Genomic DNA, 57,671 nt, shown 5'->3' on the forward strand with positions numbered 1-57,671 from the left:
GGTGGATCAGGAAATTTGAACAACACTTATAAGTGATATTTTGCTCCCCAAATGATGTTATAAACATCAATATATGGAGTATTTTATGGCACGTAGACCAAGAAGAAATCATTCAAATGATTTTAAAGCTAAGGTAGCACTTGCTGCGATTAAAGCAGAAAAAACACTTGCTGAATTGAGTGCTGAATTTGATGTTCATCAAAACCAAATTATCGACTGGAAAAATCAACTGATTTCAGCTTCCTCGCAAGCTTTCGATCAATCAAAAGCTCCAACAGAACCACCCATCGATCTAAAAAAACTACATGCAAAAATCGGTGAGCAGGCATTAGAAATTGATTTTTTAGAAGGTGTGTTGAAGAAACTGGGCCGCTTCAACCACAAAAGTTAATCGATGACTCACTTCAGATTTCAGTATCTAAGCAAGCTCAGCTGCTGAAAGTCTCCCGTGGTTGTTATTACTATCGCCCAAAACCTGTGAGTGCATCAGATCTGAAGCTGATGCGGTGTATGGATGAGTTACATATGCAATACCCTTTTGCAGGTAGCCGTATGATGCGTGATTTGTTGAATCGTCAAGGACATCATATAGGACGACGTCATACACGTACTTTAATGAAGAAAATGGGCATTAATGCGTTATATTGCAAACCAAATTTAAGCCAGGCTAATCAAGCTCACCGCAAATATCCATATCTGCTCAAAGGATTGGCTATTCAGCGCAGTAATCAAGTGTGGTCTACGGATATAACGTATATCCCTATGGCAAAAGGCTTTGTTTATTTATGTGCTGTGATTGATTGGCATAGCCGCAAGGTACTTGCGCATAGAGTATCGATTAGTATGGAGGTTACATTTTGCATAGAAACATTAAATGAAGCTATTGAAAAATATGGTCGACCTGAAATATTTAATACAGACCAAGGCAGTCAGTTTACCAGTGATGCATTTATTGATGTATTGAAATCAAATGACATCCAAATCAGCATGGATGGTAAAGGTCGATGGGTTGATAATGTGATGGTTGAACGATTATGGCGGAGCGTTAAATATGAAGAGGTGTATCTCAAAGCCTACAGCAATGTTTTGGATGCGAAGAAGCAATTAAACGCATATTTTGAATTTTATAATTTGAAACGACCTCATTCGAGTCTGGACAAAATGACTCCAGATGAGTTTTACTATGACCAGCTACCACAACAAAATAAGGTAGCTTAACTAGAGCAGAGTATCACTTATAAATAAGCTTTTAGTTGTTCAAACATGTGGGACCACCTCTCTTATCTACTTTATGTGCAGGTATATTCTTGCTGATTTTAGTCGTATTTTTAAGTGATTGGTTGAAAGTTATTCCTATGGCTGCACTTGTTGCTGTCATGATTATGGTATCAATCAGTACTTTTGAGTGGAGTTCACTTACGCAATTTAAAACTCATCCTAAAAGTAGCAATATCGTCATGATTGCAACCGTTGTAGTAGTTGTAGCTACTCATAACCTAGCACTAGGCGTATTGACGGGTGTATTACTTTCCGCGCTTTTCTTAGCGAATAAACTTGAAAATGATGTACACGTGATAACCTCATTAGAAGGCAACTATCGTTTATATGATTTAAGAGGACAAATCTTTTTTAGTTCTTCAGATAAATTCATGCAAAGCTTTAACTTTAAAGAAGAAGTAAAAGAAGTCATTATTGATCTGACTCATTCACATATTTGGGATATCACTTCGGTTGCAATGCTTGATTCAGCAGTGGAAAAGTTTCAAAAGAATGGTATACAAGTTACTGTACGTGGTTTAAACGAAGCCAGTTCAGTCATGATTGACAAGTATGGTACACATGCAAAAATTTAAAAAAGGTCCTGCGGGACCTTTTCAATCATAGAGAATTATATTTTTAAGGAGATTTATATAATAAACGGTTTGGGCTACCAGATGGATTTTTCACCACATCACTAGTCGCTTGATTTAGTAGATTGGATGTTATCGTTTGAGGTGTAGCTGTAGGTGTACTTTGAAGAAGTTCAGCAACTACTCCAGCAACATGTGGAGTTGCCATGGAAGTGCCATTTAATACTTTAGTGGCCGTATTACTCCCAATCCAAGAAGAGTTAATTTGACTTCCGGGCGCAAAAATATCAACACAGCTTCCGTAGTTAGAATAGCTTGCTCGAGTATCAGTATTGTCAGTTGCAGCAACTGTAATTGCATTACTTGTTCTCGCCGGAGAAGAAGTACATGCATCTGTATTTGAGTTACCAGCAGCTACGACCATTACATAGCCATTATTATATAAGTTTTCTACTGCACTATCTAAAGAAGAGCTTGCCGCCCCACCTAAGGACATGTTTACAACAGCTGGTTTACTTCCATTTTTCAAAATCCAATCTAAACCAGCAATAACATTACTCGAAGCACCGGAACCATCACATCCTAAAATCCGAACAGGGACAAGTTTTACATTCTTGGCAACACCATAAGTGGTACCGCCTACCGTTCCAGCAACATGTGTGCCGTGCCCATTACAATCAGTCGTACCATTACCATCAGATATTGCTGTATATCCATTTAATACACGACCTGAAAATTCTTGATGAGTAGACAATATACCAGTATCAACAATATAAGCTGTTGTCCCGGTACCAGTTTGCGAATAAGAATATGTTGAATTTAATGGTAAAGCTTTCTGATCAATACGATCTAGTCCCCAATCAGGATTAGTTTGGGTCGTTGCATCAATATTCACTACAGTATCATTTTCTACAGAAAGAACTTGAGGGTTCTTTTTCATCGCTTCAATGAACGCTGTGCCTGCAGTATCAGGTAAATAAATTGCAAAACCTTTAAGAGCACTGTCGTAACTTTGTAAAATTCTGCCACCATGCTGTTTTGCAATATTCTGTGCAAAATCTTTCGCAGGCCCAATATCCTTATTTAAAATGACAATATATTGATTTTTAATAATTCCTTTTGCTTGAGAAGAATCTATTGCAGAATTTAAAAGATTAGGTGCAGCATAAGCTAAATGAGTCGCAGCCATTGAAAGAAAAACAGCAGAAACCTTGCGAATCTTCATGTGTATCTCCATATATTATATTTCAGGTATTTTTATGATAAATAATAAATTTTTTATTTCAGGATTAAATTCAAGATGAAAATCTTAAAGATTTTTATCTGTTTTTAAACCTAAATCATATTTTCATAATTTTTTATTCCACACAATATGCTTCAACTTTTTCAATAAAAATTGTGATAGAAATCTAATTTAAATTTATATATTTTATTTTTTTATAGTGAGATGTATTTTATTATTTTGGAGAAATAAAATAAAAAAATATAATCATAATGAGCAATACTATAGTTGCTAGTGATAAGTAAGTTCCAACAGTATTAAAACTTTTCAAAAACTTCAAAATATCCATAACAATATGATAATTAATAAATTAGTAAAATTATTTCAAAATTTATCAATTTATGCAACTCCAAGTAATTTACAATTTTTTTAACTATAAGTCATACGTATAATAAATGTATAGATATTTTATTTACTCCAATTACTATTTAAACTATCTAACTCTAATAATTTTATTTAAATAAATTAATTTTATGAAAAAATCTTTTAATAAAAAATACCCTCATATCTAAAATATGAGGGTATTAAAATAAACAACTTTACAGACGCAGTATATGCATAAGTAAATATACACCTTTAAAGATATATTTACAATGCTTCTTTAAAATTTTCATTTAATTCGACCTGATCCTTCCTACTAACTGCTGCTTTAGTATGCTAAATATTTTTTAGCTAAGGATGATGCAAAATAAAAAAGTCCGTATCTTGGGAAGCTACGGACTATAAAACTCATCTAAGCAACAGCTAAACAGTTTGTCGATTAGAGAGAAAACACTATCCTTTTAATCTAATTGAGTTATTAATTTAGGTCAACTTGAAATCAAACATAGTGATAAAAAGCCACTTAAATGTGATCTATTCTACGTTTTTACTTAAGCATAACCAAAAAGGAATATATTTATTTCAAATTTAATAAAACATATTATTTGATGCAGCATCTCTTAGCAAAAACAAACTATTGATTTAAATAGTGAAATATAATTAACCTATTCTTATAAAGTTCAGCACCTACATCCCATATCTATTTAAATATATATTTAAAATAGTGGTCTAAAATTGAATAATGATTAACTCCAGAAATAGTCTCGAAAGAAACTAACTCATGACCCGCACTGCATCTGTGTTCAAAATAATTTTGGCTTTGCCACTGCAATTCACTTAGCTCCAACTCTCCACACAAAATCCTACAAGGTATATCAGTCTGCTGTTTCTGATAAATAGGGCTATATTTCAAAATATCCTCTTCTGATAAGTTTAATGCATGATTTAAATGAGTCTCCTTTATAGGAGATAAATCATAAATACCACTTAATAAAGCCAATTCTGATAATAAAGGATGGTTTAAACATACAGCTGCAAGATGTGCACCTGCTGAATGCCCCACTAATTGAACTTCATTCGTTTTCCAATTTTGTTGAGCAATAAAATCTAGAGCTTTCTGAATTTGCATAATCATTTCTGAAATATGACTTTGAGGAGCCATGTCATATTCTAAAAGTACACACTGGGCTCCTTTTGCCAATATATACGGCACTATAAAAGCAAAATCCGATTTATCACACCACTGCCAATAGCCTCCATGAATAAAAATCACGGTTTTATTGGTGTGTTCACAAGGAAAAAAATCCATCGTTGATCGGTTCTGTGAACCGTACTTTATATCTTTTATATGGTGATAGGTCTGATAACTCAGCAAGCTTCTATACTGAAAGCTTGCTAGTATTTCCCCCTCATTTGCTACCGTTGTAGCATTATCGTATTTTCTCATATAGCGATCACTTCAACGTTTCTTCACCAGAATTGAGATTTAGCTTTACAGTTGAACGTTTTAAGTAGAAACAAAATATCAGAACAAGAACTAAAGGCACGCCAAACTGTAAAGTGGATTTAAACTCATTGGTAAACCAGGTAGTTACTGTAATACTTAAAATCGCAATAAACCCAAACAACGAGATAAATCGACTAGCGGGAATTTTAAATTTTAGCTCGATGTTTTGCTGTGTCATGTGTTTTCTAAAAAACATATGTGTCACAAAGATACTGCCCCAAGTGAACAATGCACCAAACATCGATAGCGCAATCATAATTGGAAACGCAGAAGCCGGATTAATCGTATAAACAATACTAGCAATACCAATCCCTACCGCAGATAACAACAGCGCATTTACCGGCACACCATTACTACTGATTCGGCCAAAAACTTTTGGAGCATCACCTGCACGTGACAAACTAAACAACATACGGGTTGAAATATAAAGCATGCTATTCATCGCTGATAAGGCAGCTACAATTACAATAAAATTTAAAATACTATCTGCATATGGGATACCAACAATCTTCATGACCATAACAAAAGGACTAGTTGCATCTGCTCCAATCAGAACAGTCCACGGCACCAAAGTAACGATTAGAAATAAGGACAATAAGTAAAATAAAATGAGTCGGAGTGCGGTGCTTTTAAATGCCTTTTTTACTGCTTTTTCAGGGTCTTTAGCTTCACCAGCTGCGACAGCAATCATTTCTATACTTAAATAACTAAATATAGAAATAATGACTCCGATCCATACTCCACTAAAGCCATTTGGAAAAAAGCCCCCATGACCTCTCAAATTAGTAACTACTTGATTCATTCCCTGATTACTTTGCGTCAATATACCAATAGATAAAAGAATAAATACGATAATGGCAAAAACTTTAATTGTGGAAAACCAGTACTCGACTAACCCGAAGGCTTTTACACTATAGGCATTTACAACAAGTAAGGTCAGTGAAAAAAATCCAATCCAGACCCAAGAGCCTACATTCGGAAACCAGAGCTTCATATAATCAGCAACGGCGGTAATTTCGGTACCTACAGCCAACACAATACAAGCCCAGTAACAATAGCGGACTAAGAAGCCAGCTAGTGGAGACATATAATGTTCTGCATATGCACCAAATGAGCCCGAAGTAGGATGCTGCACTGTCATTTCAGCCAAAAAAGCCATAAGTGCAAATGCAATTAAACCACCAATGGCATAGCTAACTATCACGGCGGGACCTGCAAAACTAATTGCAAATTTGCTTCCCATAAATAAACCGGTTCCAATTGCTCCACCAATCGCAATCATCCCCATCTGTTTTGCAGATAACTTTTTATGCAGTCCAGCTTCTCTATTTTGTATTTCATCAAAACTACTCATAGGCCCTCCTAGCCATTTGTTTTATTTTGATTCCTTAAATCAGGTCACTTCACCGCGAACTAAATAACGCTTGTTTTTCCACTCACTATTCAGCATGGTTTCTTTTAAATGCTGTACTGCATTCCAGATATCTTCAAAGCCCAGATACAAAGGTGTAATACCGAATCTCAAGACAGCAGGTTCACGATAATCACCAATCACGCCACGTGCGATAAGCGCCTGAATGATTTCATAACCAAACTCATGGCGATAACTGACATGACTACCACGATATTTATGATCTAAAGGAGTAATTAACTCAAATCCAAATTCAGAACATTCTTGCTGTACCAGCTGAATGAATAAATCAGTTAATTTCAGCGATTTTTCACGGATTTTTTGCATATCAGCATGCAGGAAAATATCTACTCCGCACTCAATCAGACTCATAGAAATAATTGGCTGAGTCCCACATAGATAGCGACGAATACTATTCGCTGGTTCATAATGCTGGGCCATATCAAACGGCTTTTTATGACTCCACCAACCGGATAATGGTTGCCAAAACTGATCACGGTGTTTTTCATTGACCCATAACAATGCTGGAGAACCAGGTCCACCATTTAAATATTTATACGTACAACCAATCGCGAAATCACTATCAGCTTGATTAAGATGCATAGGCACAGCACCAACTGAGTGACATAAATCCCAAATAACCAGAGCATCTTGAGAGTGAATCTGTTTATTAATAGATGCCATATCGTAGAAATACCCAGTACGATAATTCACATGAGAAAGAACTACTACAGCAACATCTTTTTCTAGAACTCGAGCTAAGTCTTCTACTCCATCAATCAATTCAACTTGATAGCCCTTTTGAATTAAATCAATAAAACCTTCAATAATATAAATATCTGTTGGGAAAGCATCCTTTTCCGCAACAATTATTTTATGTTCAGGAAATTTTTCAGCCTGAATTTTTACCGCTGCTGATAAAACTTTAAATAAGTTCAGTGTAGTTGAATCTGAAATAACAACTTCACCCTGTTCTGCACCAATCAATGTGGCTACCTTATCGCCCAGTCTAGTAGGTAGCCCCCACCAATCAGCCTTATTCCAACTATTGATCAGATCTTCTCCCCATTCTTGGGAAATAATATGCTGAGCGACAGACAAAGATTTCTTTGGTCTAGCGCCTAAAGAGTTACCATCTAAATAAATGACACCTTCTGGCAATGCAAATTCATCTTTAAATTTTTTGAGTTCGTCTTCCTGATCCCAATACAAACACTGTTCACGAGTAATCATTTGGTATTGCACCTATTTCAACATTTCCTTTGTATTTGAATTTTATCATGGTGATTCTTTCGATTTATTCGATAATATTTGATCAAAAACAGATAATTTCGTATAAAATTCTAATTAAAATTAAAAAACATGGATGGAATTCGAAAATGAATGTAGATGCAATTGATTTAAAAATTTTGAAGTATTTACAAGATAATGCCCGCTTAAGCAATCAAGAGCTTGCTGATCTCGTTAATCTTTCAGCCTCTGCTTGTCACAGACGTGTCAAGATTTTAGAAACCAACGGAATTATTGAAAAATATCAAGCGAAAGTTAATTATGAAAAATTAGGAATAAAAATTGAGGCGATAGTTGAAATAAAACTTGCTCAACTCACCGAAAATGACCACAACTTTTTCTTAAGCCAGATCAAGAATTTTGATGAAGTCATTAATGCCTATATCATTACTGGCGAATGTAACTATGTACTGCATGTGGCCACAAAAGATCTAAATTCTTTTTCTCATTTTGTTATTAATACACTCAATAAAATTAAAGGAGTGATAAGCATTAATTCTAAGATTATCTTACAGAAAATTATACAAAAGCCACTCTAGACTATGTGGTTAAATTAAAAAATTATATTTAAAGAGCTTTTGCTATGATCGAAACCGAACGTTTAATCTTAAGACAATGGAAAGAAACTGATGCTACCCCCTTTATCGAAATGGGTTTAGATAAAGATGTTATGCGTTTTTTTCCAAAGCTTTTATCTGCTACTGAAAGTATAAATTTAATTCAAAGAGCATCGGCCCTTATTGATGAAAAAGGTTGGGGATTTTGGGCTTTAGAATTAAAAGAAAACCATGAATTTATCGGTTTTATTGGTCTACATGACCAACCAGAACAATTTGATTTTTCTCCATGCATTGAAATTGGCTGGAGGATTGCTACAAAACACTGGAAAAAAGGTTATGCCACAGAAGGAGCAAAAGCAGCATTGGACTATGCCTTCAATGTGCTTAATAAAGATAAAGTGGTTTCTTTTACAGCAACAGTGAATAAACCTTCTCAAGCTGTAATGGAAAGACTAGGAATGCGTAAAGTTAAACACTTCAATCATCCCAAGCTTCTAGATGGACACGCCCTTCAAGAACATGTTCTTTATGAAATAAATAATCCTAATTTTGAGTTATAAAGGAATAAAATATGGATATATTTCAATTGCTCCAATGAATATAAAATAAAGGTTATTCATCGAAGTCATAACCTACTGAAGTGGAATGCTCCCAATATTCATTAATTTTATCTGCAATAGCTTCCTTACCCATTGTAGTTAAAACATAGAAAAGTTTTGCCTCTTTGTTTTTTCTCAAAATTAATAAATTGTAATAGTCATATTCGGGGCCATTTAGCCCCAATGATGGCTGTTCTTCACAATGCTTCTCAGCCTTGTAATGCCATTCAAGTTTATAAGTATCAATACCATTAGCAGCATTGATCACTATGCCATCATTGGCTCCGCCAATAAATCCAATTTTCATTGCCTGCTCTAAATTGTTATTCGGATAATTTTTAATATAACTTTAAACAAGTACGGTTCAATTTATAAAATGTTTGCCAATACGTATCCTATGTAAATCAAAATAACGAATTCATTATTTCATGGCACGTAAATATTCATAAGCCTCTTTTTCATTACTCTCCAGATGAACTGTTGCTTCTGTCTCATCATTTAAAGTTTCATTTATTATTTTGGTACCTTCATAAGAAATTTGATGACCTATTTGGAAATCTGCTCCTACTGCATCAATTACAATGAATTGTCCAGCAGCATTTGAAGCTATAAAAAAACTATTATTACGATAGCCATATCTAATTGTATATAAGCCCACTTTTATTCCAACTTTTAATAATATTTAAATAATGATAATTCCATAGAGTTCATAGAAAAGCAAAAATACTTATCAAAAAATGATCTCCTAATAAATACAACTCTATATTTTTTTAATATATTTTTATTAATCCTCCACCCTATTCCTTTTATATAAATATTTTTCAAAAAATTTGTTTCAGCGATCTTATTGAGTAGTCTAAATCTAAGAACTCTCTTGTTATCTCTCTGTTTACCTAGTACAGACTATTTAAATTATAAAATGATGAAATAACCATAAATCAGTCCGTTTTATCGTCTTTAATGATTATAATCTTAAATTACTTTTCTTCCATGTCTGTTTCAATTGGAGCTCTCAAAACATGCATAAAATAGTGCTTTTCGATATGGACGGAACTTTATTAGATTTGGCTTTTGATGATTTTATCTGGAATGAATGCTTACCTGAACGACATTCTCAGACGCATCAAATCCCTTTAACACAAAGCCATGAAATATTAAGCCAGTTTTATCGTAGCCATAAACATACGCTTGCTTGGTACTCATCAAATTACTGGACACAAACAACTGGTGTGGATGTTTTAAAGCTCCAGCAAGAATTTCAGCATAAAATTAAAGCACGATCAGGATGTATGGAGTTACTTAATACTCTGAAAGAACAAGGCTATCAATGCTGGTTAGTGACCAACGCAGACTGTGCAAGCTTACAGTTAAAACTTGATAACATCCCTATTCAAGATTTTTTTGATGTGATTGTATCTAGTGAACAAATTGGTTATGCGAAGGAAGACCTTAAGTTTTGGCAAGAATTACAAGGCTTGCATTATTTTGAACCCCAAAACACTATTTTTTTAGACGATACTATTCAAGTTTTAAAAACTGCAGAAAAATTTGGTATAAGACACTTGTTTACTATCTTACAGCCCTCAACTCTTAAGAGTAAAAGACAGCTACAAGATTTAGAGTATAAAGCACTAGATCAGCTTACAGAGCTACTGTCTATTTTGAATCAAACTGATAGAAAGGATAATGATGTCAAAATTGCGTGAAAACGATGCTGTAGAAACCATGCGTGTCGACAAATGGTTATGGGCAGCACGTTTTTTTAAAACCCGTTCTATTGCTAAAGCTGCAATTGAAGGGGGAAAAGTGCATCACAATAATGAACGTGTAAAAGTTTCTAAAGAAATTCGTGTTGGAATGGAACTTGTTGTTCAACAAGGTTTTGATAAAAAGACAGTTGTTGTTAAAGCACTTTCCAATACCAGAGGACCGGCTCCTATTGCACAACAGCTTTATGAAGAAACCGAAGTAAGTATTGCAAGACGGGAGTTGATTGCTTCGCAACGAAAATTGCATAATCTAGCTCGACCTGACCATAGACCAAGCAAGAAAGATCGGCGACAAATCAATCGGTTTAAACAGGATAACGATCAACATTATGAAGACCACTGGTCATATAATGATGAATAAAAACGTCGAGTTGTGTCGCACTCACATATACAATATATAGAAGCTAGAGAAAAAATCTGTCACTATTAGCCCTGTGAAACAAGTTGAGATTCAATGCATCCACTTGGGTTAAACGTGATGAACATAGAGTATTGAGGTTTTTGAGATGGATGAGAATAAAAGCAAAGCATTACAAGCCGCTTTGAGCCAAATTGAGAAACAATTTGGTAAAAATACGGTTATGCGTCTCGGCGATAACACTGTTCAAGCAGTTGAAGCCGTATCTACAGGTTCTTTAACTTTAGACATCGCATTGGGGATTGGTGGTTTACCAAAAGGCCGTATTATTGAAATTTATGGTCCTGAATCTTCTGGTAAAACCACAATGACATTACAAGCAATTGCTCAATGTCAAAAGTCTGGTGGTACATGTGCCTTCATCGATGCAGAGCATGCCCTAGATCCTCAATATGCACGTAAGCTTGGTGTAGATATTGATAACCTACTCGTTTCACAACCTGATAATGGTGAGCAAGCGCTTGAAATCGCTGATATGCTTGTTCGCTCAGGTGCAATTGATTTAATCGTTGTGGACTCAGTAGCTGCTCTTACACCTAAAGCAGAGATTGAAGGCGAAATGGGTGACTCTCATATGGGTCTACAAGCACGTCTTATGAGCCAAGCACTTCGTAAAATTACTGGTAACGCTAAACGTTCAAACTGTATGGTTATCTTTATTAACCAAATCCGTATGAAGATTGGTGTTATGTTTGGTAGCCCAGAAACCACGACTGGTGGTAACGCTCTTAAGTTCTATGCTTCAGTTCGTCTAGATATTCGTCGTATTGGTCAGGTAAAAGAAGGCGATGAAATTGTTGGTTCAGAAACTAAAGTTAAAGTCGTTAAGAATAAAATGGCTCCTCCTTTTAGAGAAGCTATTTTCCAAATTCTATACGGTAAAGGTACTAACCAATTAGGTGAACTTGTAGATTTGGCAGTACAGCAAGATATCGTTCAGAAAGCTGGTGCATGGTATTCATATCAAGGCAATAAAATTGGCCAAGGTAAGAATAATGTGATCCGCTATTTTGAAGAAAATAAACATATTGCTGAAGAGATTGAACGCAATATCCGTGAGCAATTGTTGACTACAGGTACAAATGGCGCAGTGCAAATTGAAGATGATGAAGAAGAACCAGATCTTTTATTAGAATCTTAATTACACCTAAGTCATAAAAACGCCCTTCGGGGCGTTTTTTACAAGGAAATATATATGTTCAAAAGAAACAATGAACAATCTCAACAGCGTCCACCACTCACTGGCCAGCGTTTACGCTCATATGCTTTTGCTTTACTTACTCGACGAGACTACTCTAAAGCAGAACTCATTGAGAAATTAGCCCGTTATGCACAAAATATAGAAGAAGTGAACCAACTCGTTGAAGAGTTATCTGAAAAAAATTACCAAAGTGATCAGCGTGTTGCTGAGCAAATGCTTGCAAGTCAAATTCGTAAAGGTAAAGGACCGAAACGCATTCAACAAGCTTTAAAAACTAAACAGATCGAAAATGATTTAATTGCCGACGAAATTCACGAAATTGATTGGGTAGAACAAGCTTATCAACTTAAAGTTAAGAAGTTTGGAGAAGAGATAGAGAAAGACCCAAAACTTAAAGCAAAGCAGATTAGATTTCTACAATATAGAGGATTTGATTTAGATGTAATTTTAAAAGCGATCCAAAGAAAATTGGATTAAAGGAATGGTGGCAACCCCACTAGCAAAACTTCGGCACATCATAGATCTGCTACCGTTGCTACCTTCCGGTCCTGGCGGGGTTCACAGAGTACAATTGCGAAGCCACCAGCGGGGCTACCATTGCAAAACAAAGTATAGAGATTTTTAAAAGAGTTGCAACCCTTCTCTGGCTTTTTCAGCAAGTTTTTGTTTCGATTGATTAATTCATCAGCAAAAATAGCTTAAAACCCCAAAAATGTAGTTTTCTGAACTTATGCTCTTTTCTTATTTTGCATAAAATATGCTTGAAGATTGTAAACTATCCTTGCATTTAAACTGTTAACTGCTTTAATTGCATTGATCAATGAAAAACCTTAGATATTTAGAGAATTGTTTTTTATATTCCTGTGTCAAGGTGGCTTTTATATAAAATTATGGATTTATACACATGCAAATGAAGAAGCATTCTTTATTATTTATTGCCTTAATGAGTACCACTTCTCTATACGCAAACATTCCTATTGAGTCTCGTGGTTTAAGTCAAAATGATGGCAGTGCATCTAATACTTCTTCAAGCAATATTTCAGTTCCTACAAACTTAAACTGGGAACTTATGCAAAAAAATCAACAACTAGAAAATGATATCCGCACTTTAAGAGGTCAATTAGAAGAACAAGCGAATGATATTGATCAATTAAAAAAAGACCTTGCGAATAGATATACCGATTTAGATCAACGTTTAGAATTATTACATCAAAAAGTTGACCCTGATAGTGCTACACAAGAAGACGGTACAAATACCAATACTAATAGCGCCACACCTGCTAGTCCATCAGTATCTCAATCTCAGCCTGCAGATGGTAATAAAGTAGTTGCCGCCCCATCTCAAACGTCTGAACAACAATCTAATACACCAGTAACCAACACTCAACCAGCGACTACTGCTCAAAACCAATTTAATCCACTTGAATTAGAAAAAGCCGCTTATACAGTAGCTTTAGATGCTTATAAACAAGGTGGAGCAAAAAAAGCAATTGCTCCGATGCAAAACTTTATTAAAAACCATCCTAACAGTATTTATACAGGCAATGCTTATTTCTGGTTAGCTGAGTTTCATTTAGCTACAGACCCAGTGAACTACAATGAAGCAAAGAAAAACTACAATATTGTCGCTAGCCAATATCCAAACTCTAGCAAGGCACCTCGAGCACTCTATCAACTATATAGTATTGCCAAAGATGTCGATAAGAATACTGTATCAGCTAATCAATACAAAAATAAGTTACTTACTCAATATCCTAAATCTGAAGAAGCTAAATTCTTTAAAAAATAATTTAGGCATAAAAAAAAGACACTGTTAAAACAGTGTCTTTTTTTATGCCTTATTGATTAGCGTACAATTCCACGCTCGGATTGCTCAAGAGAGTCAATTAATAATTGAGCTTCTGGAACAGAAGGCAAAATTTCACTTTTAATTTGCTCAACAGCTTGAACAGAGGTTAGACCAGATTTAAATATCAATTTATAAGCTTCTCTTAAGCCCTGAATTGTATTTTTAGACCAACCTTTTCTTCGCATACCTTCAATATTTATACCAAAGGCATGCGCAGGATTACCAGAAGCCATAACATAGGCTGGTACATCTTTAAGAATCAGTGAGGCCCCACCAATCATGCTATAAGAGTCAATCTTACAGAATTGATGAATTCCAGAATTACCACCGACAATAACATGATCACCAATATGTACGTGTCCAGCAACACCAACATTATTAGCAAAGATATTGTGATCACCTACAATACAGTCATGTGCAATATGAGTATTTACCATCAATAGGTTATGACTACCTATCTTAGTCAATGAATTATCTTGCACAGTGCCTCTATGTAAGCTGCAATGTTCGCGAATTAAATTATTGTTACCAATTTCAAGCCAAGTTTCTTCACCTTTATATTTGAGGTCTTGACAAACTTCGCCAACACTTGCAAATTGAAAGATCTCATTATTTTGACCAATTCTGGTAAAACCACCTACTACCACATGAGAATGTAATTTAGTACCAGCACCAATAGTCACTTGAGGACCAATAACACAATAAGGTCCGATTTGAACATCTGAAGCAATCACTGCAGATGGATCAATAATGGCGGTAGAATGGATTAAATCGTGATTGCTCATGCCTGCTCTGTTTTTTGGTGTGAAATCATAATCTCAGCGGTTGCTGCTACAATGCCATCAACGCTAGCTGTACAATTGTATTTGTAAATACCGCGCTTCTGCATTACCAACTCGGATTTTAATACAAGTTGGTCGCCTGCAACTACTTGTTTTTTAAATCTAACTCTTTCTGCACCAGCAAACAGGAACAAAGAACCTGGTTTTGGCGTTTCATTGTTCATAATAAAACCTAGAACGCCTGAAACTTGAGCTAGTGCTTCAACAATTAGAACACCAGGCATAATTGGATATTCTGGGAAATGTCCTTGTAGAAACTCTTCATTGATAGAAACATTTTTATAACCAACAATACTATTGTCAGTAACTTCAATCACACGATCAACCAATAAGAATGGGTAACGATGCGGCAAATATTGACGAATCGTTTGAATCTGCATTGGTAATTCAGGGATGGCAAATTTAGGTGTAGTTGACTCGGTCATAATATTCTATTTACGCAAATTAAAAGTTGATTCAAGAGACTCTATTTGAGCTTGTATATGATCAAGTCGTTTAGTGATTTGGGTCAATGGCACATCTGCTAATTGTCTCAAGCGCACAATCGTCTTTTTCCACTGACTATTTTCGAACAATCCAATTCCTGAAGAATAAGTTCCAGCCTCAGAAATATTTTTTGTGACCATTGACATTCCAGTTAAAGTCACATTATCAGCAATTGAAAGGTGACCTGCTACCCCACATGCGCCTGCAAGAATACAGTTTTTGCCAATTTTTGTACTACCCGCAATGCCACAGGTAGCTGCAATAGCAGTATTTGAACCAATATGAACGTTATGTGCAATTTGCACAAGGTTATCAATAATTACACCATCTTCTAAAATTGTATTATCAAGAGCACCCCGATCAATACTACAATTTGATCCAATTCGAACGTCATTTCCAATTAGAACTGATCCTAACTGAGCAATACGGTGCCATTTACCTTGATAGGGAGCAAAACCAAAACCTTCGCTACCAATTACAGTATTTGAATGAACACGCACCCGATCACCCAATTTAGAACTACCGGTAATGGTGACATGAGAGTCAATAAAACAGTCTTTCCCAACTTCTACATCATCATCAAGTTTGGTATGTGATTGAATGATTGTGTTATCACCTACTACACAATTCTCACCAATGACTACATAGTGACCAATATAAGCAGCTTCTGAAATAACAGCAGAAGGATGGATTTGAGCAGTACTTTCTATACCTTTTGAAGTAAGCTTTTTATCAAATACATGAGTAAGGATTGCAAAAGCAAGATAAGGATTATCAACAATAATAAAATTATCTTTTTCAGGAAGATGTTCTTTTAAAGCAGCAGTAACAATGAAAGCCCCTGCACGACTTGCTTTAGCTTGTTCGAGATATTTATCACCATTTACGAAAGTAAGATGATTAACCTCTGCATTTTCTAAACTTGCTAGGTTCGAAAATTGAAGACTACCTTCACCAATTAGCTCACCTTTAACAAGGTGAGCTAATTCATCTAAACGAAATTGTTGCACTTTCATTAATTTATTTCATTGAATTAACCTTTTGTATCATTTTATCAGTTAAATCATACTTAGCGTCATAGGCAACAGTTGAATTTTTATTCAAAATAAAGTCAAGATTATTTTCTTTTCGTAATTGCTCAGCAGCTTGCTTAACTCTAGACTCAAAAGTTGTGTTCATACTTTGCAAGCTAGTTTGAACTCTAGACTGTAAGCCCTGCTGTGTTGAATTAAATTCATTTAACTTTGATTGATACTGAGATTGTAATTTTTTAATCTCATCTTCTTTCATTTTTTGACCTTGGGTCTGCGCTTGACGTTGAAGCCCTTCTAACTCTTTACCTAATTGCTCAAGTTTAGTCGTTGTTGGTTTCACAGACTGATTCAAGCTTGCGTTTTGTTGTTTCAAATAAGTACTGCTCTCAACAACTTTAGCAAGATCAATGACCCCATAACCGGCTGCATTAGCTGCTACCGAAGCCACCGTCAAGCCTAACCCTAACATTAATGTATTTAATTTTTTCATGTAAATTTCTTTCCTTATTTCGTTGTTCAATATGATCGTACTTAGAAAGTACGACCAATTTCAAACTGGATTTCTTTAGTTTCATCACCCGGTTTATCATTTAACGGGAATGCATAGCTAAGTGACAATGGTCCAATCATAGTAATCCAGGTTACACCCACACCCACGCTATAACGTAAGTTACCTAAATCGAAGCCATAGTTATCTTCACAATATTTCTTAACATCTGTAATGTTTTGGCCATTAATCATCATGCCTTTATCACCGTATACAGAGTTATTAATATTACATTTGGTATCGAAGACCTGACCACCTTCTGCAAATAGTACAGGACGTACTTGACGAGTCCAATCACCTTTAAATGGCATAGGTAATGCTAATTCAGTACCAAATTGAACTAATGCATTACCACCCACATTTTCAGGTGAAGGATCATTCTGTTTTGTTTCTTGTAAATTTACACTGGCATATTTAGGTCCCAAAGTACTATTGTCATAGCCTCGAACAGAACCGTAACCACCCGCATAGAAGTTTTTATAGAATGGTAAATCGTTACCATAACCCAGCTTACCATAACCACGAAGCACAAAGCCTGATTTACCAATTGGTAAGAATGCTTGTGTATCATAAGTTAATTTTTGATAGTCAACATCACTACCTGGCAAACCAATTTCAAGACCTACTCGGTGAGACATACCAGATGTTGGGAAAATCGGTCTATTTAAAGTGTTATATGACCAACCCAAGTTTAAGTTATAAGTAAAGAACTCGCCATCAAAAGCACTATCATATTCTTTAAAACCACCTTCACATGTATCAGGTATTGGTTGATTTGTTTTAGGGTCAGTCTCGGTCTTACCAGTTGGACACCAATTCGACTTACCAGTTGGTTTACCACCATTTGCCAATAAATAGTCACGCACATAGGTAGAAACATAAGGACCAGTCGTTACTTTAGTATTATCAATACCTAGAGATGCACTTAAGCTTTGGTTTTCATCAATTGGATAACCAAAGCTTAAACTACCACCAAAACTATCCGTTACGTAGTTGTTAACGTTATAGTTATCATTTAACTTAGTTTTACGATAATAAACGTTATAACCACGACTTACCCCATCAATAGTAAAGTATGGGTCAGTAACACTTAGATTATAATAGTCTTGAGTTTCTGAACGAGACAAATCAATTGCAACTCGGTTACCAGTACCCATAAAGTTAGTTTGACTAAGTCCAGCTTGGAACGTAATACCACCATTTTGTGAATAACCTACAGCTAATGTGGTAGTACCTGAATGTTGTTCTTCAACATTTACGTTCAAATCGACTTGGTCAGGAGAGTTTGGAATACGAGCAGGCTTAATATCAACTGTTTTAAAGAAACCTGTACGCTCTAAACGAACTTTAGACAAATCAATTTTTTCATTACTTGCTAAAGCACCTTCCATTTGACGCATTTCACGACGTAATACTTCATCGGAAGTTTTACTATTACCAGTAAAGTTAATACGACGCACTGTCACTTGCTGACCTGGGTTTACATAATAATTTAGGTCAACAACACCAGTTTCATTATTAATTTGCGGAACAATATTCACATCAGCAAAGTAATAACCTGCGTTACCATACTTTCGTAGAAGTAATTGCTTAACTGCATTTACCTTTTCTTGTGAATAGGTATCGCCATCTTTATAAATTTTTAGTGCTTGTAACTCTTCAGGCTTATAAAGCGCATCACCTAAGAATTTAGTTTGACCAAATTTAAATTGGTTTCCTTCCTCAACAGCAACTTCAATAAAGATATGTTTTTTATCTTCACTAATATTAAGCTGGGAATTATTAATATTAAAATTAATATAACCCTTATTAAGGTACATAGCACGCAATGCTTCAAGGCTTGCAGCCATTTTCTCACGCGCATAACGGTCATTACGTGTAACAATTGAAGCCCAACCACTTTCTTTAACAGCAAATGCCTGTTTGATTTCACTGTCTTTAAAAACAGTATTACCAATTACATTGATATCAAAAACTTTTGCTGGCGTTCCTTCGTTAAAATTAAGTTTTAATTCAACGCGGTTATTTGGTCGGGCAACGGTATCAACAGTAACACTAGCATCATAACGACCTTGTTGGGTGTATTGCTGCTCTAATTCTGTTTGAATGGTTTGCAAAGCAGATTTCTTAAAAACCTCACCTTCTGCAACACCCATTTTTTTAAGGCCTTGTTCTAATGCCTCTTTAGGAATAAGTTTATTACCCTTAAATTCAAGTTTTGAAATAATAGGGCGTTCAATAACATTAAAGACCAAAGTATCGTTATCTTTTGATGCTTTAATATCATCAAAAAGACCCGTGGCATACAATGTTCGAATTGCTTCGGCGATCATCGGTTCATTAACGCGATCGCCACTGTTGATTGGCAACATGGTATAAACATTTGCAGGAGTAAGACGGACTAAGCCGTTTACACGAATATCTCTAACAACGAAATCATCAGCTGCATATGCTTGTTGTACCGCTGCCATAGCGCTAACAAGTGCCAAAGGCATTAAAAAATGTGTGTGCCGCATGCCAGTTTTTTCCAGTAAGTTATAAATCCATATACGTTTACAAACGCATAAAGTCATTAAATAAAGCTAAAAGCATCATACTACCGAGCAGTACCATACCAATTTTTAGACCAAACATTTGTATTTGTTCAGAAACAGGTTTCCCTCGAATAGCTTCAATAATGTAATACACTAGATGACCACCATCTAACATTGGAATTGGTAATAAGTTTAAAATTCCAAGACTTACACTCATTAAAGCCATAAAAGAGATAAAAGTTTCCCATCCCATTTCTGCACTTTGTCCAGCAACTTTTGCAATGGTAATTGGGCCAGAAAGATTTTCTAATCCAATTAATCCTTTAACCATTTTCACTATTGAATTCAAAATCATGCTAGAGATTTGGCCAGTTTTATCTAGTGCCATTTCAAAAGCTTGTATTGGAGTATATTGAATTGTTTGCTTATATTCGTCAGGAATTGTAATTTTTCCAGCATCACTTTTTACACCAAGTACACCATTGACCTGTCCCATATTATCCCGCTTTCCTTGCGGCATAACTTGTAAATGTACTAATTGCGCATGACGTAAAACATCAATATTAAGCAATTTTTCTGGAGAACGCTGTACGACTTCAACAACATCAAACCAATCTTTCATAGGCTGGCCATCAATCGCAACAATACGATCACCTACTTTCATTCCTTGACGAATAGCCGCACCATCTTCTGTTAAATCTGTTACCACAGCAGGAATTACAGGACGATAAGGCAAGAAGCCTAATATATCCAATGCCGATTCATTCTGGTTTTTTAAAAAATCTTTAATGGGTAAGACAAAATTTTTCTCTGTACCTGCACGATCAACATCGATATTTACAGTACCTGTCTCGCCTACCCGATCAATTAAAGCAAAATTTAATTTTTCCCAAGTTGTAGTCTCTTTTCCATCAACAGCAATAATTTTGTCACCCACATGCAATTGGGCCTCTGCAGCTGGAGAGTTTGGAATAATTTTACCAATTTTGGTATTTAATTGTTGTTGTGCTGGTAAAAATAAAACCCAAAAGAGAAGTACAGCAAAAATTAAGTTAATTAGTGGCCCTGCAGCAACAATAGCTATACGTTTCCATGGTTTTTGTCTATTAAAAGCATACGGTAGATCTTGTTCTGCGACATTACCTTCACGCTCGTCCAGCATTTTAACGTAGCCACCCAAAGGTAAAGCAGAAAGCTGATACTTGATACCCGATTTTTTAGAGGTCCATTTCAATAAAGTTGGACCAAAACCAATTGAGTAAACTAAAACTTTAACCCCAAGTTTGCGTGCAACCCAGTAATGACCAAACTCATGAATTGCAATTAAAGGACCAAGTAAAAGAGCTGCTGCTGCAATCATAAAAAGCGCATTCATTTCAGCCTCCAATACTTGATATATATTTCTGAGCTATAGATCGAGCCACTTTATCTTTATCTAAAATGCACTCAATACTTTCAGCTGCGGCATTCTCTAACTCTTGCAAAGTATGCTCTACCACTTGTGGAATATGTGTAAATCCAATCCTTTCCTTTAAGAATGCTTCAACAGCAATTTCATTTGCCGCATTCAAAATGGTAGGTGCCAAACCTCCTGCACGCATTGCTTGTCTTGCTAAATTTAATGCAGGAAATTTTTGGGTATCGGGCGCCTGAAAATTAAGTTGAGAATACTCAAATAAATCTAAAGCAGGAACACTTGTTTGTAAACGCTCAGGCCATGCTAATGCATGTGCAATTGGCGTACACATATCAGGATTACCCATTTGTGCTAATGTTGAACCATCAACATACTGCACCATAGAGTGAATAATACTTTGTGGATGAACAACAACTGTAACAAAATGTTCAGATATTGAAAATAAATGACACGCTTCAATTAACTCCAACCCTTTATTCATGAGAGTAGCCGAGTCAACTGAAATTTTTTGCCCCATTGACCAATTTGGATGTTTACATGCTTGTTGGGGTGTTACATGTTCCAACTGTTCCAAGGAATGATTTAAGAATGGGCCACCAGATGCAGTTAGCAATATTTGAGATACGCCTAGTTGTGGTTGTCCAGTTCTTTCAACTTGTAAATAGTTATGAGGTAATGACTGAAAAATGGCATTATGCTCTGAATCCACTGGTAATAATAATGCCTGATGATCACGAGCAGCTTGCATCATGATTTCACCAGACATCACCAATGCTTCTTTATTTGCAAGCAATACTCGTTTACCAGCTTTAACAGCTGCCAAAGTAGGCAACAGTCCCGCTGCCCCGACAATTGCTGCCATAACAATATCAACATCTGTATGTGATGCGATCTCAACTAGACCATCTTGCCCACTTAAAATATCAATACCTTGTATATTTTGTTGAGCAAATAAGGTGGTTAGTTCAACTATTTTCTCTTCAGGAACAACGACCACTTTAGGGCGGAACTGTTTGCAGATTTCAACAAGTTCAGAAATTCGACTATGTGCCGAAACTGCAAAGACTGAATACTTATCTGGATGTTGGCTTAAAATTTTTAATGTACTTTGCCCAATAGAACCAGTTACACCCAATATGCAAACAGATTGTGTCATCTATAAATCTACACCAATAAGCTTTAATATATACATTCCCGTTGCAAAAATCGGGGCTGCTGCGAGTAAAGAATCAATACGATCCAACACACCACCATGACCTGGCAAAACACGGCCAGAATCTTTAATACCAGCACGGCGTTTAATCATCGACTCAAATAGATCACCTAATACTGAACCGAATACTGTGACTAAAGATAAGATCAGGAATAAAAGTTGTTGAACCCAAGTTAAGTTTAAATATTGATATTGCACTACAAGCATTACAATAATTGTAGTGAGAATACCACCATATAAACCTTCTACTGATTTATTAGGGCTTACCGTAGGTGCCAATTTTCTCTTACCGAATTTACGACCTACGAAGTAAGCTCCACTATCTGCACCCCATACAAGCAAGAACAAATACATCAACCACCATGGTGAGCTTTGCCATACTACAAAAATTGCAGTCACTGTTGCACAGATAAGAATTAAACCAATGACATAAAGGGTCGCGTTATACCACCCATCAAATTCAGGAAAAGACTTAACCCAATATACACTAACGAGCCAAGTTAAAATTGAAGCAGACCATAGCAGTAATGCAATGTCGTGAAAGAACAAGGCAACGCCCGAAACAAAAGCAACAAGTAGACCATAACCCCATGCTTTAGGTTTTACTACGGCGCCAGCTTCGTGAGGCATCAACTTATACCATTCATACCCCGCAACCGCTGCTGCTACAATCATAAGTACCAACATTGGATAATGTGATTGCGTAGCAAACATACAGCTTAAAACAACTGCAACAAGTACCAATGCGGTAACAATCCGCTCTAACATTATAATTTCTCGATTTTCTCTTGCTGAATTTGTTCAGATGTTTTACCGAAACGACGTTCACGCCCTGAAAAAACATTCAGTGCATGATCGAATTCCTCGACTGTAAATTCCGGCCACAAAGTATCCGTAAAATACAGTTCCGCATAAGCTGCTTGCCATAACAAGAAGTTAGATATACGGAAATCTCCACCTGTACGGATCAACAAGTCCACAGCTGGCAGATCGTTTAGACTGACATATTTTTCGAACAAATCAACATTTATTTGATCAGCGTCAATTTCACCACGTGAAACTGCTTGGGCAACTTGTTTAGCTGCATTTGCAATATCCCACATACCACCATAGCTAATCGCAATAGTTAATGTCATGGCGTCATGATGTACTGTTTGTTGCTCTGCATCTTCCATTAAGGCAACTAAATGTGAAGGTAATCTAGAACGATCCCCTATAAAACGCAAAGCAATATTGAATTTCTTCATGCGAGGTATTTGCTCATGAATGGTTTCTTCAAGAAGTTTCATAAGCAGATCGACTTCATATTGTGGTCGATTCCAATTTTCACTCGAAAATGCAAAAACAGTTAAAGCACGGACACTAGTTTTTATACAATGTTCAACAATAGGATCAAGAATATTTTTACCTTCTCGATGCCCATCACCTTTTTGCATTTGATTTTTCTTTGCAAAGCGGTTGTTGCCATCCATGATGATGGCAACATGCTTAGGAAGATGATACTCTTCTGATTCGGTCATAAAATTAGACCTTCATCAATTCTGCTTCTTTCGCTGCAAGACGCTTATCTACTTCTGCAACATATTTATCAGTGATTTTTTGGATATCATCACCTGCACGACGCTCATCATCTTCAGAGATTTCTTTCTCTTTCAACAATGCTTTGATATCACCTAAAACATCACGACGAATGTTACGAATAGCAACTTTTGCATTTTCAGCTTCGCTGCGTGCAACTTTCTGCATATCACGGCGTGTTTCTTCAGTTAAAGCTGGTAAAGGTACACGGATTGAATCAGCAGTAATTGGATTCAAACCTAAATCACTTTCACGAATTGCTTTATCAATAGCAGATACCATTGTACGTTCAAACGGTTGAACGATAAGCGTACGAGAATCTTCAACACCAACGTTCGCTACTTGGTTTAAAGGCACATCAGAACCATAGTAAGGAACCATTACCCCATTTAAAATTGATGGGTGTGCACGGCCGGTACGAACTTTAGCAAACCCTTGTTCCAAAGACTCAAGAGTTTTCATCATACGCTGTTCGCTGTCTTTTTTCAGATCGTTAATCATATGATCTTCCTTACTTATTTATTCAAGGATGTATATAACAAATTTAATTTAGCGCTAGTATAAAGAGCTTTGCGGCACACGTACATTATTTAGTAACGCGTGTACCCTCTTTTTCACCCATTACAACTGATAAAAGCGCACCAGATTTATTCATATCAAATACTTGCAATGGCACATTGTGGTCACGGCATAAGCAAATTGCTGTTAAATCCATAACACCTAACTTCTCATCTAACACCTGATCAAATGTTAAATGATCGTATTTCACTGCATCTTCATATTTGCTTGGATCTTTATTATAAACACCGTCTACTTTGGTTGCTTTCAAAATTAAATTTGCTTCAATTTCAATACCACGTAGACATGCTGCTGTATCAGTTGTAAAGAATGGATTTCCTGTTCCCGCAACGAAAACACAGACCTCGCCTTGGCTTAAATGACGGATTGCATCACGACTTGAGTATGACTCTACAACAGTACCAATTGGTAGTGCAGACATAAGACGAGTTCTGATGTTACGACGCACCAATGCATCACGCATTGCCAAACCATTCATGACAGTCGCAAGCATACCCATTTGGTCACCTGTTACACGGCCAACCAAACCATCTTTTTGCAACTGGCTTCCACGATATAAGTTACCGCCACCAACAACGATACCTACTTGCACGCCCAAGCCTACCAAATGCGCAATAGAAAGTGACATCTGATCTAAAACTTGAGCATCAATACCCATATCTTTATTACCTGATAAAGCTTCACCAGATAATTTTAATAAAATTCGTGAATAACGGGGGCTGATTGTTTCCGCCATGATTTTGCTCCAAGACCTCTTAAACTGAATGCTTTTTGAATCGCGATTCGATTAGACCGATTTAATTTTAATTAACTTTGCAAATAAGTCGTATTCATCCGCATCGGTAATTTCGACTTCCAACATATCGCCTGGTTGAATCGTGCTCTTATCGATATCTTCTACAAAGACATTACCGTCAATTTCCGGAGCATCGGCATAAGAACGTGCAACAGCAACAGGATATTCATCTTCCAAACTATCGACTAATACAGTCATCGTTTGACCAATACGTTTTTGTAATTTGGCAGCAGATATTTGCTGCTGCACTTGCATAAAGCGCTCGTAACGCTCTTGCTTAATTTCTTCTGGCACATGATCTGGTAAATCATTTGCCGTAGCGCCTTCTACTGGTGAATAGGTAAAGCACCCTACACGATCAAGTTGAGCTTCAACCAACCAATCGAGCAAAATCTGGAAGTCTTCTTCAGTTTCGCCTGGAAAACCAACCACAAAAGTAGAACGGATTACAAGATCAGGGCATTTTTCACGCCATAATTTAATTTTTTCTAAAGTATTTTCACTATGTGCCGGACGTTTCATTAATTTAAGAACACGTGGGCTTGCATGTTGGAAAGGAATATCCAGATAAGGCAGGATTTTACCCTGAGCCATCAAATCGATTACTGCATCAACATGTGGATATGGATATACATAATGTAGACGAACCCAGATTCCAAGCTGACCAAGTGCTTCACACATGTCAAAGAATTTGGTTTTTACAGGTTGGCCATTCCAGAAGTCCAGCTTATATTTAGTATCTACACCATAAGCTGAAGTATCTTGTGAAATAACCAAAATTTCTTTCACACCTGCGCGTTTTAATGCGGCAGCTTCTTCTAATACGCTACCAACCGGACGTGATACTAAATCACCGCGCATGCTTGGGATGATACAGAAGGTACAACGATGGTTACAGCCTTCAGATATTTTCAAATAAGCATAATGTTTAGGTGTTAAACGAATACCTTGCTCAGGAACAAGATCAATAAAGGGATTATGTTTAGGCGGTGCTGGCACATATTCATGTACAGCTTCCATAACGTCCTGGTAAGCTGCTGCACCAGTGACTTTTAAAACATTAGGGTGCATTTGACGAATTTTATCTTCGTCTTTACCCAAACAACCTGTAACAATAACTCGGCCATTTTCACTCATGGCTTCGCCAATTGCATCTAACGATTCTTGTACTGCAGATTCAATAAAACCACAGGTATTAACAACAACTAAATCAGCACCATCATAATCTGATGCAACTTGATAACCTTCAGTCTTTAACTGAGTTAAAATTCGTTCAGAATCTACCAATGCCTTAGGACAACCTAAAGAAACAAAACCGACTTTGGGGGTCTTCATGAATCTGCGCTCCACTTGAATGCACGTATTGTATGTCTTTTCTCGTCTCAAGCATAGGTGGAAACCCCACTCTTTGTGTAATGCACCAAAATACAACCAATATTTGCACCAAAACTCAATATTGCACCAAGTTGGATCATGATATTATTGGTATATACATCCATATTTTTGACCAAAAGATATTAAGAACGATTTTAGAGCGCTTTAACTACGCTTGAAACCTTAAAATAATCCATAAACAAAGTTGGCGTACATTTTGCATCATGCATGTTCTATAACGGTGAAAACCGATAACTAATGAAGATGCCATTGCGCCATTTTAAGACAGGAACGATTCGCTAATGGATCAACACACACCTATCGACTATCGCCTTTTGGTAGACAACTTAACTACTGCGATTTTACTAATCGATAGTAACTTTAATATTTTTTATTTAAATTCTGCTTGTGAAGCACTTTTTGACATTAGTTTGCTTCGCGCTTCTGGACAACCGGTTTTAAATTTACTTCATGCCCCTGATGATACTTTTAATACACATGAAGCGTTACTCAATACTCTAAAAACAGGACAGCCTTATACACGTCGTGAAGCTGTAATTAATGTCAACTTTAAAGACTTACATGTTGATTATACGGTTTCACAGTTAAATGCAGGCAAAAGCTACCACCCGCTCTTACTTATTGAGCTAAATCCAATTGATCGGATGTTGAAAATTTCTAAAGAAGAAAACCTAATTCAACAACATCAGGTGGCTAGACAACTGGTTAGAGGTGTGGCTCATGAGATTAAAAATCCTCTGGCTGGTATCAGGGGTGCAACTCAGTTACTTGCTCGTAGTTTAAATGACGAGAGTTATGCTGAATTTACAGATGTCATTATTAATGAGGTAGACCGCCTCACCAATTTAGCAGACACTATGCTAGGTTCAAGACAACTGCCGAGTTATGAAAACGTAAATGTGCATGAACCTTTGGAACGTGTACGCTCTTTAATCGCAAATCAAACCAAGAAAAAAATAAAAATTACGCGTGACTATGATTTATCTTTACCGGATGTAAAAGCCGATCGAGATCAACTTATCCAAGTCATGCTCAATATTAGCGTTAATGCAATTCAAGCCATCACAGAAAATAAATCTTTTTTTATAGATCAAGAGCCTGAATTAATTTTACGTACCCGAATTCAACGTCTAGTCACTATTAATGGTGTACTCAATCGCTCTGCGGTACGAGTCGATATTGAGGACAATGGACCGGGTATTCCCGAAAGCATTTTAGAGTCTGTGTTTTATCCTTTGGTTACAGGACGAGCAAAAGGCACAGGCCTTGGCCTGAGTATTGCACAGAACATCATGCATCAACATAACGGAATGATTGAATGCCAATCAGTTCCTGGAAAAACAATGTTTAGCTTATATTTACCTTGGGAGTCAGACCGTGTCGCGAAATAAAATATGGGTTATTGATGACGATCGCGCCATGCGATGGGTACTTGAAAAGACCTTTAAAGAAGAAGGATTTGACGTCACCAATTTTGAAGAAGCTCAAACAGCACTCGAACGTTTACATCATGATGCGCCGGATGTCATCTTAACTGACATCCGTATGCCAGGCATTGATGGGTTAACTTTCTTATCTAAAGTAAAAAATTCTCATCCCGATTTGCCTGTGATCATTATGACAGCGCATTCGGACTTAGAGTCTGCTGTATCTAGCTATCAAACTGGTGCATTTGAGTATTTACCAAAACCGTTTGATATTGATGAAGCTTTAGCTTTAGTCAATCGAGCAATTTTACATATCAATAAATTGCAGCAACAAGAGGCTACAAAAACTGCTTCTCCGCTACAATCGACAGAAATTATTGGTGAATCTCCAGCTATGCAAGAGGTTTTCCGAGCAATTGGCCGCCTATCTCAGTCGCATATTACCGTTTTAATTAATGGTGAGTCAGGAACAGGCAAAGAATTAGTTGCACATGCTTTACATAAGCATTCACCACGCAGAGCCAAACCATTTATTGCTCTAAACATGGCAGCAATTCCGAAAGACTTAATCGAAACAGAATTATTTGGCCATGAAAAAGGTGCTTTTACTGGCGCTAATACTCAACATCAAGGTCGCTTTGAACAAGCCAATGGTGGCACTCTCTTCCTTGATGAAATTGGTGACATGCCATTTGAAACACAGACGCGATTACTACGTGTACTCGCAGATGGTGAGTTTTACCGCGTTGGCGGGCATATCCCTGTTAAAGTTGATGTTCGGATCGTTGCGGCAACACATCAAGATTTAGAAAAATTGGTAAATGAAGGTCGCTTCCGTGAAGACTTATACCACCGTCTAAATGTAATTCGTATTCATATTCCTAAGCTTGCACATCGAAGTGAAGATATTCCGATGTTAGCTCAACATTTCTTGGCTCGTGCTGGTAAAGAGTTAGGCGTAAGTCCAAAGATTTTACGTACCGAGACAACTGACTATATGCAGCAATTACCATGGCCCGGTAATGTTCGTCAGCTTGAAAATACCTGCCGCTGGTTAACCGTCATGATTACTGGCCGTGAGGTTTACCCAGAAGATTTACCTTCAGAACTTAAACAAGTTCCACTCCAAAAAAATAGTGAAGCTAGCCAACCTGCTCCATCTTTTGAGCGTATTTCTTTACATCATTGGGATGAGCTACTAAGTCAATGGGCAATTCAAAAACTCAAGAATGGCGAAATGAAGATTTTGGATATTGCTACACCAATGTTTGAGCGCACTTTAATTAATGCTGCACTACAGCAAACTCGTGGACGCAAACGTCATGCAGCCGAGCTATTAGGTTGGGGTCGCAACACTCTAACCCGAAAGTTAAAAGAACTAGGCATGGATTCTGCTGATGACGATGATGAGGATGAACACAAAGTAACTTTGTCTGAAGCTTAATAATCATTCGTAAAAGAAAAAGCGACTAAATCCATTAGTCGCTTTTTCTTTATCTTGATTTACATTGAAAAGACATGGTTAAACTAAAATGTGAACATACAGTTACATCATTAAAAACCTTCAAAATATTTCATAAATATTTGTATTTTAAAATATTTATTCAAATTAAATTTTATATTACTGTTTATCAAGCAACCTAAAAATATAGCGATGACCATCCTTAAAGATAGTTTTGTTATACTAGTTAAGCAGTATTAATTGTCGTTATTAAATTTTATGCATGATCCAGTCCTTGAGTCATATCATCCTATATGTGACAAACCTCAAACACGTCGCGGTGTAGAACGTCGTTTAGCACTATTGCTAAGCGCAACCGAACTGTTTTTGGAAAAAGGATATGATGCTGTCTCTTTAGATGACATCGTCAATCATGCTGGTGGTTCAAAAGCTTCTATTTATAAATACTTTGGTAATAAAGAAGGTTTATTTACTGCAATTTGCGATTACCGCCGTGAGATGTTCTTTAAAGATATTTGTATTGCATTTCAACCAGATCAGGCTTCTTTAAAAGAATACTTAATTCAAACTCTCATCCGTTTTTATAACCACATTATTCAACCTGAGCATATTGCTTTTTTACGTTTGGTTATTGAACAAACCCAGTGTAATGCAACTTTGAGCCAATATTTATACGAAAAATGCGCTCAAGACGTACAAAATACCATTGCTCAAGCACTACTTATTTCTCATCAGGCAGGTGAAATTACTTGTACCTCTCCCGATCACTCATCTCTCATGTATTTTGGGATTTTACGTGATATTGAGTGGCGTATGATTATGGGCATGCCACTGCCAACCAATGAATATGAAGTATTTGATTATATTCATTATTGTGTAGAAATTTTCTTAAAAGGCCACCATAAAGTCTAATTCTTTTGCATTTTGAAATGCTTATAGTATAGTAGACTTCTTTTTTCCCACATCCACCCAGCCAACAACAGATAATTGTTGTATTTCAAAGACAATTATTATGGAGTAGCTACATGGCTTTAAGACATTTCCTGACTTTACGTGATCTATCTACATTAGAACTCAATCGCGTTTTACAGCGCGCAAGCGAACTAAAAAAAATGCAACAAAGCAATAAGGTGTATCAACCTTTTGTTGGTAAAGTATTGGGAATGATTTTTGAAAAATCGAGTACACGTACGCGTATTTCTTTTGAAGCCGGTATTAATCAATTTGGTGGTAGTGCTATCTTTTTATCACCTCGCGATACACAGCTAGGTCGCGGTGAACCTATCGAAGATTCAGCACGCGTTATTTCAAGTATGCTTGATATTGTGATGATTCGTACGTTTGGTCATGACATTGTTGAACGTTTTGCATCTTACTCAAAAGTTCCTGTGATTAATGGTCTAACTGATGACCACCACCCTTGTCAGCTACTCGCAGATTTACAAACTTACATTGAACATCGCGGTAGTATCGAAGGTAAAACCGTAGCCTGGATTGGTGATGGCAATAATATGTGTAACTCATATATTGAAGCTGCACATTTAATGGGTTTTAAATTAAAAATTGCTTCGCCAAAGGGTTTTGAGCCTAAACCTGAATTTTTAGCAGAGTTTGGACATTGTGTTGAGCTTTTTGATAATGCTGAAGATGCAGCTGTAAATGCTGACCTTATCGTTACAGATGTATGGGCAAGCATGGGGCAAGAAGAAGAACAGAAATTACGTAAGAATGCATTTGCAGCTTTTCAAGTCAATGAGAAACTCATGAGTCTTGCGCATCCTGATTGTTTGTTTATGCATTGTTTGCCAGCACATCGCGGTGAAGAAATTTCAGAAACCATGCTTGATCATAAAAACTCAGTTGTATGGGATGAAGCTGAAAACCGTCTACATGCGCAAAAAGCTTTAATGGAATTTTTATTGAATGAAAATTTAAAAAAAGCTTAATCTCGATAAAAAAACAGCATCTTTAAGGTGCTGTTTTTTTTATTTCTATAAAACTCTTATTTTTCTTGTTTATTTTCTTAAAATTTTTCACGATGTTGCTGAATATATAAACAGTCTATATTTCAACTACACTCTAGAATCGTGTATAACATTCTACACAATAAGCCAAGCCTACTCTTGTAGAGTGCGATTATGACAACCCTTGAAGAATCACTATCTCAAATCCCTGCATTTTCAATTATCCATGAACATTTGTTTAGTTCAGCACAACCTTCTATTGAACAGCTTAAACTTATTAAAGAGTATGGTTGTAGTACCGTTATCAATTTAGCTTTGACAAACTCACCAGATTGTATAGAAAACGAAGATCGGGTTTGTCTTGAGCATGGTTTAAATTACATTCATATTCCAATTGACTGGGAAACACCATCTTCTGACCAATGCTTATTGGTTTTAGATTTAATTGATCATTTGGTTCAAAATGAAATTGTTTGGTTACATTGTGCCAAAAATAAACGCGTAAGTTGTCTTATGTATGTCTACAGACAATTTTATATGAATATGGACATACCTACTTCGCAAGATTTACTGCACGAAATTTGGGAGCCAAATGAAACTTGGACAGGTCTTATCCATAGTATTACCTTACAGCTACAAGGCCGTAAGGCTACTTTAGAACTCCAGCAGTCTTTGCAACAAGCTGATAATTTAGTCTAATTAGAGATTAATACCGTCGCTGTTGCTAAAATTCCTTCTTGGCGACCAGTAAACCCGAGTTTTTCGGTAGTGGTCGCTTTGATGCTAATTTGATTTAAATCCACATTCAAAACATCCGCAATGCTTTGTCGCATCTCTAAATTATGTTTCGCTAATTTAGGACGTTCGCAGGCTACAGTAATATCAGCATTATTTAAACGATAACCACGGTCTAAGATTAGTTGATAAACGTGTTTTAGTAGTACACGACTATCTGCACCCTTAAACTCTGGATCGGTATCTGGAAAATGCTGACCAATATCTCCAAGCGCTAGTGCACCTAATAAAGCGTCACATAGTGCATGTAACACGACATCACCATCAGAATGTGCTTTCAGGCCATGCGTATGCGGAATCTGAATGCCAGCTAAAGTTACGAAGTTACCCTCTTCAAAGGCATGCACATCCATTCCTTGACCAATACGAATTTGAGCAACCATATAAACTCTTTCCTTCTATTATAAAAGCTTAAGAAATCTTGTATTCAACCGTTGTGTTTCGCTATAGTACACTTAGCAAAGTAGACTGAAAGTATAAGCGATCATGCCGTCGAATACTGATATGAATCAATTGAAAAGATTAAGTTTTGTCGTGACATTGAGTTGTTTATGCTCATCGCTTGTTTTTGCAGAATCCATTGACTGCTCCAACTCAAAATCAGAGCTCAAAATCTGTTCAAAAAACTTTAGCGAAGCACGAAAGCAACTTAATAACAAATATCTTTCTGCATACTTAGTTACAGATGCTCCATTACAGCTTCTACAAGATACTCAAACATTGTGGTTTAAACATACGCAACAATGTAAAACCAATTCATGTATTCAACAACAGTTTGACGTACGTGGTGATGATTTAAATTTTTATGCTTCACTTAAGCAAACCCTAACACAGCATTACCTTAAATTTGAAAATGGGCATATTGCAGCCCAACCTGTTCATTTACAAATTCATCAACTTGCTAAAGATAAAATCAAGATCGAAGGGTTAGCTTACCGTAATCCGAATAACCGAAAAGAAGTCCAAACTATTTCATTAATGGCTTATAGCTCTCCTGAGCAAAAAAGTGAAATTTTAGATAACGAGCATAATTGCAAATACAAATTTGATTTCCAAAAGGCCTTACTTGTTGTAAAGACTCAACAAAAAGGCTGTGAGCGATTTACTGGCGTTTATCGGCTATATGATTAATTGATATAAAATAAAAAGCCAGTGCATCTACACTGGCTTTTCTTTTTAAGCTGGATATTTTTGCAGGATATCCTGACTCACCAAAACAGCTGTTGCTGCTGACAAAGTCCAACCTAAATGGCCATGCCCGGTATTATAAAAAACCCGTGATTGCTTAGACTGTTTCACTACAGGCAACATATTAGGCATCATTGGCCTTAAACCCGCCCAAGGCACAACATGCTCAGTTGAAATGTCAAAATTGCGGTTCACCCAATTAACCAAAGGCTGAATACGATCTGCACGAATGTCTCGATTGTAACCATTAAACTCAGCTGTACCTGCTATACGTAAACGGTCTTGTCCTAAACGAGAGGTTACAATTTTGGCACTCTCATCAAGCAAACTTACCCACGGCGCATTTTTAATGCTTTTCTCATCTTTCAATTGGACAGTAATCGAATAGCCTTTTACAGGATAAACATTTACACGCTCACCAATCATGTCAGCCAATTGATAACTTCCAACACCACCACAAACCACCAGAACATCACCTTCTAATTGAAAGCTATCTGTTGGGGAAAGATGCGGATGCTCAGCACTTGGCTGACAATTCAGTACGACTTTATCTATATGACACTTAATATCAGTAACTTCTAAGCCAAACTTATACTGCACCCCATATTGTTTAGTCTTTTCAGCTAAAGTGGTTGAATATTTATGAATATCTCCAGTTGCATCGCTTGGTGTGTAATAACCACCAAAGTACTCACCCGTTAAAGAAGGTTCGATTGACTTCATTTCTTCAGGTGAAACTGAGTAGCGCTCCAAAGTTCCTTTATTCAAGACATCATTAACTCGCTTAGCAATATCATAGTCATCCTTAGTATGATACATATGAAGAATACCGCGTTTCTCCAAATCAAATTGAAGCTGCTCTTTTTCAGCGACTTCAAATAAGCGCTTACGAGCAAGCAATGCTAAACGAACAGTTTCTATCGTATTAGCCTCATAATTTTTAATATGAGATAAAAACTCAACTAACCAGCTATATTTGTGCAAACTAAAAGAAGGATTAAGTAATAGAGGAGCATCTTTTTGCCTCATCCATTTAAAACCTTTTATAACGGTCGCTTTCTGGTTCCAGACTTCTGCATTACAAGCAGATAATTGCCCTCCATTTGCAAATGATGTTTCCATAGCTGGATAAAGATGGCGATCAATCACTGTGACTTGGTAACCTAATTGAGATAATTCATAGGCTGAAGTAACCCCTGTGATTCCTGCACCAATCACAATAACATGTGGCATAACAGACTCCTCTGAAATGCAAAAACATTTCATCAGTACAGCCCATCTGTCATTTGTACCTGAGAGTTTCGACCTAAATACTACCTTTTAGTATTTCGATCTTCCCCTTCGGTGAGTTTATGACTTATAAGTTTTTATTCTTCATGCTTATAAATCTTAAGCTGCTCTCCAGATTTTTTAATTATTACAGTCCTTTTGCCTGAGAGTTTCCGGGCCTGTTGCTCCTTCGGCGGGTTCTTAAGAACCTCTCTCCCGCAATAATTTTGTATTTATATAAGCAATGTATCTGCCACTTTTAAAAAAACGCATTCTTTTCTTGTAAACTTTTGTACAGTAATTCAATTAAATAAGAAAGTATTTGATTTAATTATAAAAAAGGTGAATTATTTAAATTCACCTTTTGCCATTTATTAAAGCTTTCCTTCAAGCACTTGGTCTGAAACATGACCTTTCCACTGCTCTCTCAAGGTTGGTAAATAAAACTTCTCGCCAATTGTGACCAACTCAGCATCAATGAGTGCATGAATTTCGTGCATAAAAATGTAATCTAAGGCAACTAAAGAGAGTTGATGATTTTTTTGTGCTACTTTTTTTCGCTTCATTTGAGCTAGTTTAATTAACTCATTTGCAAAATTTTTATCTTTATATGTGGTGATTGCATTTAAACGAAGCTCAATAACCCCCCAACCTGCCAACAATTTTTTGAAAATTTCAAAGTCTTTCGTCGTTGATTCCCAAGTGACATTTTCCAGATTATTATCTTCAGGCAAAACAGGTAACAGCAAATCACCAGTACTTGGAAAAATCTTTTTAAGATTTAACAGAAATTTAACAGGCTGATCACTCGGGTAATCATTAAACTGCACATGTTGTTCGGTATCTGTTAAATAAATCGAGAGCATTCAAAAATCCTTAGCTAAACAACTGTTTATTATGTGTTTAATTTCCATATCGCAAAATAAATAAAAATTAAAAACAATAGAAAAACAGGATAAGGTGGGCATTTTAACAATTATGGCAGCTTATTCAACTCTAAGTTGGTTTGATAAAGCTTAATCAAGAAATAATTACAACCTAGAAACTTGCAAATAAATCTCATACAACTTCAAAAATTTAAAAATGCATATATTTTAAATATATTATTTTTTAGTCTACTGTTAAATTTAATGTTATAATACATTGATTTACTCAATTTCATCTGGGCTTCCAAAGAAATGAATAGATCAAAATTAATTTTATTATTTTTAAGTATTAGTACTTTTTCTTCTTCGGTATTTTCTGAAACGATTACTTCCCCAATTAAACAAGAATTTTATGACCAAGAATCGAACCGCCATAGAAGTATGCTTGAGGTAAGTAACACTTCAAGTCATAAGTTTAGTGAATCACAACACAATTCTTTTCACTCCGATTCTAATAAGCAAAGAGTAGATTTTTTTGAAATTGCCAAACAATATCAAGATGAGAAATCACAAAATACCTACTCGCATTTTCCTGACCCGACAGTGAACATGAGCAATCATGATCGAAGTCTCTACTATATTAGAAATCATGATGATATAAGCCTTAAAAGGGATATTCGTATTCAACAATATAGATCATTAAAACAGCAATACGATAAAGGAGTCATTCCCAATGATGAATACAAAGAGAAAGTTTATAAAATTTTAAAATAAGCTTTTATATTTCCTGAAGCCTTCTTTCTGATGGGAGGCTTCTATAATAGTTTTGATATAGATTGTTAAAAAAACTTTAAATAACAAAGATCCATAGTAAATAAGCAATAAAAATTAAACAGTTTTAACTGCTAAAAGACGCCAGACTATACAAATCTTCTCTACAAATAAAGGAGAGATCAATGAAGATCCGCGCTTCACGTACCTATTCAACTTATTCAAACCATTACTTTATTTCGAAAGAATATGAATGTAGCGTTATACCAGTAAAAGGAATGTGCTTTACTGATCTTGGTTTAACCGAAAATGGTGTGATTGAACCTGTAGAAATTAGTGAGGTCACTATAGACCCAGCCTGTAATTCTTATCATATTCTTTTAGCTAAAGACTCACATGAATATACAAAAGAAGAACTAAAAAGAAAGTTTGAAGAAATGAAAGTAAATGGCTGGGAATATATAGAAGATCTTCTGATGTAGCTTTTTCAATCTATAAGTTAAAGTTCTAGATTTAAGGAGTAAACATAATAGCCATCAGTAGTTTAACTGTACATTCTGTACATAATTATACGGCTGATGGCTATATAGATCGCTTATTTACTATTTGGCGAAACCATTTTTTCAGGTTTAACGACCTCATCAAATTGTTCTGCTGTAACTAAACCAAGCTCAACAGCTACTTGTTTTAAAGTTTTATTCTCTTTATAAGCAGTTTTCGCCACTTTTGCAGAGTTTTCATAACCAATAACCGGATTCAATGCGGTAACCAGCATGAGAGAGTTATGCAAGAAGTGATCAATTTTGTCACGACTAGGCTCAATTCCTACTGCACAGTGGTCATTAAAGCTATTACATGCATCACCAAGCAACTGAATAGATTGCAGTAAGTTATAAGCGATTACTGGCATAAATACATTAAGTTCGAAGTTACCCGAAGCACCAGCGACATTAATAGTCGTATCATTACCAAGCACTTGTGCAACCACCATAGTCATTGCTTCACTTTGGGTCGGGTTCACTTTACCCGGCATAATGCTTGAGCCTGGCTCATTTTCAGGAATGCGAATTTCACCAAAACCACAACGTGGTCCGCTTGCTAACCAACGAATATCGTTAGCAATTTTATTTAAACTTACTGCTAAAGTTTTTAATGCACCCGATGCAAAAACAGCTGCATCACGTCCTGCAAGTGCTTCAAATTTATTAGGAGCAGTAACAAATGGCAAACCCGTTAAAGCTGCAAGCTGAGCTGCGGCTTTAACAGCATAGTCAGGATGAGCATTTAAACCAGTTCCTACCGCTGTACCACCCAATGGCAACTCATACAAACCACTTAAAGCTTGTTGTAAGCGTACTAAACCATGCTCAAGCTGAGAAACATAACCGCTAAATTCTTGGCCAAGTGTTAGTGGCGTCGCATCTTGTAAGTGGGTACGGCCAATTTTGACAATCTCTTGAAATTCATCTGACTTCTTCTGCAAAGTCGCTTTAAGCTGCTCTACAGCTGGAATCAGTAATTCATTAATTTGCAAACTTGCCGCAACATGAATAGCCGTTGGAAAGGAGTCATTAGTAGATTGTGCACGGTTAACATGATCATTTGGATGTACTGGCTTTTGTGCTCCGAGCGCTTGGCCTAGCTTTTGATTGGCAATATTTGCAATTACTTCATTACAGTTCATGTTACTTTGCGTACCAGAACCTGTTTGCCAAACTACGAGTGGAAACTGTGAGTCCCATTTCCCTGCAATCACCTCTTCGGCAGCACCTACAATGTACTGACTCAAATCTTGTGGTAACTGGCCCAACTCTGCATTGGTTATTGCCGCAGCTTTTTTTACCAAGCCCATCGCTCGAATCATGGCACGGGGTAAACGCTCCTGCCCGATTTTGAAGTTCTGTAAGCTACGTTGAGTTTGTGCTCCCCATAGCGCTTCATTTGGAACTTCAATCTCACCCATAGTGTCATGTTCAATTCGTGTTTGCATAGAAACCTCGGTTATGTGGCTAAAGAACTCACGGGCTGAAGCAATTTTTGCTTTGGCTAGTTAATTTTAATATCGTACTCAAGCATTTCATTATTGTAAATAAGAATCATTATCTTATCTTCCATTTAATGTATTTTGATAGAATCTCCACTCATCTTCAATCATTTGCTTTAAAGTTCGTTTCGGATTCCATTCTAATAAAGTTTTTGCCTTTCCTATATTTGCACCCAATTCAGCCAACTCTTCATGCTTATAAATTGCCGATTGCGTCGGAATTTCGGCTTGGGTAACCTGTGAAATTTCATCTAATAATTGACGAATCGAGTGCACTTGCTCATGAGCAATATTAAAAGCTTCACAGCAATGGGTTTGATCGCGTAACCAATGTAAAGTTGAGCTTACTGCTTCACATACATCTAATACATGTAAAAAGCTACGTTCTACTGTATGGTCTTCGGTCGAAACCTGATCTTGTAATTCAATTAAATCACGCTGCATCGCTGCAACTTGTAATGCAAGCGGTACAATATTTTTAGGAAGCTGTGCAACATATTCACCTAATACACCATGCTCAAAAGCACCTACAATATTTGATAGGCGTAGGATTGCAATTTTCCATTCATGATCAATTTTATGAGTATCTCTAATGATTTCTTCAATCATCTGTTGAGATTTAATATATGGATTAGGATAAGAATAGTTGAAGTCTTCTGTTTCGCTTAACTGCAAACCAGATTTTCCATAGACTGCCAAGCTAGATAAATGGATAAAATGACGAACACCAGTACGTTGCATTGCACGTAACAGGCTCATAATGCAACTGACATTGTCATTGTAATATTCGAGCGGTTTTAAATTAGACTCTTCAATAGATTTAAAACCAGCTGTGTGAATAACTGCATCGATTGAGTACTGTTCAAATACTTTGTTCAATGCAGGTGTATTACGTACATCAAGTTTAACAAACGGAACGTACATACCAGAGATGTATTCTAACCGCTCAAGCGTTTGCAAGGTCGAGTTAGCCAAATTATCGACAATAACCACTTCTTGGCCTTGAGCCAGCAGACTCAATGCAATGTGTGAACCGATAAAGCCTAAACCACCTGTCACTAAAATCATTGTATACTTACCTTTCTCTTAATGTATCTACGCCCATTTAGACGTATGACCATAGTGAATTCTCAATGAGTACATTACTACTAATAACCTCTGCTCCTACTTCGATCCATGCTTGGCATGCGCTAGGCCTTGCTCAGGCACTCAAAAGTAAAAATGAAGACTTTCGTGTATTCTTTTACCAAGATGGCGTTCAAGTTGCGAATGATTTTCAATGGGTTCCTGACGACCAGCGTAATTTAACGCATGAATGGCAAAAGCTCGCGATCCGACTTCCTGTCTGTGTCAGCGCAGCTCTTGCACGTGGGATTACCGATGCAGAAAATGCGAGTCGTCATCAACTTAGTCATCACAACCTAGCGAACAACTTTGAGTTGGTTGGACTAGGTGAACTTGCTGATGCAGTACAGTCAGCCTCTCGTCTTCTTCAATTCTAAGTTACTTTATTAACTTAGATTGTTGCTTTTAAAAGGTATATTGTGTGAAAACTGTACTCGTTATTTTGACCCAAGCCAATTTAACCAGCCTACAAGTCAATGAAAGCCTCGCCGCTACTATGGTTTTAGCAACCTTTGGCTCACCAGTCAAAGTATTATTAAAAGATGCGGCTCTTAGTCTTTTACAAAATGAACGTAACTTTGACCAATTGCAGCATGCATTTAAAATTGCTTCAAATATGGTAGATAGCTTTGAGTTTTATGACTTAAGCCCAATTCTTATTGAAGACAAAAATAAACAGCATCCTTTTGTTCAAAAAAGTGAGCAGGAACTAGAATTTGTTCAGCTAGATACTGAACTCATCCAATCTTTCGATCATGTCTTATATTGGTAGATAAAGGTGTAATTTTAATGACGCAATCAACTCTTTATCTTGTGCAAGCTTCTTATCACCATACTCCTCGCATTATTGAAGAACTTGCAAAACTGTTCCATAAAGATGATCAAATTATTTTTATGGGTGACTCAACTGCTCAACTTTCGGTAAATATTTGTCAGCAGTTTGGCTCAGTTTCTTGTTTATCTAATGAAAAAGATTTAATTGATGCAGAAACCTTAGCTCACGTTAAGGTATTGAACTATGACCAGTTTGCGGATCTGGTTTTACAGTTTAATCGATGCATTTCTTTAAAATAATATAGTTAGGCTCATTTTTATGAATTTAGAATTAGATCAAGATGGTCATTTAGTCGACTATACGATTTGGAATCCAGAAGTAGCACAGGAACTCGCCAAATCTCTCGATCTTGAATTAACAGATTGGCATTTTGAAGTTTTAGCTGCGGTTCGCCAATTTTATCAGCAATTTGGGCATTCTCCTGCAACCCGCCCTCTGATTAAGTTTTTAATGAAAACCGTCAGTCCAGATATTAATAATGCTGTTTTACAGCAAAAATTTAATACCGGTTTAGTTGCTCGCCATCTCAGTCGCTTGGCAGGTATTCCTAAACCGGCAAATTGTTTATAGATTTTTATGCGAATTTTTTAGCGGCAGCGACACATAAAATTGTTACTGCCGTTACCATTAACATCGACCAACTTACGTGTTCATGTAATAAAAGTGCGGCAATCGCAAGTCCCATTAAAGGCTGTAAAAGCTGTAGCTGGCTAATTGCAGCAATACCACCTTGTGCAAGTCCTTTGTACCAAAAAAAGAACCCGATGAGCATACTAAATAAAGATACATAAACCAGTCCTGCTACCGCTGATGTAGATACATCTTGAAAGGAAACGGGCATATAAAAAAGAGTAGCAAGCAGCATAATCGGTAAAGCTAAAATAAGCGCCCAACAAATCACTTGCCATCCACCTATTTTTTTCGAAAGTACTCCGCCTTCGGCATAGCCAAATCCACACAAAATAATTGCAATAAGCATGTATAAATCGCCGATGCCAAAAGAAGCTTCACCCGATAAGAAAAACATATAGGTAAAAACAACCAGACTGCCTAAAATTGCAAATATCCAAAAAAATAAATTTGGTTTTTCTCCACCTCTCACTACTGCAAATATGGCTGTAGCTAATGGCAGAAGACTAACAAAGACAATCGAGTGGGCTGCGTTCATATACTGTAGAGCAAGCGCAGTAAATAAGGGAAACCCAACTACAACGCCTAAAGCCACAATAGCCAGTGGCCACCAATCTTGTTTAGCAGGCTTTTTTTCCTTAAGCAAAAAGATAAGAATTAAACCCAAAACTCCTGCAATGACAGCTCTTGCTGCTGTTAGAAAACCAGGCTCAAAACCTGTTACCGCAACACGGGTAGCCGGTAATGAACCGGCAAAAATTGCAACCCCAATAAAACCATTCACCCAACCGTTCATAAACTTTTGCATATTATTCTCCGCAACTATACGAAGAATTTAAGCTGTGATATGGTGTCAAAACCAGATACAAAGCAGTACAATTTTAAAAAACTGTTATGTATAAATGAGCAGTACAGTAGAGATAATTAACGTGAACCAGACAAAAACAAAAATCGAACTTGTTATTTCACAGATTGAACAACAAATTAAGAATCGCTCTTTAACTCCGGGAACTCGACTCCCCTCTGTGCGCAAGTTGGCCAAAGATTTAGGTTTTTCTATTTCTACGGTTGTCGAAGCTTACGAGCGATTAATTGCCCTAGGTAAAATTGAATCACGTAGTGGATCGGGCTTTTATGTAGTGGCACCACTTGCTCCTTTAGACTTAAGTGAATTAGGACCCAAACTAGATCGCTCAATAGATCCGTTATGGATTTCACGTCAGTCTTTAGAGGCAGAACCTGATGCGTTTAAGCCCGGTTGTGGTTGGTTACCTAATGACTGGATGCCACTTGAAAGTATTCGTAAGGCATTAAGATCTGTTACACGAAGTGAAGATGATAGTTTAATGGGTTATTCTTCACCGTTAGGGCTGCCCGTATTAAGAGATTTACTGGCTAGGCGAGCACAAAATAAAGGTATAGAGGCAAATCTCAATCAAGTTGTTCTAACCGATTCAGGCACTCAAGCTATTGATCTGGTTTGTCGTTTTTTACTTAAACCAGATGATGTAGTTCTAATTGATGACCCATGTTACTTTAATTTTCATGCTCTACTTAAAGTTCATCAAGTTAAAGTTATTGGTATTCCATACACTCCAAATGGCCCAGACTTAGAGGCATTTAAAGAAGCGATTGAGATCTATAATCCTCGGCTTTATATTACAAATTCAGGAATACATAACCCCACTGGCGCAACGCTTTCACTCTCGACAGCTCATCAATTACTGAAGTTGATTGATCAATCTAATTTAATTGTGATTGAAGACGATATATTCTCGGATTTTGAATATACTCCAGCTCCACGACTTGCAGCCCTAGACAACCTTTCACGCGTGATTTTTATTGGAAGTTTCTCTAAAACGCTTTCTGCCTCTATTCGCTGCGGCTACATTATTGCAAAACCAGAATGGATTGATCAGATTACCGATTTAAAAATTGCTACCAGTTTTTCTCACAATGGACTCTCAGCCAAGATTTTACACACAGCTTTAACCGATGGTTCATACCGTAAGCATTTAGATTTATTAAAAGTTCGTTTAGCTCAAGCCATGCAAGAAACAATTACGAAGCTCAAATCGATTGGGATAGAACCGTGGATTGAACCCAAGGCTGGAATTTTTGTGTGGTGTCATCTACCAGAAGGTGTAGATGCAGCGAAGATTGCTCAGTTTTGTCTGAATCGGCAAGTGATTCTCGCCCCGGGTAATGCCTTTAGCCAGGCCCAATCGGCAGGTCAATTTATCCGTTTTAATATTACACAATCAAATCATGATTATATTTATAAGACCCTTGCAGAAGCACTTCTACAAGAGTCGTTAGAGAAACAAGTTTAAGCCTGTTTTTGCTTTTGTTCCATATAAGCAAAATAGCCCGGCCCAGCCGAAACCTGAACTTGTTTTGCATGTAAAGGTTCGCGGCAGACCGAACAAACCATGACTGGTTCAAACTTATGTCCACATGTTTTGTGGCGATATTCCAAAGGCTTGCCTAAACCTTGGTCCATCCATTTATCTGCCCAGTTCGCCATAGATAAGATAATTGGATAAAGCTCAAAGCCTTTATCCGTGAGACGATATTCAAAGCGTTCCTGACGGTCAAAATAAGGCGCTTTCACTAAAATTTCGTATTCAACCAACCGTTTTAAACGATCAGAAAGGACATGACGAGTGACACCTAATGATTTTTGAAAGTCATCAAAACGACGAATTCCCATAAAAGCATTACGTAATATTAGCATCGTCCATCGATCACCAATCACTGATAGCATACGGGCAACTGAACAAGGCTGATCACCGATGTCATCCCATTTCATCTTTATGCTTTCCTCAATATAAAACTGGCCTATTTGCCTTATTATTTATACCCTAAACCACTTAATATGTTATATGCAATATAGAGCTTAGAAATAAGTTTTTAGTATATTTATAAAGCTTATTTTTTAAAATAACAGTCACTAAAAATAGATATAAAATATAATTAATCCATCCGTATGGATTAATTATATTCAGCTTATTTATAAGTTAATTTGAAATAAAGATTCCCTTTAGCACAGTTCCTGATGCTAGTTTTGTATTCGCAGGAATACGGACTAGACAATTGGCTTGCATAAGATTACTCAGCATATGGGACTGCTGCTTGGCCAAACTTTTTACCCTAAGTTGTCCTGCATCAAAATAAGCATACATTCGTAAAAAACGCTCACGTGCATCTTCTTTTAAATCATGCTCTAAAATTGCGGTAAACCATTCTGGTCCCTGTCTATTGCCCTGCAATGCATCAAGCAAAGATTTTCCGTAAATTTGCATTGCGACATATACCGCAGCCGGATTGCCCGGTAAGCCTAACAAATAGCAAGAATGTTGGGTTTGTGAATTATGGTATTCGGCAAAGAATAAAGGTTTACCCGGTTTTTGTTTAACTTTCCAAAAAATTTGTTCAAACCCAACTTCGAAAGCACAGGGCCGAACAAAGTCGTAATCTCCTACCGAAACTCCGCCAGTCGTTATAACAATATCATGGTTGTCTTTTAGTTGATTAAAGTAATGGCTGACCTGCTCTGCTTCATCTGCCACGTGAATCAGCTCGATATCTAAACCATAATCTTCAAACCAAGCTTTTAGTAATGGGCCATTTGCATCAAAGACTTTACCTTCAGCTAGGTCCTCTGCTGTTTCGGCAACTTCATCACCCGTGATCAAAACAGCGACTTTCGGTGCACGATAGACTTCAACGGTTTGCACCCCCGCCATACTTAAAGCAGCCAAACTTCCAATATTTAGAAACTGTCCTGTTTGAGCAAGCAACTGCCCTTGCTGGATTTCCTCTCCGGTAAAGCGGATATCGGCTTGAGGGCGTATATGTTCCGTTAAACAAATTTCTTGGGCCGAAATAACGGATACGATTTCTTGCCGTGCTACATGCGTTGTCCCTTCAGGAATTTTGCCGCCCGTAAATATACGAATTGCCTGACCTTCACCGAGTATGTCGTGACTCTCACTTCCGGCACGAATCTCACCTGTGACTTGGAACTTTTGATTATTTAAATCTTCTGTATGGCTACAAAGTGCATAACCGTCTACCGCACTTTGAGAAAAGCTAGGTAGATTAATTTCAGAGTAAATCTCTTTGGCAAGATAACTACTTAGGCTATTTTTTAGAGTCTTTTGTATAGAGCTTAAGTTTTTAGGCTTATTAATAACTAAATCTAGCGCTTCATCTATACTGATTAATCCATGCTCAGCACCACAACCTGACATTATTCATAGCCTCCCGGATGCGGTAAATCACGGCAAACATCAAAAATATGGACTAAGGCAGGTAAAATAGCAGCCATTGATTCACTTGCTCCACCACGGCTTCCCGGTAACGTCACTACTAACGAACGGTCAATAAACCCTGCTACTCCGCGTGACATAGCAGCGTATGGCGTGCGTTTTTGTCCAAATGAGCGAGCAGCTTCCATTAAGCCATCTAATTTACGTTCTAAAAGAGGCTCTAGCGTATCAACTGTAATGTCACGCTTACCAATTCCTGTCCCACCCACGGTCATAATACAAGCATACGATTTGGTGAGTTCTAGGACCAATTCTTTGAGATCATCTGCTTCATCAGGCAAAATTTGGTAATGGATCGGATCAAATCCAGCTTCAGTTAAAGTTTCAACTACAGATTTTCCGGCCGTATCCGGCTTTCTACCCGCTGCTACGGTATCTGACAATACAATAACCGCAGCCGAAACAGGCTGACGCAATACCCGTTTAAAATGGGATTTTCCGCCTTTTTTCTTAAGTAGTTTACATTGATCCATCCAGAGTTCTTCTGGTTCACAATGAGGCTTTAACATGTCGTAAATGGTTAAACCTGCAAGGCTTGCCGCCATTAAAGCTTCCATTTCTACGCCAGTTGGCCCAATGGTCTCAACGACAGCAATAATTTTTACAAAGTCATGTTCCAATTCATATTCTACATCTGCCCTATAAATCGGTAGCGGATGACATAGTGGAATCAGCTCATCAGTTCGTTTTGCTGCCAAAATTCCTGCAACACGTGCTGTTTTTAGGGCATCACCTTTTTCCGTGTTTCCTTGTCTTAATAGTTCAATACAGGCGGGTGGTGCATATAAAATCGCTTGTGCTTCGGCAACACGATAACTTTCCGGCTTCATTCCTACGTTTTTCATTATTTATCCTAGTGTTACATATTTCAGTATGAGTGCTCATGGCCGGCATGATGATGGTGATGTTTGTGGTCGTGCGGCGCATCCTTACGAATACAACAGCCCTCTACATAATGACTTGTGCCATCTGTAAAGAACTCTTCTTTAAAGACAGGCACTTCATGTTTTACCCGTTCGACTGCTTCCTCACATGCTTGAAAAGCTTCACGGCGATGGGCTGCATACGCAATCGCAATAATGGCTATTTCACCAACATCCAGATATCCAATTCGATGAACCACTCGCACATAAGATACCTGATACTTTTTCTCAATTTCTAGTTCAATTTCACGTATCATTTTTTCTGCAAGCGGTTTATAAGATGTATATTTCAGCGCCTTTACCGCTTTACCTTCGTGGTGATTACGAACCGTACCCATAAAAATATCAATACCGCCACATTCAGGAAAAGATTGAATCGGATCAAAAGTATCTAGACTTAAAGCCTGCTCTTGTATTCTTGCGAACTCTTTCATGATTCATCCTCCAGCAACGGGTGATAATAAAACCAAAGTGCATGGCTCACTTAAGACAGTTTGTCTTGTTATGACATTGTCACCAATTGCACATGCACATTTTTCCATGGCTTTTGTAGATTCCGGATGCAATAAAATAATTTCATCCAATACATCTTTAACCAAACTATGATTAGGACAAACTAACAAAAGATTTTCAGGAAGCAATTTTTCAATTGCACCAAATGCTTCGACTTTAATTTGGATAGATTGTTGCATTTATCCCCCAAGCATATGCATGCTGATTTTACGGGTTTGTTGATGTTGTAAGGCATGGAAACCTTTTGCTTTATGCCAGATATAAGGATGAACCAAATTCTTTAAATTTTGGATATATATACCGTATTCTGGGCTATGTTGTTTGCTTACCAGTACTTGAAGCTGAGGCTTAATATTTAAACCTTGCGGCGCAAATAAACAGTTATATAGTTCGCCTTTTGCGGTAAGTCGTATACGGTCACATTGATGACAAAATGAATGCGTAATTGTGGAAATAATTCCTAAATGGTAGCTATCGTTAATTAGATATTGACGCGCTGGCTCATGTTGCTGCTCGATCACTTGTACCGAATAATAAGGTTGCAATACCTTCAAAATTTCAGCCTCGCTTACCACATCTTTATTTGACCAAAGTGCATCACCATCAAGCGGCATAAACTCGATAAAACGTAAAGGAATATGATGAGCAATTGACCACTTCACCATAGGTAAGATTTGATTATCATTTTTATCTTTCATTAATACGCAGTTAATTTTAAAAGGCAGTCCTGCATCTTTAGCAGCTTGAATACCCTCAAGAACTGGTTCTAACTTTTTCTTAGTGAGCTCTTTAAATTGAATTGAATCAAGACTATCTAAACTAATGTTTAAATCATCTAATCCAGCGTCTTTTAGTTGTTTAGCGTATTTAGCAAGGTAATGACCATTTGTAGTCATCGATATACGTTTTAAACCTAATGCTTTTAAGGCCTGCAAATCACGAACAAAATGAACAATGCCTTGACGCATTAATGGTTCACCACCCGTAATGCGAATACTCTCGATACCTTGCTGCACCATAAAATGACAAAATTGAAAGAGCGCTTCAAAACTAAGCAAGTCCTGTTTATTTAACCATTCTGGATGCTCAGGCATGCAATATACACACTTAAAATTACAGCGTTCAGTTACAGAAATTCGTAACTTACGCTTGATACGCCCATATTGATCTTGCAGAAGGCTTGGCGCATTTTCAGAGTGATATTGTTTCATCATTTGCACTCATATCGAGAACATTTCAAATCTTGCGAGCACCGATTATGAACAATCAAATACAAAAAATTGCATCTTAATAGTGCTTTGTTTTTTAATTGCAAAATTCGTTCCAGCTCTACTTATTTTCCATAATATTTAAATTTTTTATAGACTTTTCATCGCACTACCTTAAGAACAATTAAAAAATAAATCTCGAGTTAGCGCGGTAAAATCTATGTTTTACTTGATTCTATTTCTAACACTTTTCTAGACGGATGGGTACATATTTATGGTACGGCGTTTTCGACAATGGATCACAATGTTCAGCAGAAATAAGTAAGTTTAATTGTGGCCCAATCGGTGCTCCATTTTGAAAGCGCATACCGTAGCCATGTGGCAGTGACACAACACCTCTTCTCATCCCATCATCTAACTCAATAGCTACCTGAATTTCTCCATGCTGTGAGATACATTTAAGCTGCCCTCCTGTATCTACATTTAAGTGCCTTGCGTCTTCGGGATGAATACGCAGTGCACCTTCTGCATCTACTTTTCGCCAAGCAGGGTCACGGTAAATTTGGTTGGCGTTGTAGCTACGTCGTTCACCTGACAAAAGGATGAAAGGAAACTCTTCAACATTAACGTTATGGCTTTTCAAGCTTGCGAGTTCACTTAACATCTCGGGAATTGCAAGACGTATTTTCTTATCTTTATAAGCCACCAGTTTCCAGACTTCGTCATATTCATGTTGCGATAAAACCATACCTGAACGTTGCTTTAATATCTGCTCAAATAGTTTGACTCCTTGTGTTAACGGATTACCTTTATAACCTGCACGGCGTACTGCTTTGGTATGTAAAACAGCATATTGAATAGATAGCGGCAATAAAAAAGCAACTGAATCTGCAGAATTGCCAAGTCGTTTGCCAAGAGTTCGATAAATAATAGAAGCAGCAAAAGGGATATATTTTTTATGTCGTGCCAAGGTAAGTCCTAACGCCGACAAGTATGGTAAGTAGGCAGTTTTTTTCGAGTCGACCGCAGCTATTTTTTCTAAAACTGGGAAACTCTTCGGAATAGCATTCATCGCTTCCAGTAATCGAGTATAAATTTCGGCTTCCGGTAAAGTATTTGCTTGAGCAACCAATACGGGATGACGCAGGTGAAAACCATTCTTAGGAAATTCCAAGTTAAAACCGGTAAATTCCCATTTTTCAAACTGAGTATGAGCAGGCAAAGTATAGTGTGCAAATCTCGCGGTTTCTGTCATCGCAACATCAACTACCACCAACAAATCTAATGCTTTAAATGCTTCCTCAAAAGCTGGTGTATCAGGATAGGTTAATAATGGATTACAACTATCTACAAACACAGCACGAATTCGCTTTTCCGCTGCTTTTAGGATTTCATCGGGTAAAATATTAGGCGGGAAAAACCCGGAAATCGGGAACATTTTATGGTAAACGCTACGTCGATATTTTGGTTTTCTTTCATCCGTATCGGTCAAAATTGGAATAAACATGGTATGCAAATTATTGGTACCCTGTTTTCCAAAGTTCCCTGTCAGCAAGTATAAGAGCTTTTCTAAATAACCATTTAATGTTGTATTCAAAGTATGTTGAATACCTAAATCGATACGTACACAGCCTCTTTTTGCTTTGGCAAACTCTCGAACAACCTGATAAATCAAATCGACAGGTACATCAGCTTTAGCAATATAGTCTTCAATCGGGACATGGTTAAATGCAGCTTTTACGTCTTCAAACCCATGTGTGTGCTGCTCAATAAACGCTGCATCATAAAGCTTTTCTTTAATAATGATCGCAATCATGGCCGACATTAAAAAAGCATCTGTTCCCGGTTTTAGCTGTACGTGAATGTCTGCTTGTTTTGCCGTTTCGGTAACACGCGGGTCGAACACCACCATGGTTCGGTTCGGATCTTTTTTAATATGTTTTAGCGTGTCTCGTGCGTTAGGAATACCATGTGCTTGAAACGGATTTGTTCCAATAAAAAGTACATAATCTGCATGTTCAACATCTTCTGTCGTATGGCAAGCCTGACTACCGAACAGGCGTCCATTGAGCCAGAAATCACCTGTTTTTTCTTGGGCAAGTGAGTTATATGCATAATAACTTTTCATAGCCAATAAAAGTTGTCGGCCATAAGCTGCACCGAGGTGGTTACCCTGACCACCACCGCCAACCGAAGCAAAAGCAGTACCGCCAAATTTATCTCTAATCTGCACTAATCGATCGGCAATTTCTTGTATCGCCACATCCCAACTAATTTCTTGAAATGAGCCATCTGGTTGGCGTTTTAAAGGTGAGGTTAAACGGTCTGCATGTTTCTGGTAATGCTGTAATCTTGCGGCTTTTTGGCAAATGTAACCTTGAGAAAATGGGTGCTCAGGATTACCTTTAATTTTGACAAATTGGTTATCTTTAATTTCTACGCTCAAACCGCAGTTTCTTGAACATAAAATACATGCGGTCACATCTGTTTTACTTTGCTGAGCTGCGTCCATCATTTTTCTGGCTCCGTTTATTTTTATACATCTGGCTAGAATGAAAATAACAAGTTCCAAAATAGAACTTAAATTCTAAACAGTCAATAACTCAAAATTTAAAAAATGATTTCAGATTATCAATGTAAATTTTAAATCGATATGATTGAAGTTCTAATTTGTCGAAAAAATCTCTTTAAATGCTTTAATTTGTTTGTATTGTTGAAGTTCATCTAAAGAATTAATGCTATGGAAAAATAAGTTTTGCTTTTGAAAAATGGCTACTTGTGCGTGTAAAAGTTTGAAGCAATTTTTTAAACTCAATTGTTGCTTGTCAATTTGCTGCTCTAAAACCTCTAGACTGTCACGTTTTAACAAACAAAATGGGTATAAGGCATCTCCGTTAATTGAAACGTAAGCTGCCTGAGCCTGTTTATTTTTGCGAAGAGCGCTATGTAATTTCGCAACGACTTGCGTAGGTATGTAGGTCACATCACAAGGGATAAACAAAACATAATCTGCTTTTACATGTGACCATGCACTTTTCATTCCCATAAGTGGGCCGAAAAAACCGGAAGCATCATCTTGAAAACATTTAATATCAGGCACAATACTTTGATAAATCGAATAATCACGATGACTATTCACCCAAATTTCAGATACAGATGACTTTAATTTTTGATGAATTTTGAGTAGTTGCGTATCTCCATCAAATTGTTGCAACAGCTTATTTAAACCATTCATACGGCGGGCTTGTCCACCCGCGAGAATGACCAAATCAGTTACGGGATATCCCTTATTCACACTTCCACCTCTTGCTGGCAAGCTTTAATCAAGCCTCGGATTTCAGGTAAACATGAACCACAGTTTCCACCTGCTTTTAAACATGCAGTAACCTGTTTTTCATGGGTAATGTTTTGTGTTTTTATCACGTCGATAATTTTATTCTTACCTACTTTAAAACAACTACAAACTAAAGGCCCATCATTATTAGTAGCCGACATTGGCATACCTGCTAGTAAAGCTTTACGGTGCAAGGCGCTCAAACGTTCTCGTTTAAACAAACTTGCTACCCAGTCACGGTCTGGCAATAAATCTGGCGGTGCAATATATAGACTTGCAATTACAATGCCATCTTTCAAAATAATACTATGGCTCAGCTGTGAAGAAATATCTTCTATGCTTAACCATTCAAAGGTTTCATCAGCAAATGGCAAAAAGCTTTTCAGATTCTTTTGAGTATCATGAAAAGTTTGGCGGTCTGCAAGTTCATATCGATTGGTTTTCACCATTTTGACTTTAGTCCACCATGCACAGTGATGTAGCGATTCTTGAATGTGCGAATCGTATCCTTCACGAATATAGAGCACGCCTTGCCAAGTGGTATAGAACGGCTGAATAGTTACAGGCGTATGTTTGAACTCGGGCTCACCTGAAATTGCATCAACTTCTGGATTAACGACTTTACCAATACGGGCGTCGGATGCGACCTGTTCAGTCCAGTGAATCGGTGCAAAAATTTGCCCACGACGGACACCTGATGAGAATGTCACGCGCAGTACACAACTGCCCCATTTCGAACGAACTTCTACCAAGCCTTGATCACGCACACCAAACTTCAATGCATCACTCGGATGAATCTCACAGAATGGTTCAGCACGATGACTGGTTAAATTTGGCGACAAACCAGTACGGGTCATGGTATGCCATTGATCACGAATACGCCCCGTGTTCAAAATGAGCGGATAATCTTCTGAAATTGCATGTACCGGATTAATTGCAACAGTAGGAATCAATTTTGCCTTAGCATTTTTGTGACTAAACTGGCCCTTGCCAAACAGTTGTTGAACAGCTTTAGCGTCTTGGTTTTTATCCCATACTGGCCATTGCACTGGTTGTAGAGCGTCGTACTCAGCAGTACTTAGGTTCATTAAACCTTTTAAGTTGAAATAACGGAACGTATCAGTTTGCTCACGTGTATTGATGTCAGCATTATCTTGTGCTGACAAAGCCGCATGTTCATTAAAAATATCAACAGCACTATTAAAGTCAAAACCTTTAAAGCCTAATTTTTTCGCAACTTGGCTCACTGACCACCAATCCGCTTTTGCTTCACCCGGCGCAGGTAAAAAAGCACGTTGACGTGAAATACGGCGTTCGGAGTTGGTTACTGTACCGTCCTTTTCACCCCAACCTAAAGCTGGAAGTAACACATCGGCGTAAGCCGTAGTATCGGTATCGGCACAGATATCTGACACCACAACCAATTCGCATTTCTCTAAAGCACGTTTCACCTGATCGGCATCTGGTAAACTTACCACCGGATTGGTTGCCATAATCCAGATGGCTTTAATTTTTCCAGCTTCAACAGCACGGAACAAATCAACAGCTTTTAAGCCAGCTTGAGTTGCAATAAATGGGCTGTCCCAAAAGGTTTGCACTACTTTTTGGTGCAAGGGATTATCTAAATCCATATGGGCAGCCAACATATTAGCTAAGCCACCCACTTCTCGACCACCCATGGCATTGGGCTGGCCTGTCATTGAAAATGGTGCAGCACCGAGTTTTCCAATTTTACCTGTTAGTAAGTGGCAATTAATAATGCTGTTGGCTTTATTGACACCCTGACTTGATTGATTCACACCCATTGAAAATAGCGTGATTACCTTTTCAGTCTGCGCAAATTTCTTAAAGAACTGCTGTAATTTGTCTAAAGAAATACCACTGCGTTTGGCAACATAGGCAATATCCGTTTCTTGCTGACTACTTACCAAAACCTCTTGCAAACCTTCAGTATAGGCATCCACAAAGGCCTGATCGGCATGACCATTTTGATATAGATATTGGAATAGTCCGTTAAACAATGCGACATCTTGGCCCGGTAAAATCGGTAAATGTAAATCCGCTTGCTCACAAGTACTGGTAAAACGTGGGTCAATCACCACAACAAACATATCTGGATTGTGGCTTTTAGCCTGCATAATCCGCTGATACAGCACAGGATGGCACCATGCGGTATTGGAACCAACCAAAACCACCATATCTGCATGTTCAAAATCTTCATAACTTGCAGGCACAATATCTTCACCGAAACTACGTTTGTGACCTGCCACTGCAGATGACATGCAAAGGCGTGAGTTGGTATCGATATTTGCAGTGCCTAAATAGCCTTTTACAAACTTGTTCACCACATAATAGTCTTCAGTCAAAAGCTGACCTGAAACATAAAATGCAATGCTGTCACGACCATATTTGTCGATACAAGACTGGAATTTATCGGCAATTTTATTGATTGCTGCATCCCATGTCGTTACAGTCCGATGTGGCTTACGACCAAACATCGGTTGAAGTAGACGTGTTTCTAACCCCAAAGTATCCGCAAGTCGGCTACCTTTAATGCATAAGCGCCCAAAGTTGGAAGGATGCTCAGCATCCCCCTCAACTTGCACCACAGGTCCTTGAGGTTTTTGTTGAACGTTTACACTAACACCACAACCTACACCGCAATATGGACATGTTGTTTTAGTTGTTTTTGCAACATGGTCGGAGCTATCGATTTCAACGCTTGGAATACTATTCATAACTGCTCCTTTCCCTATTTAGCCTGCATTTTTTAATGCAAAATCTCGACCAAATAGCAGCTTATTTCTAAATGAAGAAACAGGAGTTTGATCTGCAATTAACTCTGCATACCACATGCCATCTTCAGTATCTCCAAACAATACTGCACCGATTACCCGGTCGTTTTGAATGATAATACGCTTATAAATCTGGCGTTTTTCATCGTTCAGGATAATGTCTTCATAATCATCTTTCGGTTCAAAATTGCCTGCCGAAAATACATCGACACCACTGACTTTTAACTGAGTCGGTACGGTCGGTGCTTTAAAAGTTAAGCTGCCGTGCTCTGCTAAATGGGTCGCGCAAATAAAAGCTTGGCCCCACAGTGGTTCAACCAAACCGAAAGTTTGACCACGGTGTTCGATACACTCACCCACGGCATAAATACTTGGGTCAAATGTTTGCATGGTGTCATTCACCAATACACCACGGTTACAACGTAATCCTGCACTTTGCGCCAAAGCAATATTCGGACGGATACCTACAGCAAACACCACAAGGTCCGCATCTAACACTGTGCCATCTTTCAAACGGATTTGTTTGACATGACCGTTTTCATCACCAATTAACGCTTCTGTATTGGCTTCGGTAATGATTTGAATGCCTTTTTGCTCAATGCTATGACGAAGTAATTGACTCGCACGCCCATCAAGTTGACGTTCCATAATACGGTCCATCAAATGTAGAACTGTGACATTCATACCACGTTGCTTTAAACCATAGGCAGCTTCTAAACCCAGCAAACCGCCACCAATCACGACTGCATTAGTTTTTGAACCACAATATTCAATCATGGTGTTAACGTCATAAATATCGCGGAAAGTTAACACCCCTTTTAGGTCAACACCTTGAACTGGTGGAATAAATGGTGCTGAGCCTGTTGCCAGAATCAAACGGTCATAATCAACTGTCTGGCCTTTTTCGGTGTAAACCACTTTACGCGGACGATCAATTTTTACGGCTTTATCACCAGCAATAAATTTAATGCCTTTATCGTCGTACCACTTCGGTGGATGCAACATAATGTCTTCAATGGTTTTTTCACCCGATAAAACCGGAGACAACATAATACGGTTATAGTTACCCCATGGTTCTTCACCAATCACCGTAACTTCATAACGATCTGGTGCCATATCGAGTAAATCTTCCAGACAACGCATCCCTGCCAAACCATTTCCGATCAGCACCAGTCTAAGTTTGTCTTGTGATACACCTGTATTGGTAATATAAGTTTTTTGCGGCACCGCGTTGACCCAAACACGGCCATCAACAATTTTGCTCGGATAAACTGCCAATTTTTGGTCTTTATCTTCTAAACAACGGCCCGTAGCTAAACTGAAATGTTGTTTATAAATTGGTGATGCAACGACGCGTTCGCCTTGTAAATCACCAATAATCCCGCGGCTCATCACATTCGCTTGGCTAAACGGATCTTTATTGCTCAGTACATAAACACGTTTTTCATGCCCCACACGGAAGATCGCAACCGCTTGACCGCCCACTAGCGCTCCTGCACCCGTGTTTGGGGTTAAATCATCGAGTGCACAAACGTCAATCCATTGATCATCAGGAAGCATATTTTTGTCTTGTACAATATTCATATAAGTTCTCCTTTATGCTTCAACCATTGGAATGCGGTCTTCTGAACGTTCAGCTTCGGTTAATGGACGGATTTGACCACGTTCAGTTGTAAATTGAATGTGCGGATCATCTTGTTCATTCACTCCTGCATTGATATAGGTCTGGAAGCGTTTACGCACCTCAGGGTTTTCGACAGCTGTACGCCACTCGTCTTGATATGTACCAATAATGTGTTCCATACGGCGCTCAAGCTCGGCAGCTAAACCAAGAGAGTCATCAACGATCACAGATTTAAGGTAGTCTAGACCGCCTTCCATGTTGTCACGCCATACACTGGTACGTTGTAAACGGTCTGCCGTTTGAATGTAGAACATAAAGAAACGGTCGATATAACGAATAAGTGTTTCTTTATCGAGGTCAGATGCGAGTAATTCTGCATGACGCGGTTTCATACCACCGTTACCACATACATAAAGGTTCCAACCCTTTTCAGTGGCAATTACGCCTACATCTTTACCTTGCGCTTCTGCACATTCACGCGTACAGCCAGACACTGCCATTTTCAATTTATGCGGTGAACGCAAACCTTTGTAGCGGTTTTCAAGTTCAATCGCTAAACCAACAGAGTTATCTATCCCGTAACGGCACCAAGTGCTACCCACACAAGATTTCACTGTACGTAACGACTTACCGTAGGCATGACCAGACTCGAAGCCCGCAGCATTTAACTCTTCCCAAATAAATGGAAGTTCATGAACTTGGGCACCAAACATATCAACACGTTGACCACCAGTAATTTTGGTGTACAAGTTATATTTCTTCGCAATTTGGCCAATCGCAATTAAGCCATCCGGAGTGACTTCCCCACCTGCCATACGCGGTACAATGGAATAAGAGCCATCTTTTTGAATATTACCTAAGTAGTAGTCGTTACTGTCTTGCAAGCCTGCATGACTTGGCTTAAGTACGAAATCATTCCAGCAAGATGCCAAAATATTTGCTGCCGCCGGTTTACAAATATCACAACCTAAACCGTGACCATGTTGATGAATCAAATCATCAAATGTCTTAATTTCATGGACACGAACCAAGTGATATAGCTCTTGACGCGAGTACGGAAAGTGTTCGCAAATGTGATTGTTAACAGTCACACCTTGACGTTGTAACTCTGACTTCAATATTTGTGTCACTAATGGTGCACAACCACCACATGCTGTTGCTGCTTTGGTGCATTTCTTTAATGCACCTAAAGAGGTCGAACCATCGCTAATTGCTTGGCAGATGTCTGCTTTTGATACGTTGTTACATGAACAAATGGTCGCGCCGTCTGGCAGCAAATCGACTCCACTACCACCAGATTTTGCTGCTGATTGCTCAAAGCCCGGCATGATTAAACTTTCAGGCACTTCCGGTAAAGCCAAACCATTCAACATCATTTGTAAAAGGTCGTTGTATTCTTTGGCATCACCCACTAAAACCGCGCCAAGCAATTTGGTTTTATCAGCATTTACAACAATCTTTTTATAAACCAGTGCATGTTCATCTGCATAGAAATAGCTTAATGCACCTGGGGTCATGGCATGTGCATCACCGACAGAAGCAACATCAACGCCCATCAACTTCAACTTGGTGCTCATATCTGCGCCAGCGAAGCAATGACACTCTTCATCTAAAATATGTTTTGCTGCAATACGCGCCATGTCATAGCCCGGTGCAACCAAGCCATAAATTTTATTTTGCCAAAGCGCACATTCACCAATGGCATAAATGTTTTGATCAGATGTTTGGCAATAATCATTAATTACAATACCGCCACGCTCACCAATCGCAAGCCCGCTATTTCGCGCTAATTCATCACGTGGGCGGATCCCCGCAGAGAATAAAATCACATCAGTTTCGAGTTCACTACCATCGGCAAACTTCATCACATGAGTGGTATTTACACCAGACTCAATAGACTGAGTCGCTTTTTGTGTATGAACTTTTACACCTAAATCTTCAATTTTACGGCGTAAAACTTTGCCCCCTAAGTCATCAATTTGAACTGCCATCAAACGTGGTGCAAACTCAACAACGTGCGTTTCTAAATCTAAATCACGTAAAGCTTTGGCTGCCTCAAGTCCAAGTAAACCACCGCCAATTACTA

Annotated in this window: 57 protein-coding genes, 1 other RNA gene, 1 pseudogene and 1 riboswitch (1 of these 60 running past the window's edge); of the genes and pseudogenes, 22 read left to right on the forward strand and 37 right to left on the reverse strand. The window is 37.6% G+C overall.

Annotation, left to right across the window (positions count from 1 at the left end):
• Window positions 1-73: 73 nt before the first annotated feature.
• Both J576_RS19700 and J576_RS09875 read left to right on the forward strand, forming a co-directional pair.
• Window positions 74-1,218, forward strand: a protein-coding gene (locus J576_RS19700; protein ID WP_085944219.1) for an IS3 family transposase whose coding sequence is annotated in 2 segments (ribosomal slippage) — window positions 74-338 and window positions 338-1,218 — 1,146 coding nt in all. Because the reading frame shifts where the segments join, the coding sequence is not laid out codon by codon here.
• Between the two features lie 56 nt (window positions 1,219-1,274).
• Window positions 1,275-1,853 (forward strand): annotated as a pseudogene (locus tag J576_RS09875) (STAS domain-containing protein); the annotation flags it as partial.
• A 43-nt stretch (window positions 1,854-1,896) separates the two neighbouring features.
• Here J576_RS09875 and J576_RS09880 read toward each other — a convergent pair.
• The 5 genes from J576_RS09880 to kynU all read right to left on the reverse strand — a co-directional run bounded on the left by J576_RS09880 (window position 1,897) and on the right by kynU (window position 7,604).
• Window positions 1,897-3,075, reverse strand: a complete 1,179-nt coding sequence (locus tag J576_RS09880; RefSeq protein WP_032011537.1) for a S8 family peptidase — start codon at window positions 3,073-3,075, stop codon at window positions 1,897-1,899.
• A gap of 232 nt (window positions 3,076-3,307) precedes the next feature.
• The gene (locus J576_RS20635; RefSeq protein ID WP_080593683.1) at window positions 3,308-3,421 is read right to left on the reverse strand and encodes a hypothetical protein; all 114 of its coding nucleotides are present in this window, start codon (window positions 3,419-3,421) and stop codon (window positions 3,308-3,310) included.
• Window positions 3,422-4,153: 732 nt separating this feature from the next.
• Window positions 4,154-4,900: an alpha/beta hydrolase gene (locus tag J576_RS09885; RefSeq protein ID WP_025467789.1), complete on the reverse strand. Its 747-nt coding sequence runs from the start codon at window positions 4,898-4,900 to the stop codon at window positions 4,154-4,156.
• A gap of 7 nt (window positions 4,901-4,907) precedes the next feature.
• Window positions 4,908-6,314: an amino acid permease gene (locus J576_RS09890; protein WP_033855569.1), complete on the reverse strand. Its 1,407-nt coding sequence runs from the start codon at window positions 6,312-6,314 to the stop codon at window positions 4,908-4,910.
• 39 nt (window positions 6,315-6,353) lie between these two features.
• Window positions 6,354-7,604 (reverse strand): kynureninase, encoded by a 1,251-nt coding sequence (gene kynU, locus J576_RS09895; RefSeq protein ID WP_002049669.1) that lies wholly within the window; start codon window positions 7,602-7,604, stop codon window positions 6,354-6,356.
• Window positions 7,605-7,750: 146 nt separating this feature from the next.
• On the opposite strand from kynU, the gene gigD reads away from it, so the two are divergent.
• On the forward strand, window positions 7,751-8,200 hold the full coding sequence (gene gigD / locus J576_RS09900) for an Lrp/AsnC family transcriptional regulator GigD (RefSeq protein ID WP_002049635.1): 450 nt from the start codon (window positions 7,751-7,753) through the stop codon (window positions 8,198-8,200).
• Between the two features lie 44 nt (window positions 8,201-8,244).
• Window positions 8,245-8,781: a GNAT family N-acetyltransferase gene (locus J576_RS09905; RefSeq protein ID WP_002049664.1), complete on the forward strand. Its 537-nt coding sequence runs from the start codon at window positions 8,245-8,247 to the stop codon at window positions 8,779-8,781.
• 52 nt (window positions 8,782-8,833) lie between these two features.
• Here J576_RS09905 and J576_RS09910 read toward each other — a convergent pair whose 3' ends face one another.
• On the reverse strand, window positions 8,834-9,127 hold the full coding sequence (locus J576_RS09910) for a hypothetical protein (RefSeq protein WP_002049588.1): 294 nt from the start codon (window positions 9,125-9,127) through the stop codon (window positions 8,834-8,836).
• Window positions 9,128-9,241: 114 nt separating this feature from the next.
• Complete coding sequence (locus J576_RS09915; RefSeq protein ID WP_002049582.1) at window positions 9,242-9,478, reverse strand: hypothetical protein; 237 nt, start codon at window positions 9,476-9,478, stop codon at window positions 9,242-9,244.
• Between the two features lie 361 nt (window positions 9,479-9,839).
• Here J576_RS09915 and J576_RS09920 point away from each other — a divergent pair, with 361 nt between their 5' ends.
• From J576_RS09920 to J576_RS09935, 4 genes are all read left to right on the forward strand, one after another.
• Window positions 9,840-10,526 (forward strand): HAD-IA family hydrolase, encoded by a 687-nt coding sequence (locus tag J576_RS09920; protein WP_002049675.1) that lies wholly within the window; start codon window positions 9,840-9,842, stop codon window positions 10,524-10,526.
• On the forward strand, window positions 10,510-10,950 hold the full coding sequence (locus J576_RS09925; RefSeq protein ID WP_002049587.1) for an RNA-binding S4 domain-containing protein: 441 nt from the start codon (window positions 10,510-10,512) through the stop codon (window positions 10,948-10,950). Before J576_RS09920 ends, J576_RS09925 begins: the two co-directional genes overlap by 17 nt.
• 145 nt (window positions 10,951-11,095) lie before the next feature.
• Window positions 11,096-12,148, forward strand: coding sequence for a recombinase RecA (gene recA / locus J576_RS09930; protein ID WP_002049645.1), 1,053 nt, complete (start codon window positions 11,096-11,098; stop codon window positions 12,146-12,148).
• 54 nt (window positions 12,149-12,202) lie between these two features.
• Window positions 12,203-12,685, forward strand: a complete 483-nt coding sequence (locus tag J576_RS09935) for a regulatory protein RecX (protein ID WP_002049650.1) — start codon at window positions 12,203-12,205, stop codon at window positions 12,683-12,685.
• Between the two features lie 14 nt (window positions 12,686-12,699).
• Here the strand turns inward: J576_RS09935 and ffs are convergent.
• Window positions 12,700-12,796, reverse strand: an RNA gene (gene ffs / locus J576_RS19370) — signal recognition particle sRNA small type.
• A gap of 316 nt (window positions 12,797-13,112) precedes the next feature.
• On the opposite strand from ffs, the gene J576_RS09940 reads away from it, so the two are divergent.
• Window positions 13,113-13,997: a YbgF trimerization domain-containing protein gene (locus tag J576_RS09940; protein ID WP_002049663.1), complete on the forward strand. Its 885-nt coding sequence runs from the start codon at window positions 13,113-13,115 to the stop codon at window positions 13,995-13,997.
• A gap of 56 nt (window positions 13,998-14,053) precedes the next feature.
• Here J576_RS09940 and lpxA read toward each other — a convergent pair whose 3' ends face one another.
• The 12 genes from lpxA to rimO form a co-directional block, all read right to left on the reverse strand.
• Window positions 14,054-14,842, reverse strand: a complete 789-nt coding sequence (gene lpxA / locus J576_RS09945) for an acyl-ACP--UDP-N-acetylglucosamine O-acyltransferase (protein ID WP_002049604.1) — start codon at window positions 14,840-14,842, stop codon at window positions 14,054-14,056.
• Window positions 14,839-15,324, reverse strand: a complete 486-nt coding sequence (fabZ, locus tag J576_RS09950) for a 3-hydroxyacyl-ACP dehydratase FabZ (protein ID WP_002049600.1) — start codon at window positions 15,322-15,324, stop codon at window positions 14,839-14,841. Before fabZ ends, lpxA begins: the two co-directional genes overlap by 4 nt.
• Before the next feature lie 6 nt (window positions 15,325-15,330).
• Window positions 15,331-16,401 carry a UDP-3-O-(3-hydroxymyristoyl)glucosamine N-acyltransferase gene (gene lpxD, locus J576_RS09955; RefSeq protein WP_004708409.1) on the reverse strand — a complete coding sequence of 357 codons (1,071 nt, stop codon included), beginning with the start codon at window positions 16,399-16,401 and terminating at the stop codon, window positions 15,331-15,333.
• Window positions 16,402-16,405: 4 nt separating this feature from the next.
• The gene (locus tag J576_RS09960; RefSeq protein WP_002049593.1) at window positions 16,406-16,909 is read right to left on the reverse strand and encodes an OmpH/Skp family outer membrane protein; all 504 of its coding nucleotides are present in this window, start codon (window positions 16,907-16,909) and stop codon (window positions 16,406-16,408) included.
• 41 nt (window positions 16,910-16,950) lie between these two features.
• Window positions 16,951-19,482, reverse strand: coding sequence for an outer membrane protein assembly factor BamA (gene bamA / locus J576_RS09965; protein ID WP_025467787.1), 2,532 nt, complete (start codon window positions 19,480-19,482; stop codon window positions 16,951-16,953).
• Between the two features lie 37 nt (window positions 19,483-19,519).
• Window positions 19,520-20,875: an RIP metalloprotease RseP gene (gene rseP, locus J576_RS09970; protein ID WP_002049590.1), complete on the reverse strand. Its 1,356-nt coding sequence runs from the start codon at window positions 20,873-20,875 to the stop codon at window positions 19,520-19,522.
• 1 nt (window position 20,876) lies between these two features.
• Complete coding sequence (gene ispC / locus J576_RS09975; protein ID WP_002049652.1) at window positions 20,877-22,073, reverse strand: 1-deoxy-D-xylulose-5-phosphate reductoisomerase; 1,197 nt, start codon at window positions 22,071-22,073, stop codon at window positions 20,877-20,879.
• The gene (locus tag J576_RS09980) at window positions 22,074-22,898 is read right to left on the reverse strand and encodes a phosphatidate cytidylyltransferase (RefSeq protein WP_033855570.1); all 825 of its coding nucleotides are present in this window, start codon (window positions 22,896-22,898) and stop codon (window positions 22,074-22,076) included.
• Window positions 22,898-23,650 carry a polyprenyl diphosphate synthase gene (uppS, locus tag J576_RS09985; RefSeq protein WP_002049672.1) on the reverse strand — a complete coding sequence of 251 codons (753 nt, stop codon included), beginning with the start codon at window positions 23,648-23,650 and terminating at the stop codon, window positions 22,898-22,900. The genes J576_RS09980 and uppS overlap by 1 nt, the downstream gene beginning before the upstream one ends.
• Window positions 23,651-23,654: 4 nt before the next feature.
• A complete protein-coding gene (gene frr / locus J576_RS09990) occupies window positions 23,655-24,209 on the reverse strand; it encodes a ribosome recycling factor (RefSeq protein ID WP_002049637.1) in 555 nt (184 codons plus the stop codon).
• 85 nt (window positions 24,210-24,294) lie between these two features.
• The gene (gene pyrH, locus J576_RS09995; RefSeq protein WP_000852257.1) at window positions 24,295-25,023 is read right to left on the reverse strand and encodes a UMP kinase; all 729 of its coding nucleotides are present in this window, start codon (window positions 25,021-25,023) and stop codon (window positions 24,295-24,297) included.
• Window positions 25,024-25,074: 51 nt separating this feature from the next.
• Entirely contained in the window at window positions 25,075-26,418 is a 1,344-nt protein-coding gene (gene rimO, locus J576_RS10000; protein ID WP_000856678.1) for a 30S ribosomal protein S12 methylthiotransferase RimO, read from the reverse strand.
• Window positions 26,419-26,759: 341 nt separating this feature from the next.
• Between rimO and glnL the strand changes: the two genes are divergently transcribed.
• From glnL to J576_RS10025, 5 genes are all read left to right on the forward strand, one after another.
• Window positions 26,760-27,869, forward strand: a complete 1,110-nt coding sequence (glnL, locus tag J576_RS10005; RefSeq protein ID WP_002049598.1) for a nitrogen regulation protein NR(II) — start codon at window positions 26,760-26,762, stop codon at window positions 27,867-27,869.
• Window positions 27,856-29,349, forward strand: coding sequence for a nitrogen regulation protein NR(I) (gene glnG, locus J576_RS10010; RefSeq protein ID WP_004708399.1), 1,494 nt, complete (start codon window positions 27,856-27,858; stop codon window positions 29,347-29,349). The genes glnL and glnG overlap by 14 nt, the downstream gene beginning before the upstream one ends.
• Before the next feature lie 276 nt (window positions 29,350-29,625).
• The gene (gene adeN, locus J576_RS10015) at window positions 29,626-30,279 is read left to right on the forward strand and encodes a multidrug efflux transcriptional repressor AdeN (RefSeq protein ID WP_022575603.1); all 654 of its coding nucleotides are present in this window, start codon (window positions 29,626-29,628) and stop codon (window positions 30,277-30,279) included.
• Window positions 30,280-30,392: 113 nt separating this feature from the next.
• A complete protein-coding gene (gene argF, locus J576_RS10020; RefSeq protein ID WP_002049620.1) occupies window positions 30,393-31,313 on the forward strand; it encodes an ornithine carbamoyltransferase in 921 nt (306 codons plus the stop codon).
• Between the two features lie 192 nt (window positions 31,314-31,505).
• Window positions 31,506-32,030 (forward strand): protein tyrosine phosphatase family protein, encoded by a 525-nt coding sequence (locus J576_RS10025; RefSeq protein WP_002049618.1) that lies wholly within the window; start codon window positions 31,506-31,508, stop codon window positions 32,028-32,030.
• On the opposite strand, the gene ispF is transcribed toward J576_RS10025, so the two are convergent.
• Complete coding sequence (ispF, locus tag J576_RS10030; protein WP_002049661.1) at window positions 32,027-32,509, reverse strand: 2-C-methyl-D-erythritol 2,4-cyclodiphosphate synthase; 483 nt, start codon at window positions 32,507-32,509, stop codon at window positions 32,027-32,029. The genes J576_RS10025 and ispF overlap by 4 nt on opposite strands.
• Before the next feature lie 103 nt (window positions 32,510-32,612).
• Between ispF and J576_RS10035 the strand changes: the two genes are divergently transcribed.
• On the forward strand, window positions 32,613-33,257 hold the full coding sequence (locus J576_RS10035) for an A1S_1983 family putative colistin resistance protein (RefSeq protein ID WP_002049673.1): 645 nt from the start codon (window positions 32,613-32,615) through the stop codon (window positions 33,255-33,257).
• Window positions 33,258-33,302: 45 nt separating this feature from the next.
• Here J576_RS10035 and J576_RS10040 read toward each other — a convergent pair whose 3' ends face one another.
• Both J576_RS10040 and J576_RS10045 read right to left on the reverse strand, forming a co-directional pair.
• Complete coding sequence (locus J576_RS10040) at window positions 33,303-34,547, reverse strand: D-amino acid dehydrogenase (RefSeq protein ID WP_002049660.1); 1,245 nt, start codon at window positions 34,545-34,547, stop codon at window positions 33,303-33,305.
• A 177-nt stretch (window positions 34,548-34,724) separates the two neighbouring features.
• A riboswitch (glycine riboswitch) is annotated at window positions 34,725-34,812 on the reverse strand.
• A 145-nt stretch (window positions 34,813-34,957) separates the two neighbouring features.
• Window positions 34,958-35,449, reverse strand: coding sequence for a hypothetical protein (locus J576_RS10045; RefSeq protein ID WP_002049632.1), 492 nt, complete (start codon window positions 35,447-35,449; stop codon window positions 34,958-34,960).
• Window positions 35,450-35,761: 312 nt separating this feature from the next.
• Between J576_RS10045 and J576_RS10050 the strand changes: the two genes are divergently transcribed.
• Both J576_RS10050 and J576_RS10055 read left to right on the forward strand, forming a co-directional pair.
• A complete protein-coding gene (locus J576_RS10050; protein ID WP_002049677.1) occupies window positions 35,762-36,223 on the forward strand; it encodes a hypothetical protein in 462 nt (153 codons plus the stop codon).
• 182 nt (window positions 36,224-36,405) lie between these two features.
• On the forward strand, window positions 36,406-36,702 hold the full coding sequence (locus tag J576_RS10055) for a hypothetical protein (protein ID WP_002049642.1): 297 nt from the start codon (window positions 36,406-36,408) through the stop codon (window positions 36,700-36,702).
• Between the two features lie 113 nt (window positions 36,703-36,815).
• Here the strand turns inward: J576_RS10055 and fumC are convergent, their stop codons facing one another.
• The gene (gene fumC / locus J576_RS10060) at window positions 36,816-38,210 is read right to left on the reverse strand and encodes a class II fumarate hydratase (protein WP_002049655.1); all 1,395 of its coding nucleotides are present in this window, start codon (window positions 38,208-38,210) and stop codon (window positions 36,816-36,818) included.
• Between the two features lie 114 nt (window positions 38,211-38,324).
• Window positions 38,325-39,332: a UDP-glucose 4-epimerase GalE gene (galE, locus tag J576_RS10065; RefSeq protein WP_002049638.1), complete on the reverse strand. Its 1,008-nt coding sequence runs from the start codon at window positions 39,330-39,332 to the stop codon at window positions 38,325-38,327.
• Between the two features lie 65 nt (window positions 39,333-39,397).
• On the opposite strand from galE, the gene tusD reads away from it, so the two are divergent.
• Genes tusD through J576_RS10085 form a run of 4 tightly spaced genes read left to right on the forward strand, consistent with a single transcriptional unit; the run spans window position 39,398 to window position 40,794 of the window.
• Entirely contained in the window at window positions 39,398-39,766 is a 369-nt protein-coding gene (gene tusD, locus J576_RS10070; RefSeq protein WP_000105718.1) for a sulfurtransferase complex subunit TusD, read from the forward strand.
• A gap of 44 nt (window positions 39,767-39,810) precedes the next feature.
• Complete coding sequence (locus J576_RS10075) at window positions 39,811-40,161, forward strand: hypothetical protein (RefSeq protein ID WP_002049601.1); 351 nt, start codon at window positions 39,811-39,813, stop codon at window positions 40,159-40,161.
• Window positions 40,162-40,178: 17 nt separating this feature from the next.
• The gene (locus J576_RS10080; protein WP_002049667.1) at window positions 40,179-40,463 is read left to right on the forward strand and encodes a hypothetical protein; all 285 of its coding nucleotides are present in this window, start codon (window positions 40,179-40,181) and stop codon (window positions 40,461-40,463) included.
• 19 nt (window positions 40,464-40,482) lie between these two features.
• On the forward strand, window positions 40,483-40,794 hold the full coding sequence (locus tag J576_RS10085) for a TusE/DsrC/DsvC family sulfur relay protein (RefSeq protein ID WP_001047539.1): 312 nt from the start codon (window positions 40,483-40,485) through the stop codon (window positions 40,792-40,794).
• Between the two features lie 4 nt (window positions 40,795-40,798).
• Here the strand turns inward: J576_RS10085 and J576_RS10090 are convergent, their stop codons facing one another.
• Window positions 40,799-41,662 carry a DMT family transporter gene (locus tag J576_RS10090; RefSeq protein WP_001168995.1) on the reverse strand — a complete coding sequence of 288 codons (864 nt, stop codon included), beginning with the start codon at window positions 41,660-41,662 and terminating at the stop codon, window positions 40,799-40,801.
• Window positions 41,663-41,783: 121 nt separating this feature from the next.
• On the opposite strand from J576_RS10090, the gene J576_RS10095 reads away from it, so the two are divergent.
• Window positions 41,784-43,187: an aminotransferase-like domain-containing protein gene (locus J576_RS10095; protein WP_002049649.1), complete on the forward strand. Its 1,404-nt coding sequence runs from the start codon at window positions 41,784-41,786 to the stop codon at window positions 43,185-43,187.
• Here J576_RS10095 and J576_RS10100 read toward each other — a convergent pair.
• The 11 genes from J576_RS10100 to nirB all read right to left on the reverse strand — a co-directional run.
• Window positions 43,184-43,666: a winged helix-turn-helix transcriptional regulator gene (locus tag J576_RS10100; protein ID WP_002049640.1), complete on the reverse strand. Its 483-nt coding sequence runs from the start codon at window positions 43,664-43,666 to the stop codon at window positions 43,184-43,186. The genes J576_RS10095 and J576_RS10100 overlap by 4 nt on opposite strands.
• A 208-nt stretch (window positions 43,667-43,874) precedes the next feature.
• Window positions 43,875-45,110 (reverse strand): molybdopterin molybdotransferase MoeA, encoded by a 1,236-nt coding sequence (locus J576_RS10105; protein ID WP_002049583.1) that lies wholly within the window; start codon window positions 45,108-45,110, stop codon window positions 43,875-43,877.
• Window positions 45,110-46,033, reverse strand: coding sequence for a bifunctional molybdenum cofactor biosynthesis protein MoaC/MoaB (gene moaCB, locus J576_RS10110; protein WP_002049603.1), 924 nt, complete (start codon window positions 46,031-46,033; stop codon window positions 45,110-45,112). Before moaCB ends, J576_RS10105 begins: the two co-directional genes overlap by 1 nt.
• 23 nt (window positions 46,034-46,056) lie before the next feature.
• Window positions 46,057-46,545, reverse strand: coding sequence for a molybdenum cofactor biosynthesis protein MoaE (locus J576_RS10115; RefSeq protein WP_002049606.1), 489 nt, complete (start codon window positions 46,543-46,545; stop codon window positions 46,057-46,059).
• Between the two features lie 3 nt (window positions 46,546-46,548).
• Window positions 46,549-46,803: a MoaD/ThiS family protein gene (locus tag J576_RS10120; protein WP_002049630.1), complete on the reverse strand. Its 255-nt coding sequence runs from the start codon at window positions 46,801-46,803 to the stop codon at window positions 46,549-46,551.
• The gene (moaA, locus tag J576_RS10125) at window positions 46,804-47,844 is read right to left on the reverse strand and encodes a GTP 3',8-cyclase MoaA (RefSeq protein ID WP_081404066.1); all 1,041 of its coding nucleotides are present in this window, start codon (window positions 47,842-47,844) and stop codon (window positions 46,804-46,806) included.
• Window positions 47,845-48,073: 229 nt separating this feature from the next.
• A complete protein-coding gene (locus J576_RS10130) occupies window positions 48,074-50,347 on the reverse strand; it encodes a molybdopterin-dependent oxidoreductase (protein ID WP_002049615.1) in 2,274 nt (757 codons plus the stop codon).
• Between the two features lie 150 nt (window positions 50,348-50,497).
• Window positions 50,498-51,127, reverse strand: coding sequence for a molybdenum cofactor guanylyltransferase (mobA, locus tag J576_RS10135; RefSeq protein WP_002049614.1), 630 nt, complete (start codon window positions 51,125-51,127; stop codon window positions 50,498-50,500).
• Window positions 51,124-53,904: a nitrate reductase gene (locus J576_RS10140; protein ID WP_002049651.1), complete on the reverse strand. Its 2,781-nt coding sequence runs from the start codon at window positions 53,902-53,904 to the stop codon at window positions 51,124-51,126. Before J576_RS10140 ends, mobA begins: the two co-directional genes overlap by 4 nt.
• Before the next feature lie 18 nt (window positions 53,905-53,922).
• Complete coding sequence (gene nirD / locus J576_RS10145; RefSeq protein ID WP_001028494.1) at window positions 53,923-55,545, reverse strand: nitrite reductase small subunit NirD; 1,623 nt, start codon at window positions 55,543-55,545, stop codon at window positions 53,923-53,925.
• A 12-nt stretch (window positions 55,546-55,557) separates the two neighbouring features.
• A protein-coding gene (gene nirB / locus J576_RS10150; RefSeq protein WP_002049612.1) for a nitrite reductase large subunit NirB crosses the window boundary here: on the reverse strand, window positions 55,558-57,671 show its 3' portion. The gene runs 433 nt beyond the window's last position; only the last 2,114 of its 2,547 coding nucleotides appear in the window; its start codon lies beyond the right edge, outside the window; it ends in the stop codon at window positions 55,558-55,560.

This window comes from Acinetobacter sp. 766875 (assembly GCF_000582055.1).
Classification (GTDB): domain Bacteria; phylum Pseudomonadota; class Gammaproteobacteria; order Pseudomonadales; family Moraxellaceae; genus Acinetobacter; species Acinetobacter nosocomialis.

Bases quoted from the DNA above. Each gene is read 5' to 3' on its own strand.
- J576_RS09880 (WP_032011537.1), bottom strand. From the start codon at position 3,075: ATGAAGATTCGCAAGGTTTCTGCTGTTTTTCTTTCAATGGCTGCGACT.
- J576_RS20635 (WP_080593683.1), bottom strand. From the start codon at position 3,421: ATGGATATTTTGAAGTTTTTGAAAAGTTTTAATACTGTTGGAACTTAC.
- J576_RS09885 (WP_025467789.1), bottom strand. From the start codon at position 4,900: ATGAGAAAATACGATAATGCTACAACGGTAGCAAATGAGGGGGAAATA.
- J576_RS09890 (WP_033855569.1), bottom strand. From the start codon at position 6,314: ATGAGTAGTTTTGATGAAATACAAAATAGAGAAGCTGGACTGCATAAA.
- kynU (WP_002049669.1), bottom strand. From the start codon at position 7,604: ATGATTACTCGTGAACAGTGTTTGTATTGGGATCAGGAAGACGAACTC.
- gigD (WP_002049635.1), top strand. From the start codon at position 7,751: ATGAATGTAGATGCAATTGATTTAAAAATTTTGAAGTATTTACAAGAT.
- J576_RS09905 (WP_002049664.1), top strand. From the start codon at position 8,245: ATGATCGAAACCGAACGTTTAATCTTAAGACAATGGAAAGAAACTGAT.
- J576_RS09910 (WP_002049588.1), bottom strand. From the start codon at position 9,127: ATGAAAATTGGATTTATTGGCGGAGCCAATGATGGCATAGTGATCAAT.
- J576_RS09920 (WP_002049675.1), top strand. From the start codon at position 9,840: ATGCATAAAATAGTGCTTTTCGATATGGACGGAACTTTATTAGATTTG.
- J576_RS09925 (WP_002049587.1), top strand. From the start codon at position 10,510: ATGTCAAAATTGCGTGAAAACGATGCTGTAGAAACCATGCGTGTCGAC.
- recA (WP_002049645.1), top strand. From the start codon at position 11,096: ATGGATGAGAATAAAAGCAAAGCATTACAAGCCGCTTTGAGCCAAATT.
- J576_RS09935 (WP_002049650.1), top strand. From the start codon at position 12,203: ATGTTCAAAAGAAACAATGAACAATCTCAACAGCGTCCACCACTCACT.
- J576_RS09940 (WP_002049663.1), top strand. From the start codon at position 13,113: ATGCAAATGAAGAAGCATTCTTTATTATTTATTGCCTTAATGAGTACC.
- lpxA (WP_002049604.1), bottom strand. From the start codon at position 14,842: ATGAGCAATCACGATTTAATCCATTCTACCGCCATTATTGATCCATCT.
- fabZ (WP_002049600.1), bottom strand. From the start codon at position 15,324: ATGACCGAGTCAACTACACCTAAATTTGCCATCCCTGAATTACCAATG.
- lpxD (WP_004708409.1), bottom strand. From the start codon at position 16,401: ATGAAAGTGCAACAATTTCGTTTAGATGAATTAGCTCACCTTGTTAAA.
- J576_RS09960 (WP_002049593.1), bottom strand. From the start codon at position 16,909: ATGAAAAAATTAAATACATTAATGTTAGGGTTAGGCTTGACGGTGGCT.
- bamA (WP_025467787.1), bottom strand. From the start codon at position 19,482: ATGCGGCACACACATTTTTTAATGCCTTTGGCACTTGTTAGCGCTATG.
- rseP (WP_002049590.1), bottom strand. From the start codon at position 20,875: ATGAATGCGCTTTTTATGATTGCAGCAGCAGCTCTTTTACTTGGTCCT.
- ispC (WP_002049652.1), bottom strand. From the start codon at position 22,073: ATGACACAATCTGTTTGCATATTGGGTGTAACTGGTTCTATTGGGCAA.
- J576_RS09980 (WP_033855570.1), bottom strand. From the start codon at position 22,898: ATGTTAGAGCGGATTGTTACCGCATTGGTACTTGTTGCAGTTGTTTTA.
- uppS (WP_002049672.1), bottom strand. From the start codon at position 23,650: ATGACCGAATCAGAAGAGTATCATCTTCCTAAGCATGTTGCCATCATC.
- frr (WP_002049637.1), bottom strand. From the start codon at position 24,209: ATGATTAACGATCTGAAAAAAGACAGCGAACAGCGTATGATGAAAACT.
- pyrH (WP_000852257.1), bottom strand. From the start codon at position 25,023: ATGGCGGAAACAATCAGCCCCCGTTATTCACGAATTTTATTAAAATTA.
- rimO (WP_000856678.1), bottom strand. From the start codon at position 26,418: ATGAAGACCCCCAAAGTCGGTTTTGTTTCTTTAGGTTGTCCTAAGGCA.
- glnL (WP_002049598.1), top strand. From the start codon at position 26,760: ATGGATCAACACACACCTATCGACTATCGCCTTTTGGTAGACAACTTA.
- adeN (WP_022575603.1), top strand. From the start codon at position 29,626: ATGCATGATCCAGTCCTTGAGTCATATCATCCTATATGTGACAAACCT.
- argF (WP_002049620.1), top strand. From the start codon at position 30,393: ATGGCTTTAAGACATTTCCTGACTTTACGTGATCTATCTACATTAGAA.
- J576_RS10025 (WP_002049618.1), top strand. From the start codon at position 31,506: ATGACAACCCTTGAAGAATCACTATCTCAAATCCCTGCATTTTCAATT.
- ispF (WP_002049661.1), bottom strand. From the start codon at position 32,509: ATGGTTGCTCAAATTCGTATTGGTCAAGGAATGGATGTGCATGCCTTT.
- J576_RS10035 (WP_002049673.1), top strand. From the start codon at position 32,613: ATGCCGTCGAATACTGATATGAATCAATTGAAAAGATTAAGTTTTGTC.
- J576_RS10040 (WP_002049660.1), bottom strand. From the start codon at position 34,547: ATGCCACATGTTATTGTGATTGGTGCAGGAATCACAGGGGTTACTTCA.
- J576_RS10045 (WP_002049632.1), bottom strand. From the start codon at position 35,449: ATGCTCTCGATTTATTTAACAGATACCGAACAACATGTGCAGTTTAAT.
- J576_RS10050 (WP_002049677.1), top strand. From the start codon at position 35,762: ATGAATAGATCAAAATTAATTTTATTATTTTTAAGTATTAGTACTTTT.
- J576_RS10055 (WP_002049642.1), top strand. From the start codon at position 36,406: ATGAAGATCCGCGCTTCACGTACCTATTCAACTTATTCAAACCATTAC.
- fumC (WP_002049655.1), bottom strand. From the start codon at position 38,210: ATGCAAACACGAATTGAACATGACACTATGGGTGAGATTGAAGTTCCA.
- galE (WP_002049638.1), bottom strand. From the start codon at position 39,332: ATGATTTTAGTGACAGGTGGTTTAGGCTTTATCGGTTCACACATTGCA.
- tusD (WP_000105718.1), top strand. From the start codon at position 39,398: ATGAGTACATTACTACTAATAACCTCTGCTCCTACTTCGATCCATGCT.
- J576_RS10080 (WP_002049667.1), top strand. From the start codon at position 40,179: ATGACGCAATCAACTCTTTATCTTGTGCAAGCTTCTTATCACCATACT.
- J576_RS10085 (WP_001047539.1), top strand. From the start codon at position 40,483: ATGAATTTAGAATTAGATCAAGATGGTCATTTAGTCGACTATACGATT.
- J576_RS10090 (WP_001168995.1), bottom strand. From the start codon at position 41,662: ATGCAAAAGTTTATGAACGGTTGGGTGAATGGTTTTATTGGGGTTGCA.
- J576_RS10100 (WP_002049640.1), bottom strand. From the start codon at position 43,666: ATGAAATGGGATGACATCGGTGATCAGCCTTGTTCAGTTGCCCGTATG.
- J576_RS10105 (WP_002049583.1), bottom strand. From the start codon at position 45,110: ATGTCAGGTTGTGGTGCTGAGCATGGATTAATCAGTATAGATGAAGCG.
- moaCB (WP_002049603.1), bottom strand. From the start codon at position 46,033: ATGAAAAACGTAGGAATGAAGCCGGAAAGTTATCGTGTTGCCGAAGCA.
- J576_RS10115 (WP_002049606.1), bottom strand. From the start codon at position 46,545: ATGAAAGAGTTCGCAAGAATACAAGAGCAGGCTTTAAGTCTAGATACT.
- J576_RS10120 (WP_002049630.1), bottom strand. From the start codon at position 46,803: ATGCAACAATCTATCCAAATTAAAGTCGAAGCATTTGGTGCAATTGAA.
- J576_RS10130 (WP_002049615.1), bottom strand. From the start codon at position 50,347: ATGATGGACGCAGCTCAGCAAAGTAAAACAGATGTGACCGCATGTATT.
- J576_RS10140 (WP_002049651.1), bottom strand. From the start codon at position 53,904: ATGAATAGTATTCCAAGCGTTGAAATCGATAGCTCCGACCATGTTGCA.
- nirD (WP_001028494.1), bottom strand. From the start codon at position 55,545: ATGAATATTGTACAAGACAAAAATATGCTTCCTGATGATCAATGGATT.